This is a genomic window from Candidatus Poriferisocius sp. (assembly GCF_965204015.1).
Lineage (GTDB): Bacteria > Actinomycetota > Acidimicrobiia > Acidimicrobiales > Bin134 > Poriferisocius.
In genome coordinates, this window is sequence record NZ_OZ241965.1 from 1,716,812 (window position 1) to 1,773,583 (window position 56,772).

At 65.2% G+C, this 56,772-nt stretch carries 51 protein-coding genes and 1 pseudogene (2 of these 52 only partly in view); 27 read left to right on the top strand and 25 right to left on the bottom strand.

Going from position 1 to position 56,772, the window contains the following annotated elements:
* From ACOGJC_RS07635 to ACOGJC_RS07655, 5 genes are all read right to left on the bottom strand, one after another.
* A protein-coding gene (locus ACOGJC_RS07635; RefSeq protein WP_419847902.1) for a FadD3 family acyl-CoA ligase crosses the window boundary here: on the bottom strand, nucleotides 1-751 show its 5' end (the start). The gene continues 824 nt to the left of window position 1, outside the view; the window shows 751 of its 1,575 coding nt (coding positions 1-751); it begins with the start codon at nucleotides 749-751; its stop codon lies beyond the left edge, outside the window.
* Between the two features lie 8 nt (nucleotides 752-759).
* A complete protein-coding gene (locus tag ACOGJC_RS07640; RefSeq protein ID WP_419847903.1) occupies nucleotides 760-1,143 on the bottom strand; it encodes a nuclear transport factor 2 family protein in 384 nt (127 codons plus the stop codon).
* Between the two features lie 72 nt (nucleotides 1,144-1,215).
* Nucleotides 1,216-2,373 (bottom strand): serine hydrolase domain-containing protein, encoded by a 1,158-nt coding sequence (locus tag ACOGJC_RS07645; protein ID WP_419847904.1) that lies wholly within the window; start codon nucleotides 2,371-2,373, stop codon nucleotides 1,216-1,218.
* Complete coding sequence (locus ACOGJC_RS07650; protein WP_419847905.1) at nucleotides 2,354-3,187, bottom strand: SDR family NAD(P)-dependent oxidoreductase; 834 nt, start codon at nucleotides 3,185-3,187, stop codon at nucleotides 2,354-2,356. Before ACOGJC_RS07650 ends, ACOGJC_RS07645 begins: the two co-directional genes overlap by 20 nt.
* A 45-nt stretch (nucleotides 3,188-3,232) precedes the next feature.
* On the bottom strand, nucleotides 3,233-4,228 hold the full coding sequence (locus ACOGJC_RS07655; protein WP_419847906.1) for an aldo/keto reductase: 996 nt from the start codon (nucleotides 4,226-4,228) through the stop codon (nucleotides 3,233-3,235).
* A gap of 87 nt (nucleotides 4,229-4,315) precedes the next feature.
* On the opposite strand from ACOGJC_RS07655, the gene ACOGJC_RS07660 reads away from it, so the two are divergent.
* Complete coding sequence (locus tag ACOGJC_RS07660) at nucleotides 4,316-5,983, top strand: AMP-binding protein (protein WP_419847907.1); 1,668 nt, start codon at nucleotides 4,316-4,318, stop codon at nucleotides 5,981-5,983.
* On the opposite strand, the gene ACOGJC_RS07665 is transcribed toward ACOGJC_RS07660, so the two are convergent.
* The 6 genes from ACOGJC_RS07665 to ACOGJC_RS07690 all read right to left on the bottom strand — a co-directional run bounded on the left by ACOGJC_RS07665 (nucleotide 5,947) and on the right by ACOGJC_RS07690 (nucleotide 13,850).
* On the bottom strand, nucleotides 5,947-7,023 hold the full coding sequence (locus ACOGJC_RS07665; RefSeq protein WP_419847908.1) for an acyl-CoA dehydrogenase family protein: 1,077 nt from the start codon (nucleotides 7,021-7,023) through the stop codon (nucleotides 5,947-5,949). The two genes, ACOGJC_RS07660 and ACOGJC_RS07665, sit on opposite strands and share 37 nt — an antisense overlap.
* Before the next feature lie 15 nt (nucleotides 7,024-7,038).
* Entirely contained in the window at nucleotides 7,039-8,409 is a 1,371-nt protein-coding gene (locus ACOGJC_RS07670; protein ID WP_419847909.1) for a 4-hydroxyphenylacetate 3-hydroxylase N-terminal domain-containing protein, read from the bottom strand.
* Nucleotides 8,406-9,629 carry an acyl-CoA dehydrogenase family protein gene (locus tag ACOGJC_RS07675; RefSeq protein WP_419847910.1) on the bottom strand — a complete coding sequence of 408 codons (1,224 nt, stop codon included), beginning with the start codon at nucleotides 9,627-9,629 and terminating at the stop codon, nucleotides 8,406-8,408. The genes ACOGJC_RS07670 and ACOGJC_RS07675 overlap by 4 nt, the downstream gene beginning before the upstream one ends.
* Nucleotides 9,630-9,723: 94 nt before the next feature.
* Entirely contained in the window at nucleotides 9,724-10,263 is a 540-nt protein-coding gene (locus ACOGJC_RS07680; protein ID WP_419847911.1) for a nuclear transport factor 2 family protein, read from the bottom strand.
* A gap of 24 nt (nucleotides 10,264-10,287) precedes the next feature.
* Complete coding sequence (locus ACOGJC_RS07685; protein ID WP_419847912.1) at nucleotides 10,288-11,517, bottom strand: cytochrome P450; 1,230 nt, start codon at nucleotides 11,515-11,517, stop codon at nucleotides 10,288-10,290.
* A 116-nt stretch (nucleotides 11,518-11,633) separates the two neighbouring features.
* The gene (locus ACOGJC_RS07690; RefSeq protein ID WP_419847913.1) at nucleotides 11,634-13,850 is read right to left on the bottom strand and encodes an acyl-CoA dehydrogenase; all 2,217 of its coding nucleotides are present in this window, start codon (nucleotides 13,848-13,850) and stop codon (nucleotides 11,634-11,636) included.
* Between the two features lie 101 nt (nucleotides 13,851-13,951).
* On the opposite strand from ACOGJC_RS07690, the gene ACOGJC_RS07695 reads away from it, so the two are divergent.
* Entirely contained in the window at nucleotides 13,952-15,064 is a 1,113-nt protein-coding gene (locus ACOGJC_RS07695; protein WP_419847914.1) for an amidohydrolase family protein, read from the top strand.
* 145 nt (nucleotides 15,065-15,209) lie between these two features.
* Here ACOGJC_RS07695 and ACOGJC_RS07700 read toward each other — a convergent pair whose 3' ends face one another.
* On the bottom strand, nucleotides 15,210-16,460 hold the full coding sequence (locus ACOGJC_RS07700; RefSeq protein ID WP_419847915.1) for a hypothetical protein: 1,251 nt from the start codon (nucleotides 16,458-16,460) through the stop codon (nucleotides 15,210-15,212).
* Between the two features lie 2 nt (nucleotides 16,461-16,462).
* On the opposite strand from ACOGJC_RS07700, the gene ACOGJC_RS07705 reads away from it, so the two are divergent.
* Nucleotides 16,463-17,014, top strand: a complete 552-nt coding sequence (locus ACOGJC_RS07705) for a hypothetical protein (RefSeq protein ID WP_419847916.1) — start codon at nucleotides 16,463-16,465, stop codon at nucleotides 17,012-17,014.
* On the opposite strand, the gene ACOGJC_RS07710 is transcribed toward ACOGJC_RS07705, so the two are convergent.
* Nucleotides 16,993-18,057 (bottom strand): DUF2855 family protein, encoded by a 1,065-nt coding sequence (locus ACOGJC_RS07710; protein WP_419847917.1) that lies wholly within the window; start codon nucleotides 18,055-18,057, stop codon nucleotides 16,993-16,995. The two genes, ACOGJC_RS07705 and ACOGJC_RS07710, sit on opposite strands and share 22 nt — an antisense overlap.
* A gap of 65 nt (nucleotides 18,058-18,122) precedes the next feature.
* Between ACOGJC_RS07710 and ACOGJC_RS07715 the strand changes: the two genes are divergently transcribed.
* The 8 genes and pseudogenes from ACOGJC_RS07715 (at nucleotide 18,123) to ACOGJC_RS07750 (ending at nucleotide 26,515) form a co-directional block, all read left to right on the top strand.
* The gene (locus ACOGJC_RS07715; protein WP_419847918.1) at nucleotides 18,123-18,857 is read left to right on the top strand and encodes a hypothetical protein; all 735 of its coding nucleotides are present in this window, start codon (nucleotides 18,123-18,125) and stop codon (nucleotides 18,855-18,857) included.
* A 109-nt stretch (nucleotides 18,858-18,966) separates the two neighbouring features.
* Nucleotides 18,967-19,575, top strand: a complete 609-nt coding sequence (locus ACOGJC_RS07720) for a TetR/AcrR family transcriptional regulator (protein WP_419847919.1) — start codon at nucleotides 18,967-18,969, stop codon at nucleotides 19,573-19,575.
* A gap of 115 nt (nucleotides 19,576-19,690) precedes the next feature.
* Nucleotides 19,691-20,272 carry a hypothetical protein gene (locus ACOGJC_RS07725; protein WP_419847920.1) on the top strand — a complete coding sequence of 194 codons (582 nt, stop codon included), beginning with the start codon at nucleotides 19,691-19,693 and terminating at the stop codon, nucleotides 20,270-20,272.
* Between the two features lie 64 nt (nucleotides 20,273-20,336).
* The gene (locus ACOGJC_RS07730) at nucleotides 20,337-21,167 is read left to right on the top strand and encodes an MBL fold metallo-hydrolase (protein WP_419847921.1); all 831 of its coding nucleotides are present in this window, start codon (nucleotides 20,337-20,339) and stop codon (nucleotides 21,165-21,167) included.
* A gap of 5 nt (nucleotides 21,168-21,172) precedes the next feature.
* Nucleotides 21,173-23,455, top strand: a complete 2,283-nt coding sequence (locus ACOGJC_RS07735) for an arylsulfatase (RefSeq protein WP_419847922.1) — start codon at nucleotides 21,173-21,175, stop codon at nucleotides 23,453-23,455.
* Between the two features lie 28 nt (nucleotides 23,456-23,483).
* A complete protein-coding gene (locus tag ACOGJC_RS07740; RefSeq protein ID WP_419847923.1) occupies nucleotides 23,484-23,936 on the top strand; it encodes an SRPBCC family protein in 453 nt (150 codons plus the stop codon).
* Nucleotides 23,933-25,705 (top strand): annotated as a pseudogene (locus ACOGJC_RS07745) (sulfatase-like hydrolase/transferase); the annotation flags it as partial. The gene ACOGJC_RS07740 and the pseudogene ACOGJC_RS07745, both read left to right, overlap by 4 nt.
* 63 nt (nucleotides 25,706-25,768) lie before the next feature.
* Nucleotides 25,769-26,515, top strand: a complete 747-nt coding sequence (locus ACOGJC_RS07750) for a type 1 glutamine amidotransferase domain-containing protein (RefSeq protein WP_419848215.1) — start codon at nucleotides 25,769-25,771, stop codon at nucleotides 26,513-26,515.
* Between the two features lie 20 nt (nucleotides 26,516-26,535).
* Here the strand turns inward: ACOGJC_RS07750 and ACOGJC_RS07755 are convergent, their stop codons facing one another.
* On the bottom strand, nucleotides 26,536-28,014 hold the full coding sequence (locus tag ACOGJC_RS07755; RefSeq protein ID WP_419847924.1) for a sulfatase: 1,479 nt from the start codon (nucleotides 28,012-28,014) through the stop codon (nucleotides 26,536-26,538).
* Nucleotides 28,007-30,406: a glycoside hydrolase family 3 protein gene (locus ACOGJC_RS07760; protein WP_419847925.1), complete on the bottom strand. Its 2,400-nt coding sequence runs from the start codon at nucleotides 30,404-30,406 to the stop codon at nucleotides 28,007-28,009. Before ACOGJC_RS07760 ends, ACOGJC_RS07755 begins: the two co-directional genes overlap by 8 nt.
* A gap of 86 nt (nucleotides 30,407-30,492) precedes the next feature.
* Here ACOGJC_RS07760 and ACOGJC_RS07765 point away from each other — a divergent pair, with 86 nt between their 5' ends.
* Genes ACOGJC_RS07765 through ACOGJC_RS07785 form a run of 5 tightly spaced genes read left to right on the top strand, consistent with a single transcriptional unit; the run spans nucleotide 30,493 to nucleotide 38,605 of the window.
* Entirely contained in the window at nucleotides 30,493-31,983 is a 1,491-nt protein-coding gene (locus ACOGJC_RS07765; protein WP_419847926.1) for a hypothetical protein, read from the top strand.
* Between the two features lie 31 nt (nucleotides 31,984-32,014).
* The gene (locus ACOGJC_RS07770; RefSeq protein WP_419847927.1) at nucleotides 32,015-34,231 is read left to right on the top strand and encodes an ATP-binding protein; all 2,217 of its coding nucleotides are present in this window, start codon (nucleotides 32,015-32,017) and stop codon (nucleotides 34,229-34,231) included.
* A complete protein-coding gene (locus ACOGJC_RS07775) occupies nucleotides 34,228-37,050 on the top strand; it encodes an ABC transporter permease subunit (RefSeq protein ID WP_419847928.1) in 2,823 nt (940 codons plus the stop codon). Before ACOGJC_RS07770 ends, ACOGJC_RS07775 begins: the two co-directional genes overlap by 4 nt.
* Complete coding sequence (locus ACOGJC_RS07780; RefSeq protein WP_419847929.1) at nucleotides 37,047-37,616, top strand: TetR/AcrR family transcriptional regulator; 570 nt, start codon at nucleotides 37,047-37,049, stop codon at nucleotides 37,614-37,616. The genes ACOGJC_RS07775 and ACOGJC_RS07780 overlap by 4 nt, the downstream gene beginning before the upstream one ends.
* Nucleotides 37,613-38,605: an endo-1,4-beta-xylanase gene (locus ACOGJC_RS07785; protein WP_419847930.1), complete on the top strand. Its 993-nt coding sequence runs from the start codon at nucleotides 37,613-37,615 to the stop codon at nucleotides 38,603-38,605. The genes ACOGJC_RS07780 and ACOGJC_RS07785 overlap by 4 nt, the downstream gene beginning before the upstream one ends.
* A 13-nt stretch (nucleotides 38,606-38,618) precedes the next feature.
* On the opposite strand, the gene ACOGJC_RS07790 is transcribed toward ACOGJC_RS07785, so the two are convergent.
* The 3 genes from ACOGJC_RS07790 to ACOGJC_RS07800 are packed head-to-tail and all read right to left on the bottom strand — an operon-like array spanning nucleotide 38,619 to nucleotide 40,142.
* On the bottom strand, nucleotides 38,619-39,410 hold the full coding sequence (locus tag ACOGJC_RS07790; RefSeq protein WP_419847931.1) for a phytanoyl-CoA dioxygenase family protein: 792 nt from the start codon (nucleotides 39,408-39,410) through the stop codon (nucleotides 38,619-38,621).
* Nucleotides 39,411-39,460: 50 nt separating this feature from the next.
* Entirely contained in the window at nucleotides 39,461-39,877 is a 417-nt protein-coding gene (locus ACOGJC_RS07795) for a type II toxin-antitoxin system VapC family toxin (protein WP_419847932.1), read from the bottom strand.
* Nucleotides 39,864-40,142, bottom strand: coding sequence for a type II toxin-antitoxin system Phd/YefM family antitoxin (locus ACOGJC_RS07800; protein WP_419847933.1), 279 nt, complete (start codon nucleotides 40,140-40,142; stop codon nucleotides 39,864-39,866). The genes ACOGJC_RS07795 and ACOGJC_RS07800 overlap by 14 nt, the downstream gene beginning before the upstream one ends.
* A gap of 179 nt (nucleotides 40,143-40,321) precedes the next feature.
* On the opposite strand from ACOGJC_RS07800, the gene ACOGJC_RS07805 reads away from it, so the two are divergent.
* Together ACOGJC_RS07805 and ACOGJC_RS07810 are read left to right on the top strand one after the other, a co-directional pair.
* Nucleotides 40,322-41,104 (top strand): SRPBCC family protein, encoded by a 783-nt coding sequence (locus ACOGJC_RS07805; protein WP_419847934.1) that lies wholly within the window; start codon nucleotides 40,322-40,324, stop codon nucleotides 41,102-41,104.
* Nucleotides 41,101-41,880 (top strand): SDR family oxidoreductase, encoded by a 780-nt coding sequence (locus ACOGJC_RS07810; RefSeq protein ID WP_419847935.1) that lies wholly within the window; start codon nucleotides 41,101-41,103, stop codon nucleotides 41,878-41,880. Before ACOGJC_RS07805 ends, ACOGJC_RS07810 begins: the two co-directional genes overlap by 4 nt.
* Before the next feature lie 19 nt (nucleotides 41,881-41,899).
* Here ACOGJC_RS07810 and ACOGJC_RS07815 read toward each other — a convergent pair whose 3' ends face one another.
* Nucleotides 41,900-43,279, bottom strand: coding sequence for an NAD(P)/FAD-dependent oxidoreductase (locus tag ACOGJC_RS07815; RefSeq protein ID WP_419847936.1), 1,380 nt, complete (start codon nucleotides 43,277-43,279; stop codon nucleotides 41,900-41,902).
* 64 nt (nucleotides 43,280-43,343) lie between these two features.
* Entirely contained in the window at nucleotides 43,344-44,765 is a 1,422-nt protein-coding gene (locus ACOGJC_RS07820) for a gamma-aminobutyraldehyde dehydrogenase (RefSeq protein WP_419847937.1), read from the bottom strand.
* A 181-nt stretch (nucleotides 44,766-44,946) separates the two neighbouring features.
* On the opposite strand from ACOGJC_RS07820, the gene ACOGJC_RS07825 reads away from it, so the two are divergent.
* The 7 genes from ACOGJC_RS07825 to speB are packed head-to-tail and all read left to right on the top strand — an operon-like array spanning nucleotide 44,947 to nucleotide 51,778.
* Nucleotides 44,947-46,305, top strand: coding sequence for an aspartate aminotransferase family protein (locus tag ACOGJC_RS07825; protein ID WP_419847938.1), 1,359 nt, complete (start codon nucleotides 44,947-44,949; stop codon nucleotides 46,303-46,305).
* Between the two features lie 15 nt (nucleotides 46,306-46,320).
* Nucleotides 46,321-46,779 (top strand): Lrp/AsnC family transcriptional regulator, encoded by a 459-nt coding sequence (locus ACOGJC_RS07830; RefSeq protein WP_419847939.1) that lies wholly within the window; start codon nucleotides 46,321-46,323, stop codon nucleotides 46,777-46,779.
* A complete protein-coding gene (locus ACOGJC_RS07835; protein WP_419847940.1) occupies nucleotides 46,779-47,873 on the top strand; it encodes an ABC transporter ATP-binding protein in 1,095 nt (364 codons plus the stop codon). The genes ACOGJC_RS07830 and ACOGJC_RS07835 overlap by 1 nt, the downstream gene beginning before the upstream one ends.
* A complete protein-coding gene (locus tag ACOGJC_RS07840) occupies nucleotides 47,870-48,781 on the top strand; it encodes an ABC transporter permease (protein ID WP_419847941.1) in 912 nt (303 codons plus the stop codon). Before ACOGJC_RS07835 ends, ACOGJC_RS07840 begins: the two co-directional genes overlap by 4 nt.
* Nucleotides 48,778-49,692, top strand: a complete 915-nt coding sequence (locus ACOGJC_RS07845; protein ID WP_419847942.1) for an ABC transporter permease — start codon at nucleotides 48,778-48,780, stop codon at nucleotides 49,690-49,692. The genes ACOGJC_RS07840 and ACOGJC_RS07845 overlap by 4 nt, the downstream gene beginning before the upstream one ends.
* Nucleotides 49,689-50,792, top strand: a complete 1,104-nt coding sequence (locus ACOGJC_RS07850; RefSeq protein WP_419847943.1) for a polyamine ABC transporter substrate-binding protein — start codon at nucleotides 49,689-49,691, stop codon at nucleotides 50,790-50,792. The genes ACOGJC_RS07845 and ACOGJC_RS07850 overlap by 4 nt, the downstream gene beginning before the upstream one ends.
* A 44-nt stretch (nucleotides 50,793-50,836) precedes the next feature.
* Nucleotides 50,837-51,778 carry an agmatinase gene (speB, locus tag ACOGJC_RS07855; RefSeq protein ID WP_419847944.1) on the top strand — a complete coding sequence of 314 codons (942 nt, stop codon included), beginning with the start codon at nucleotides 50,837-50,839 and terminating at the stop codon, nucleotides 51,776-51,778.
* A 10-nt stretch (nucleotides 51,779-51,788) separates the two neighbouring features.
* Here the strand turns inward: speB and ACOGJC_RS07860 are convergent, their stop codons facing one another.
* The 4 genes from ACOGJC_RS07860 to ACOGJC_RS07875 all read right to left on the bottom strand — a co-directional run bounded on the left by ACOGJC_RS07860 (nucleotide 51,789) and on the right by ACOGJC_RS07875 (nucleotide 54,365).
* On the bottom strand, nucleotides 51,789-52,706 hold the full coding sequence (locus ACOGJC_RS07860) for a YbaY family lipoprotein (RefSeq protein WP_419847945.1): 918 nt from the start codon (nucleotides 52,704-52,706) through the stop codon (nucleotides 51,789-51,791).
* A gap of 123 nt (nucleotides 52,707-52,829) precedes the next feature.
* A complete protein-coding gene (locus ACOGJC_RS07865; protein WP_419847946.1) occupies nucleotides 52,830-53,249 on the bottom strand; it encodes a type II toxin-antitoxin system VapC family toxin in 420 nt (139 codons plus the stop codon).
* Nucleotides 53,250-53,276: 27 nt separating this feature from the next.
* Entirely contained in the window at nucleotides 53,277-53,543 is a 267-nt protein-coding gene (locus ACOGJC_RS07870; RefSeq protein WP_419847947.1) for a type II toxin-antitoxin system Phd/YefM family antitoxin, read from the bottom strand.
* Nucleotides 53,544-53,594: 51 nt separating this feature from the next.
* On the bottom strand, nucleotides 53,595-54,365 hold the full coding sequence (locus tag ACOGJC_RS07875) for a DUF1295 domain-containing protein (RefSeq protein ID WP_419847948.1): 771 nt from the start codon (nucleotides 54,363-54,365) through the stop codon (nucleotides 53,595-53,597).
* A 26-nt stretch (nucleotides 54,366-54,391) separates the two neighbouring features.
* On the opposite strand from ACOGJC_RS07875, the gene ACOGJC_RS07880 reads away from it, so the two are divergent.
* Nucleotides 54,392-55,141 carry a hypothetical protein gene (locus ACOGJC_RS07880; protein WP_419847949.1) on the top strand — a complete coding sequence of 250 codons (750 nt, stop codon included), beginning with the start codon at nucleotides 54,392-54,394 and terminating at the stop codon, nucleotides 55,139-55,141.
* A 65-nt stretch (nucleotides 55,142-55,206) separates the two neighbouring features.
* On the top strand, nucleotides 55,207-55,890 hold the full coding sequence (locus ACOGJC_RS07885; protein ID WP_419847950.1) for a GntR family transcriptional regulator: 684 nt from the start codon (nucleotides 55,207-55,209) through the stop codon (nucleotides 55,888-55,890).
* A 29-nt stretch (nucleotides 55,891-55,919) separates the two neighbouring features.
* Here the strand turns inward: ACOGJC_RS07885 and ACOGJC_RS07890 are convergent, their stop codons facing one another.
* Nucleotides 55,920-56,772, bottom strand: the end of a protein-coding gene (locus ACOGJC_RS07890; RefSeq protein WP_419847951.1) for a GMC family oxidoreductase. 1,187 nt of this gene lie beyond the right edge of the window; 853 of the gene's 2,040 nt are visible here — the last part of the coding sequence; its start codon lies off the right edge, out of view; its stop codon occupies nucleotides 55,920-55,922.

Here is a 56,772-nt window from a genome sequence, read left to right on the forward strand (position 1 = left end):
CGACGTCGAGCACGGGTTCCGGCAGGATGGTGCAGCCTCGCATTATGCACGCCATCCATCCGGCCTTGTAGCCGAAGGCGTGGAAGAACGGGTTGACGATCAGGTACCGATCACCGTGGCGGAGGTCTACCGCATCGGTCCACCGCTCGTAGGCGAACAGGTTCTGTCCATGGGTGATAGTCACGCCCTTGGGGCGTCCGGTAGTGCCCGAGGTGAACATGATGTCGGCGAGGTCGTCCGGACCGATCGATTCGGTACGGGCCCGGGCCTCGCCATTGCTCGCCTGCTTCCCAGCGTCGAGGAACTCCTCCCACGGCTGGGCGCGTTCGTCGGCGCCGTCGAGCAAGACTCGGTGCTCCAGCGCGGGAAGGGGGGCGTCGGCGATCAGGTCGAGGTAGCGAGTGCCCAGGAAGTCGCCCACCGTCACGAGCAGCGAGGCTTTGGTGCGGCTCAGGATGTCGGCGGCTTCGTCGCGCTTGAACCGGGTGTTCATGGGTACCAGAGCGGCCCCGGCCGATTGGAGACCCACGGCGGCAATGATCCACCGGGGGCTGTTGGGGGCCCAGATCGCCACCCGGTCGCCGGGGCTGATGCCTGCGGCCATGAACGACCGGGTGGAGGCGAGGCAGGCGTCGGCGAGTTCGGGAAAGGTCCACGAACGATCGTCGCCTTCGAGCGCAACCGACTGGGGATACCGAATTGCGGCGTCGTGGACCAGCGCGGGAATGGTCGACGGTCGGCTCCCCGACATCCGGCGCCCTATTCGGCGGGGCTCGACGGCTTTGCGATCCGGATGGCTCGGCGGGCGAATCGCCAGCCATCACCGTCGCGGACAACCACGTCCTCGTATATGCCCATGCTGCCAACCTGCTTGTCGTGGGTGTAGAACACGAAGTTCGACATCACGTCGGCCCGGTCGCCATCAAGGTCGATCCGAACAGCCGTGTTCAGGTGAACGCCTTCGGGGGCATTCTTGAGGAACTCGACGAGCGTGTCGTGGCCGCTCCATTCCCGTCTGAACGCATACATAACGCCATCTTCGCCGAACAGGCGAGCGAATTCGTCATATCGGCACTCGTCGCACACCAGGCAGTAATCAGCAAGGAGGCGGCGGATGCTCTCAATATCGTCAGCTTTGGTCATGGCCCGAAACCTCCCATGGGGATCAAGTGGGCAAGTGGTGTTCTATCCACAACACGAGGCGGCGGCAAGCGCTCACATCGAAGCGCACGCCAGAGCCGTCGCGGCCAGGATGCCGCCTCGGAAGTCGGTGGCCGAGTCGTCGGCCATGCGGTTCATCGCGTAGGCAACCGAGGCCCGAGCGTCGAGGTCGATCACCGCGAACGCGCCGCCCCAACCGGCCCAGAACATGGCCCGTTCATTGGGGCTAATCGGAGTGGTCTCGCTGTTGAGCCCGAATCCATTGCCGAACGTCAGCTCAACACCGTTGACCAGGTCGACGCCGGTGATCTGGGCGCACGCCGCGGCAGCCACGGTTGACTCGCTCAGCATCCGGGTGCCCGAGAGCTCGCCGCCGCAGGCCATCATGGCGTGGATCAGGGCGATGGACCGTGCGTTGCCAATGCCGCCGATCGCCGGTAACTCGGCGGCACGCCAAGCGCGCGTGTTCGCCTCGCCACCGTTCAGCGGGGTGCTCTTGCTCGTCCGCTCGGCAATCTCGGTGTGGAACGGTTGCGGTCGGCCCTGGGCCGGTGGCACGAGCTCGGCTACGCGGTGGTCTTCGGATTCGGGCAACCCGATGTGGAAATCCGCGCCGAGCGGTTCGGCGATCTCGTCGCGGAAGAAGCGGCCGATCGTCGTGCCGGTAACCCGTCGAACCACCTCTCCAACCAGAAAGCCCTGCGTCACGGCGTGGTAGCCCGACGCCGTCCCCGGCTCCCACCACGGCGCCTGAGCGGCGAGACGCTCGCAGCAGGCCGACCAGTCGTAGAGGAAGGTGGCATCGACTACCGGCGGTTCGAAGCCGGACAGGCCCGCCGTGTGGGCCAAGACGTGTGAGACCGTGATGGCGCTCTTCCCGTTGGCGGCGAACTCCGGCCAGTACTTGGCCACGGGTGAATTGAGCTCCAGTTCACCGCGGTCGACCAGCGCCAGCACGCAGATCGCGGCCATGGTCTTCGTCACCGAGAACGTGTTGACGATTGTGCCTTGTTGCCAAGGCCGTCCCGCGGTGTCGGCGCTGCCAGCCCAGATGTCGACGACAAACTCGCCGTCGACGGTGGCCGCGCAGCTCGCCCCAAGCTCGAGGCCCTGCTCGAAGTTAGCGGCAAACGCATCGCGCACCGCTTCGTACCCGGCCGCGACGAAGCCTTCGACTACTGTTTCGCCTCCGTCAGTTCCGGTAGAGGTCATAGTCGGTGTTGCCTCGAAGGAAATTGTTGAGGTGGATGTTGCCAAACCAGCGAATCGCCCGCTTCTTCGGCATGACCCGCTTCACGAAACTCTGCTGAAGGCTGTTCTTTCGGCCCGGCACCACCTGGGGCCGCTTGCCGAGCTGATCGATGATCGCTTCGACGGCGTCATCGGCGGCCATCGCCTTGACTTGGGGGAAGTTGGCCAGCGCCGTCGTCCGGGTTAGCCCTAGGGGTGCAGCGATTACGTCGACGCCGTGGGGGGCGAGTTCGAACCAAAGACCCTCGGCCAACACGGTCTCATACGCCTTCGAAGCCCCGTAGTTGACAACGAAAGGAGATCCTTGTCCGTCAGCTCCCGACGAGATCAACACCAGTCCACCGTGGCCGCGCTCCTTCATCAGAGCACCGAAGTGGTGGGCGAATGTGCACGGGCCGGAAACGTTTATGGCGATGAGATCTCGGTGCGCCTGGAGGGAACCGTCGAGAAAGAGGTGGGGAGCCATTTTCGCCGGGTCCACCTCCATCGCCGCGCTGTACACCATCATCCCCACTTCGAGATCAGAGGTCTGATGCACCACCTCGTCGTATACGTCGGAGTGGGTGAGATCGGCGTGAATAGAACGCACGTCAACGCCGAAGCGGAGCTCGAGCTCTTCCTTCTGCTTGTCGAGCGCGGCGAGGTTGCGGTCTATCGAAGCGATGTTCAGCCCGCGGGACGCGAGGGCGTTTGCCCAGGCCTCCCCCAAACCGAGCGCTCCACCGGCAATGAGGGCCCAAGGGCCGTATTTTTCGGCAAAGCTACTGCTGCTCACTGCTGCTCCTTGTGGTGTTCTTCCATTGCCCGGACGACGCGCCGTTCATGTCCGCCCGACTGGCGCGGCTGTGCGGTGGAGGAAGCTCAGCCAGTCGGGCACAGGAGACGGTGCGATCTCATCGATCTCGGCGAGCTCTTCAGGGGTCAGCTTCCAGTCGAGGGCTGCGATGCTTCCGTCGAGCTGTTGGGGCGACATGGCGCCCACCACCACTGCGCTCACCGCGGGCTTGGCCAAGATCGAGGCGAGCGAGAGCTCGGTGAGGGTTCGACCGCGGGCGGCAGCAAACTCGTGCAGCGCCTCGATCTTGGCGAAATTCGCCTCGTTCATCACCCCGAAGAAGAACTGCGGGAACTTTGCCGCTCGAGCATCGGGCGGGAGCTCGCCGTCAGCTCGGTATTTGCCGGTCAAAAGGCCCGATTCGAGCGAGAAGAAGGGCAGCACGCCGATGCTGTACTTCTCGCACACAGGCAGCACGTGGTGTTCAACATCCCGGGTGAGAAGGCTGTAGTGGCATTGGGTGGAGATGAATCGCTCAAGGCTCGAGGTCCGCGAGGTCCATTCCGCTTCGGCAAGCTGCCACGCCTCGAAGCACGAGCTGCCGATATAGCGCACCTTCCCCTGCCTGATGAGGTCGTCGAGGGCCCGCAGGGTCTCCTCAATCGGTACCACCGGGTCGGGGATGTGCATTTGGTAAAGGTCGATCCGATCGGTCTGGAGACGGCGAAGGCTGTCCTCGACAGCCCGCATGATGTGATGGCGCGACCCTCCGCAGTTCATGGGCCCCTCGCCCATGGGCTGGGCGAACTTCGATGTGAGGATGACTTGATCGCGCCGGCCTCGCAGCGCCCTGCCCACCGCCTCCTCTGACTTCCCCGCGCTGTAGCTGTTGGCCGTGTCGACAAGCGTGATACCGCGTTCGATCGCGGCGTGGATGATCTCGGCCGCCTGCTCATCAGTGGCCCGGGTCCCGAAGTTGGTGCAGCCGAGCCCGATTGCGGAGATCTCCAGGCCCGAGCTGCCAACCTGTCTGTACTCCATCGGCCATGCCCCCTCAACGATGTCGTGGTAAACAATAACGCAATATTTGTACTTTCGTATCCGGCGAGGGCGACTAAAGGGGCTGCGTTGAATATCGCCGATCTTGTTCTTGCCCGCGCCGATGATGACGCTGTTGGGTTGCGGGCGGGCGAGCAGTCGTGGACCTATCGCGAGTATGTCGACGAGGCCATCGCCCGAGCTCACGTTCTGCTGTCGCATCGACCCGACGACAAGCCCTTCCACATCGGCGTTCTGCTGGAGAATGTTCCCGACTATGTCTTCCTGCTGGGCGCCGCCGCCATTACCGGGGGGGCAATCGTCGGCATCAACCCAACGCGTCGTGGATCGGGTCTCGAGCGGGATATACGCCACACCGAGTGCGCTGTTCTCGTCACCGAGGAGAAGTTCCTGCCTCTGCTCGATGGCCTCGACACCGGCGTTTCGGCCGACGCCACCTACGTCATCGAGTCCGACAGGTGGCGAGGGATAGTTCAGGAGCACGCCGGCAGGGCCGCTCCGTCCGTCGAGATCGACGAAGCCGCTCCGTTTCTGTTGATCTTCACTTCCGGCACCTCGGGTGAACCGAAGGCGTCAATCTGCTCCCAGAGCCGCCTCGCTGGCATTGCCCCAATGATCGCCCGGAACCGGCAGATCACCAGCGATGACACCCTCTATTCCGTCATGCCCTTCTTCCATGCCAATGGGATCATGTCGGGCTGGAGCGCAGCGCTCGCCGGGGGTGCGACCCTGGCCATCCGCCGGCGCTTCTCGGCATCGCAGTTCATGCCAGACGTCCGCAAGTACGGCGCCACCCTCGCCAACTACGTGGGCAAGGTAATCGCCTATGTGCTGGCCACGCCCGAGTCGCCCGAAGACCGGGAGAACCCGCTGCGCTTCGTCTACGGCAACGAAGGCGGGGCACTCAACTGCCGGCGATTCGAGGAGCGATTCGGCTGCCCGGTCTCTGATTCATACGGATCGTCAGAAGGTGGCGTCAGCATCTTTGCCACCCCCGACACGCCTCCAGGCGCCCTAGGGCAGGGTGTACCCGGTAGCACGGTCCTCGACCCTGATACCGGTCAGCCCAAAGATCCCGCTGTCTTCACCGCTCATGGGCGGTTGGCCAATCCCGATGAAGCGATCGGCGAGATCGCTCGCATCGCGGATGATCTTGAGTTCGAGGGGTATTGGAATGACCCCGAGGCCCAGCAGGAAAAGACCCGCGGCGGCATCTTCTGGACCGGCGACCTCGGCTATCGAGATGAGGCCGGTTTTCTCTACTTGCTGGGTCGCAACTCCGACTGGATGCGGGTTGACGGTGAGAACATGGCCGCGGTCACGATCGAGGGGGTTATGGCCCGCTTCCCGTCCGCCGCGCTGGTCTGTGCCTACGGTGTGCCCGACGTTGACGTCGGTGACCAGATCATGCTCGCCATCTTGCTGCGGGACGGCGAGAACTTCGAGCCGCAGGCCTTCGCCCGGTTCCTGCGCGAGCAGCCCGACCTGGGGACAAAGGCCCTGCCCCGCTACGTGAGGATTTGCGAAGAACTCCCGATGACATCCTCCAACAAGATCCTTACCCGACAATTGCGGGCTGAGTCGTGGGATTGCCCCGACCCCGTATGGCTAAGAGACGGCGACGGCTATCGGCTCATGACCAGCCACGACATCACCACCCTGCGAAACCAGTTCGAGGCCCGAGGCCGCAGCATTCTGCCTTACCAGGCGGCCAGTTCGGCGGCGCGGTCGCGGTGATACCCGCTTCCGCCGAGAAAAGCCCGGTCGAACATGATGCGCTTGTACCAGAGGTGAATCGGGGTCTCCCACGCATAGCCGATGGCGCCATGGAGATCGACACAAGCCCGGGCTATGCGCATGGCGCGGTCGCCAATGGCGGCTTTCGCGATGGCGGCGACCCTCGGACCTTCATCGGGGATGTGATCCAGCGCGTGGGCGGCATACCACCAGAGGGCCCGGGTCGGCTCCAGCTCGACCGCCATGTCGGCCAATTCGTGTTTGATGCCCTGGAACTGGGTCAGCCGGGTGCCGAACTGCTCCCGCTCCGACAGGTAGTCGATGGTCTCGCGCATGATCCGAGAGGCACACCCGAAGGCATCGGCGGCAAGCAGGACGCATCCGGCATCTCGGAGGCGATTGGCCGCATCAGGCCCCCCAGGCAGCACCTCAGCGACAGCACCGTCGAACCGCATTTCGACCAAGGGTCGGGTGCGATCGATGCCGTCGAAATCGCGGAACTCCACGCCGGTCGATGCATCGTCGATCACCGCCAGTCCACCCGGCGCGGTGCCGGCCACCACCAAACCCGACGGTGCAGGGGCCGGGACGTGGACCTTCTTCCCATGAAGCCGATCGTTTTCGATGCGGACCGTCCACGAGTTCGGGTCCCAGCGGTCGCCCGGCTCGGCCCAGGCAATGGTGCCGACTCGTTCACCGGAGGCCAGCGAGGGCACCCATCGCTCCTTTTGCTCGTCGCTTCCTCCACCGATGATGGCGAGCATGGCGAGCTGGTGGCCGAGCAGCGGCCCGGGGAGCGCCCCTTCGCCGCCGACCTCGGCGACGAGCGCAGCGTCTAGCAGTTCGAATCCAGCTCCGCCGAGATCTTCGGAGGCAATAAGGCCCGGTACGCCCATCTCGGAGAGCGTCGACCACGGGCCCACCATCTCCGCTGTCGTTTTGAGCTGTTCCAGGATCGTGAGCGGTGGGCATTCCGACTCAAGCACCGACCGCACCGTGTCCTGCATCATGAGTTGTTCATCGGTGAGCCCGAAGTACACGAACAGCTCGTATCTTCAGTCGTCGAGGCCTGCCGCGCGGCGGGCGGCAGCCTTCGCGTGTTCCATGTCGTAGTGCTTGGTGGTGACGAGCTTCTGAGCGTGGAGGCCAGCACCGCTGATGTTCACGGCCACTTGCCACCAGCCCCCGAAATCGCTGGCGGTCATGTCGCGCACGGCGTGGAAGAGCCTGGTGCGGTATTCACCTGATACCCCCTCCATCGTTCGCATGTACTTCTCGACGAGTGGCCGGGTCTCCGGATTGGCGAGATCGCCGGGAAGCGGCGCGGTGACGATCGACCCGCCGCCGATGTCGTGGATGAGGCTGAGCATGCGGGGGAACTCTTTGGCGCCGAAGAACTTCGCCGCATTCGTGTAGAGCTCGTTCGGGGTGACCCATCCCTCGGGGGTGGTTGAGACGTTGGTGACCGCGGCCTCAAACCCCGCTCGAACCAAGGTGGCGTGGATGACCATCTCGGCGATCTTGTCCTTGATGTGGTTGATGCGCTCAGTGCCGTTCGCCTCGGCCAGCAGGCGAGCCAGGCCGACGAGTATGTCGTAGTTCTCGGCCATGTGGGCGATGCCCCCGGCTCGCTGCCACAGACCCAGCGAGTGGGCGAAGGTCGCGGAATGCTCGACTTCTCCGCAGAGGAACACGCGCTCGTTCGGAACGAATACGTCCTCGAAGACCACAAACCCCTCAGGCATGGATCGGGTCCGGCTGTAGGGGTGCTCGTCGAGTTCATCGAGGCGGGGCGAGACGGTGGTGTTGAGCACGATGACGCCCGGCGCATTCACCGGCACCGCACATGCCACCGCCCACTGCTCTTCTCCCGGGCGCATCATCTTGGTGGGCATAATCACCATCTCATGGGTGACCGCGGCGGCCGATATGTGGAGCTTGGCGCCTCGGATAACGATGCCATCGGCGCGTTCCTCCACGATGCGGGTGTAGACGTCGGGGTCATCCTGCTTAGCTGGTGACAGGTTCCGGTGGCCTTTGGCGTCGCTGATGGTCTGGACGCAGCGAACATCGTTTTCTTGGCACCAGGCGATGTAGTCCTCGATGCGGCTGCTGTAGACATCGTCTCCCATCCGGCCCGCCGCAGTGCGCAAGGCGTTCAGGCTCTCCAGGGTGGTGACGAGTGACGTATCCCATTTGGTGAGAAGCTCAAGTCGCTCACGCAGTTCCTCCGACGAGCGCGGTGCCTCGTAGGCCTCGGCAAAAGCCTCCGGTCCGGAATCGGCATAAGCGTCGTAGCCCGCCGCGATGAGGTCAACCGAGCCCTGCATTCGGGGATGGGTCGTCACATCTTCGACGAGCTCGCCGTCGTAGTAGATCCGTCGGCCATCGCGCAGCGACGCCCGGTACTCGTCTCCAGTCATCATGAGGGGCCATCTCCGCGGTTCGGGTTTGATGTGCGAGCGGTTTCGGCTGCTGGCGTGCGCAGGTCGCGGGGAAGTCCCAGCCCGCGTTCACCAATGATGTTGCGCTGGATGTTGGGCGCGCCTCCGCCAATGGCAACCGCGTGGGTGTACATGTAGTTCAGGGCCCATCCTCCCGGTTCATTGGCCCGGCCGAGATCGACCGTTGCGTCACCAGGATCGCGCAGGGCCTCGTCGGCTCCGGCCAGATCGATGCCGACTTGGACCAATCGTTTGACGAGACCAGTGGCATGGAGCTTCTTTACCACCCCGGCCAGCACCGCGTTCGGGTCGTTTCCCCGCTCGACGTTGGAAAGGGCCCGGTAGCGGGAGTAGCGGGCCGCCAGCAGATCGGCTTCGAGGTCGACCAGGGTGCGGCGGAGCGCGCCGTCTTCAAGCGCTGGCTGGCCGTCGATGAAGGTGTTTCGAGCCCGGTCGATGATGTTGTTGAAGAGCTGCTGGGAGCGGAAACCCATCAGATTTCGCTCGTGGACCAGCAGGCTGCGCGACACGGCCCAGCCGTTGCCCCGCCCGCCGACGGTGTAGCGCACCGGGGTGCGGGCACCTTCTAGGAAGACCTCGTTGAACTCTTGATGGCCCGTCATCGCCTTGATCGGTTGCACCTCGATCCCCGGCTGGTCCATGGGTATCAGGAGGAAGGTCAAGCCCCCGTGGCGGGGAATCTCGGGTTCAGTTCGGAACAGGCCGAACATCCAGTGGGCGTTGCGCGCTCCCGTGTTCCAAACCTTGTGGCCATGGATCACCCACTCATCTCCGTCGAGTTCAGCCCGACTCTTGAGGGATGCGAGATCGCTGCCGGCGCTGGGCTCGCTGTATCCCTGGCACCAGATGATGTCGCCCAGCAAGGTGGGCGCGATGAACTCTCGACGCTGCTCCTCGGTGCCCTGCGAGAGGAGCGTGGGCACGATCATGTCGGGCCCCTCGCCGACTATCCCCAGAGGGGCGCGTCGAGCGGTGAACTCTTGCTCGATGATGTCGTCGGCGATCGGGTCGGTGGGTTGCTCGGAGCCGCCGTATTCCCTCGGCACGTGCCGATAGATGAGGCCCCGGTCGATCGCGTGCCGACGAAACGCCTTTTCGTCATCGGCGGGCCAGTGCTCGTCGAGGAAGGCGCGGACATCCTCACGCAGCCGCGCGTGATGGGGCCCGAGCTCCAGGTCCATTCCGTCGAGGGTAGTGCGTGAGGGCTGGATGGAACAACAGAACACTCAGAGTGTGATTGTTCACTTCTGGGACTCAGTCGAAGCCCCGGCGCACTTACCTGGAGCGGCCGTCGGATGCGGTCGCGAGGCCGAGCCGCATGAGGCCTTGAACCGTTGCCGATCCGAGCACATCGCTGCGCCTGCGGTCGATCAGCCACTTGCCGTCGCGTTTCACACACTCGTAGTGGTTCACCGCTAGGCGGAAGAGCGTGAAGTCGTCCTCACCCCGGCGGTGGTAGATGCGGGTGTAGCCGGTGGCCCGGGCCCGGTCGCCGTCGACTTCGACCACCACTGGCCCTGGGGTGTGCGCGGCGTTGGGCAACAACGCCTGGTGGACATCAGAGCGCACCATCTGTCCCACGGCGTCCCGCCCCTTCATCACAAAGGTTCGATCCGTGTCGCCGTCCATGCCGGTGCCGACCGCGGCCACCTCATACACCGTGTCGTCGGTGAACAGTTCCATGGCCGCCTCGGCCTCGCCGGCATCGACGGCCAGCCCGTAGCGGACGATCAATCGATGCACCGCGAGCTCGTCCTCAGCGCGGGTGAGGCGAGCCTCCAGTGCGTCGAGCCGCTCCTCGGTGGCGTCACTCATGCGGTACTCCTCTCGGTGGCGGGCTCAGCGCATCTGGTAGGTGATCGGGAGGCTGATGGGGCCGCTCACCATGCTCGATTTCAGATTGCGACAGGGCCCGGCGGCGTCCACGCTCTCAAGTTGGGGAATCAGCAGCTCGAAGAACTTCGCAACCTCGAGGCGGGCCAAGTGGGCCCCGAGGCAATGGTGGCGCCCAAAGCCGAATGCGATGTGCCGATCGGCGTTGGGGCGTGCGACATCGAATGTCATGGGATCGTCGAACATGAGCTCGTCTCGGTTGGCCGACGGGTACGAGAGGAGGACGCGGTCGCCCTCGCTGACCGGTACGCCCCCAAGCTCATAGTCGGTCTGAGCGGTCCGCAGGAAGTGCTTCACCGGGCTCACCCAGCGAATAATTTCCTCCGCCGCATTGGCGATGAGGTCAGGATCGCTCCGCAGCGCCTCGAGTTGCTCTGGGTGGTTGATCAGCGCATCCATCCCCCCGGCCACCGCACCGCTGGTGGTGTCGTGGCCCGCGGTGGCAACGATGAGGTAGAGGCCGAAGGCACCGAGGTCTCCTACCGGTTCACCGTTGATTTCGGCGTTGGCGATAAGGCTGGCCAGGTCGTCGCGCGGCTCGGCCCTGCGGTTCTCGGCCAAGACCCGGAAGTACTCGTAGAACTCGATCATCGTCTCGGGGCCCAATCCCGCCGAGTCGGGGTCATGGGCCTCCATGAGTGCTTGGGTGAGTCGCAGCATGGTGTCGTAGTCGTCGTCGGGGACGCCGAAGAGCGACATGATTACCCGGAGCGGATAGCGCAAGGCGATGTCTTGGGCGAAGTCGCACGAGCTGCCGAGTCGGCGCATGTCGGCGATCGCCTCCTCGGCCCGCGCCGTGATGGAGGCGTCGAGGCGGCGGATGCTCCCGGGAAGGAACCACTGATTGACAATCAACCGGTGGGCCTGGTGCTCCTCGCCGTCCATTTCTACCAGCGTCTTCATCGGTGGCTGTTGGTAGCCGGGGGACAGCACCCCGCGGGCCTGGCTGACCGACGACGCGGGGGCATTGGTGAACAGCTCATTGAGGCGTTCGACCTCGAGCACCTCGGCGTGGCGAAGCACGGCCCAAACTGGCTCGATGCCCGTTCCCTCCAGCCGCACCACCGGCGCCGCCCGACGCAACGGAGTCACGGTCTCGTGCCAACCCTCCACATCGGCATAAGCCGCCGATGAGGTGAACACCTCGGTATCGGTCGTGACGACGGCTGAGGACATGGGGCAGGCTCCTTGATGCTGGTCTCTGCCTCGGTCGAACAAGAGAGCGGGTGCTGTTACTCTGTCACACTCGTCGCGTAGGGTCCATGAAGCAGCGCCATCCTCCGTCGGTCATGTCAGTTGCGGCTGCGGGGCATTCCGAGGACGGCCTCGGCGATGATGCTGCGCATGATCTCGCTCGAGCCGCCGTAGATGCTCGTTGCTGCCGATAGCCGGTACCCGAACTCAAGCTCACCGTCGGACAGGGCCCCGGCCGAACCGGCGCTCACCAGCGACTCGGGTGCCGCTAGATCCACGAGGTCGCTCGAGTCCTCAATGTAGGCCTCGGCGCTGAAGAGCTTCGACATGGGGCCTTCGCCGCGGTTGGGCCGTCCCTCAGCCCCCCGCCACAGCGATTGCAGGTTGAACAGGGCCGAGATGCGGGCCCGGGTTGCCACCCGGGCGAGGCGGGTTCGGACGACGGGATCGGACAGGGTTGGCTCTCCGTTGGTCACTTTCGTTCGGGCCCACTCCACGGCGGCGTCGAGGGCATCGGCATGGGCTCGGGCGAAGAGACCCACGCCGCCCCCGCCATGTTCGATCTCGAGTGCGTACCCGATCACGCCCATGCCGCCGTTCACTTCGCCAATGCGGTAGCGGTCGGGCACTCGAACGCCGGTGTAGAAAACGGCATTGGTCTTCTCGCCGCTGAGGGTGTGGATGGGGTGGATTTCGATGCCCTCGCTGTTCAGGGGAACGAGGAACATGGTGAGCCCCTTGTGCTTGGCCGCATCCGGGTCGGTGCGGGTGAGCAGGAAGACGTACTGGCAGATGTCCGCCCCGCTGGTGAACATCTTCTGGCCGTCGATAGCCCACTCGTCGCCGTCACGGACCGCTCGGGTCTTGGCGGCCGCAACGTCGGATCCTGATTCCGGTTCGGTGTAGCCGAGGCAGGTGATGACCTCGCCGCGGCACAGCTTGGGCATGACCTCGTCGAGCAGTTCCGGCTGTGCGAAGCACAGAATTGTTTGGCCCACCATTTGAGCGTTGGCGATCGGGTGGAGGGAAACCCCGCTGCTGTAGAGCTCTTGGAGCATTGCGGTCATCTCGTACGGGCCTCTCTCGATACCGCCGTACTCGGCCGGCCAGTTCGCGAAGGCCAGGCCGGCGGAGGCAAGCGCCCGGTGGAACTTAACGCTGTGGCCGTCCCATCCCCCCCGGATGTCGCAGCCGTAGGAAGCGGGAGGGTGGTCGGCCAAGAACTCCTTGACCTGCTGCCGGAATGCTTCGGCCTCTTCGCCGAGGCCGAAATCGATGGGAACATCGCCGACCTCGGGCAGGGGCGCAGAAGCGTCGCCCCAGAGGCCGTCGGCGACGTCGAGCAAGGCCGCCTTCGGATCACCGGCTGCGGCGGACCATGCTTTGGCCCGACGCTGGTGAAGTTGCACGTCGTATTCGAGGGCGAGGCCATAGCCGCCAAACGTGTGCAAGGCGGTTCCCGTTGCCCGGGTTGCGGCTTCCGCAGCCCAAGCGAAGGCCATCGAGAACGTCGCGGCGGCATCGGGTTGGCCCTGTCCCGCCCGCCAGATCGCGTCCCATACCAGCAGCCGGGCGCCCTCGACTTCGGTGGCCGCGTCGGCGAGAGGATGGGCGATCCCCTGGAAGGTTGCGATGACTCGGTCGAACTGGACCCGTTGTGACGCATACTCGGCGGCGAGCTCAAGTGACCGCTTGGACAGTCCCACCAGCGCCGCCGCGGTGAGGATGCGCCATTCGGCAACGCCCGCGGCCGCTAGCCGTCGGGCCTCTGGGCCGGTGGCGAGTGCGGTGCTGCTCTGTGTCGGCCACCACGCGAATCCGCCGGCACCGAGGTCGCTGACAGGTTCGATCTCTTCGGGTCGGGCGACGAGAATCAGGTCGTCACCTCGCCAGAGGATCACCGCGTCGGCATGCGCCCCGCCTTCGACAAGCACCCTTGAGGTGTCGGGATCGATCTGGACTGGCACGAACGTGATCACAGAAGAGCCATCGACCGCGGCATTGAGGTAGTCGCCCCCACCGGAAGCGGCAAGGAGGCTGCCGGCGACTATTGCGCCCGCAATTGGACCGGTGGCGAGGTGGCGGCCGGCCCGCTCGAGAACGAGGCAGGTGTCGAAAAGCGAGGCATCGCCGCCGCCGAGGTGGGGGGGAACCCGCATTGACAGTGCCCCAGTTGCCGCCAGCGCGCTCCACAGCGCGGAATCGAATCCGGCGGCTTCAGCGGCGCGCACCCGGTCGGGGCTGGACTCGCGGGCGAAGAACTCGTCGAAGCTGTCTACGAGGAGCTGCTGGTCGTTCTCAAGTCCGAGTCGCATCCTTCACTCTTCCTCAGTATGTACAATTCAACGGTAGCTGTCCTATTGTCTGGGTTGCATGTTCGACAGGCCTGCGAGCCGAAGGGCGGCCCGAGTGCCCCATGACCTTAGGAGTGCTGATGAGTCTCAGCGAGATTCCGCCTCTCGTATCGGCTGATTGCCACGTCGACGAGCCCCACGACCTCTGGTATGACCGGCTGCCCGAAGGATTTCGCGATCGCGCCCCCCGGCGTATCGAGATCGACGAGCACGGCGGGTACACCCTGGTGCTCGACGGAAGCGACCTCGGGTGGAACATGAACCCCGCGGCAGCCGAAGAGCAGGAAGACCGGCGTTGGTCCATGGCCACAATCGAGCATCGGCTAGAGATGATGCGCACCGACGGCATACGCGGCGAGGTCATCTACCCCACGATCGGGTTGTACATCTGGCGACTCAGCGATGGCGACCTCGGTCGGCGCTGCTGCCACATATACAACGACTGGGTTGCCGAGCGTTTGGTCGGGACGTCGCCCAGGGTGAAGTGCGCCGCAATGATGTCGATCTGGGACGTTGACCACTGCATCGAGGATGCCCAGCGGGCGGTGGCCCAGGGCTTCGGGTCGATCATGTTGCCCCTGGTGGGCACCCCGGAATGGAACATGCCCCAATGGGAGAGGCTCTGGGACTCCCTAGATGAGATCGGGCTTCCAGTCGCCATGCACCAAGGCAGCGGCCACGACATGGTCATGTATCGCGGCTGGGGGTCCTCGACCGCGAACCTCCTGGCCACACAGAGCATGGGTCCCCGGGCCGCTGCGCTCCTGTCGTGCTCAGGGGTGCTCGAACGCCACCCCAACCTGCACGTCGTCATGGTGGAGGTGAACGGCGGCTGGATCGGCTGGACAATGCACACCCTCGACGAGTACTACCGAGACCACGCGGGGTGGGCGAAGCCCAAGCTTGCCGAGCTCCCAAGCCACTACATCCGAAACCAGATCCACGCCACCTTCCAGAGCGACCCTGTCGCCCTCAACAATCTCGCTCTCACCGGCCCCGAACCCCTGATGTGGGGCAACGACTATCCGCACCCCGAGAGCACCTTCCCCGATTCCCGGGCGTTGATTGCCGACCACTTCGCCAGCGTCGACCCCGAAAGCGCAGCCCAGGTTCTGGGAGGCAACGCAGCACGCGTGTTCGGCTTTGAAGACTCAGTGGTGTTGACCGCGCCGTAGCCGTCGCTCTCAGCCTCGGTCAGCCAGGTCGTATTCGGCCATGTAGTAGGGGTGGTTGGGATCGAATGGTGAAGTGTCTACTCCTTTGGCCTTGGCTTCAGAGGGTGGTGATGTTCCTGGATGGAAGGTGCGCTCACCAAGGAGGTCAAGAGCCTGCGCTAGTGAACACCAGCCTGTCGGGGTCGAAGAACCCGATTTCGGCAGGCGCGTCGGAAACGTCGAACTTGCCGGCGCCGAGTGAAGCGGCGGCCAAGCCGGTTACCTCGATGGGGCCAATACTCTCCGCCGCGGCGGCAAATGTCTCTGTGGTCAGCTCGGGGCCGGCTCCTCGGGCCACCGCGGCAAAGATGTCGATCACCTGACACGCAAAGAGGGTGGGTAGCAGGTTGTCGAGGCCCTCGTCGGACTGATCGATATTGACCTCCTTACCAGAGGCTGCTTCAAAACGGTCGAGGCAGTCGGCCACCCCGGCCACGTTTCCGGGGTACAGCGAGGCCGGATCGACATCGCGCACTAGGACTACTGCCAGTTCTAGGGGAGCAAGGTCGTAGCCAAACGACTCCCGTATCAGCGACGGCACCACGTGGGTGTTCTCCGGTAGGAGCATGGGCAAGTCGATGCCTCGGCGTTCATATACCCCCACAAAGTCCAGGCCTGATTCGGGAGCGCTTCCCAACACCGCCTCGGCGCCTTCGGCCAACCAGCGCTCAGCAAAGATGTCCACCTCGGCCTCGGCGCCAATGACGTCGTTGAAAGTCGTGCGAATCGAGTGGGACACAACCTCGACTCCCCTTGAATCGAGCACTTGAAGGTAGCGGTTGTGTAGGTCTTCCCTGGTGACCATCCCGTGAACGGCAATGCGCATTCCAGGCGCCAAGTGTCCGCCTTCGAGCAGCGTGTCAATGTTCACCTCAACTAGTCGCTCAGCCAGCGGATTGGTCGAGATCAGGGGTGCCACCGACCGCTCGAACAGCTCAGAGGTGGTTTCGAAGGCGTTGATGACGATGGTGTCGTTGAATTCCGTGTAACACAAAGGCATATCGCGAAGGAGGATTCCCACCACCGCAAAAACCCCTTCGTCCTCGACATTCCGCACGCACAGCGCCTCGGCATCGGCCTCGCCAATGGGCACGTAGGCCGAGAAGATCAGCTCGATCTGCCGTCCGATGACGCCCCCCGATTGGTTGACGGCGTCGACTGCTGCTTGGAACTTCGCTTCGAGATCGCCACTGTCTCGCCCGAGCACCGAGAGGTCGGGAAAGACAGCGGCGATCTTGATTGAGTCGGCCGTTACCCCGGTATCGGTGGCAGTCAGCACCACCGGCTCGTCCGCTTGGTCATCGCCAGTTGGCTCTGGGGTCTCGTTGGGGACATCTTCGGCTTGCGACCGGTTCAACGGTGACGGCGCCCATTCGGGTGCGTCGCCATCCACCCCAGCCCCCGATCGGGAGCGAGCACTATCTTCTGCCGGAGCTGGCGCCCAGCCTTGAGTCGGCTACGTCCAAGGCGGTGGATCGCCCGGTGGTGCATACTCCCCCCGGCCGGTGGCGTGAATGGCCTCCGATGGTGCTGTCGGGTTGTGATGAGCCACTCGTGGACGGTGCCCCCGACCTCCGAGGGGTGTGGCAGGTGTACCGGGGACCGTTGAAGGGCCACATAGAGCGGAACGAGCAAGCCGGCAACCGCGTGGTCATCACCTCAGCTGGAGTGATCCACGACATGTTCGCCGACGGCACCCTGGCCGGTGGAGTGAGCGACGAGGGCGTTGGGGGCGCCCAGATTGAAGTGGCAGCCCGGTTTGAGGAGGGCCGCCTGAACCTCTACCTCCAGAACAAGCGACTTGTGGTCACCCGCTACCGAGACGGCGACGACCTCGTCTGGCGATATGGCCCCTACAAGAACCGCCTCCGCCGCCTGACCTCACCCGACTACGACATCGACGCCACATAGCCGATAGCGGGATTGGCCTGGCCTTCGAGCAAGTCGCGGTAAACCGCCTCGATCTCCTCGGGCCCCGTTCGGTGGACCACGCTGAGCCAGCGACCGGTGTCGTCGACGAGTTCGTGCCATGCCTCGGCGATGCGCCTCGTCAACTCGGCCGCTCCCCATTCCTCGGAGCGCTTGGCGATCTGACTGGGGGCGAAGAAGAACTCAGGCCGCGGGCCGGGCAGCTCGGCACCGCCTATTGCGGTGTCCTCCCAGTGGGTGGCGCCGACGGTCAGGGAGAACTGAAGCCTGTTGCCGAAGTGGGTGTGTACCCCCGACCGAACTGCCGCACTTCCCGCCATGTCGACCACGCCCGACGCCGCCGCGGGATCGAGTTGGTGGATGTCGTCGTAGACGACGACTTCGTCGTACAGGTCCAAACCCTCGACGAAGGCGAGATTGCGGGAAGATGTGAGGCCCACGCTGCGGTGTCCGCGACGGGCGAGGCAGAAGGCCAGGCAGATCGAGGTTTTCGATGATGCGCTGGTCACCAGGGTCTGAGAGGCACCGTGAAAGCCCTGGTCGCCCAGGAAGTCGTCGGCCAGAAACGACGTCATGAACAGGCCGCGGAGCAGCAGGAACTCGTCCACACGGTCATCGCGGAACATGATGTCGCCGCTGACCGCGCTGAAATCGGTGTAGACCGCGGCGTGCTGGGCCCGGTGGACGCCGATGTCGGTGAAGCCAGTCCCTTTTGGCGCGGCCTCGATGACCACATCGTTGGCCATGGGATAGAAGCCGAAGTAGCGTCCGCCGAGCTTGATTTCGGGATGGGAGGAATCAACCACCGTGCCTAGGCCCATAGCCGGGATTCGCCCCCAAGGGGCTTCGGCGGGAAAGAAGCCCCAGTAATCGAGCATGTCGCCTGCCACGGCGTAGGTGATGTTGTTGGCGGTCAGCGCAAACCTTTCAACCGACAAGCGGATCTGCCCCAGAGCGAGCTCGGCTGGGGGGCAGGGGACTGCCCGGGTATCGCGGAAGTCCTGGCGATTGACCTCGAATTGCATGGTTGAACCCTAACGACCGCCTTCAACTATTGCCAGTAAAAGGCGCACTACTATAGGGTCTTGCCATGCCGCGGTACGGGGTGCTGAACGACGCCTACCTGGGGTCCTGGCTCCAGCGAGACGAGCCTGGCGGGCCCATGTGGGCGCTCAACCTGATGAAATACCGCCCCGTCGCCGACTACCGCGACGGACGGGAGACCTCGCTCAGCGGCATCGAGGCCGACGATGTCTATTCGCCGGACGAAGAGCTGAGAGCCGTGGGGGCCCGCATCATCCTGCTCGCTCCGGTGGTGCATCAACTGGTCGGCGACGACACGGTCTGGGACCGCATCGCCATCGCGCAGTACCCATACAGGGCCGCGATGATCGAGATGAACATGCGCGACGACTTCCAGAAGGCTCATGCCCACAAAGAAGCGGGCATGGAATCCACCATCGTCTTGGCCTCATTCCCAAACGAGGCCTCATTCACAAACGAGAATGGCCCAATTCCGCCCCAGCTTTCGGGCACCGATCCCGAACGGCTGCTCCTGCTCCAAGTGGTGGCCCATCCCGATCACCACGATCTGGCCGAGGGAATCGAAGCCACCCGCATCGGACGGTTCTGGGTGGAGGACTGGTGCATCGGCGATCACCGCAGCTTCGCCGAGGCTCGTTTCGACCTTGTTTCGCCGGATGCCGCCGAGGAGCTCATCGCACGCGCCCCCGTCCGCGACGATGCCAACTACGCCGTGATCGCCGATCCGGCCATCGACGACGTGGCCCGATCGCTAACCGACCCCACCCGGGTCTTGTTCTAGTGCTCGACTTGCGGACCATCCGGCGGGTCGAGCGGGCAAACCATCTCGAGGTCTGGGGCCCGGTCGTCGACCGCTGAGCCGATCAAGTGACTGCTACCGTCGAACGAAGATGACCGATATCGACCACCCCGACGCACCGGTCGACGGGCGTGTCGCCCGCCGAGAGCGCAATATCGAAAACGTTCTCGACATCGTCATCCAGATGTTCGCCGAGGAATCTCTCTTTCCGACCATGGAGCAGATTTCCCAGCGGTCGGGCCTTTCGCTGCGGTCGCTCTACCGGTACTTCCCCAATCCTGGAGAGCTCCTCGAGGCCGCGATCCATCGCCATCGCGAGCTGATGAGAGACGCCGGCCACCTCCACAGAATCGGACAGGGTCCTCTCGACCGCCGGATAGACGACTTCGTGGCCATGCGGCTCCGGCTCTACGAGAGAGCCAGCGCGGTGTACCGGGCCGGGTTGCACAATGCACCTCTTCATCCCCCGATTCGCGACTGGGTGGCCCGAGCCCGCGACGATTTCCGCAACCAGTTCGAACTCCAGTTCGATCCCGAGCTGTCCACCCTCAAGGCCGCCGACCGCCAGGCTGTTCTGGCGGCTGGCGACGCGCTGTCCCAGTTCGACGCCATCGAATACCTGCGGCGCCACCGCCGCTTCTCGGTGTCAGAGACCGAAGCCGTCCTCCGGTCTGGCCTGCAAGCTCTGCTCCAACCCTGAGCTGGACGACTGGGGCCTTCAGGGGCGCAGCGAAGGTTGCGGAACCATAGGCAGAGAGCCTAAGTTTTGCGTGTATTACTGGCAAATGATTGATGCGAGAGATTCGAGGACCGCCATGGGCAATGTCGACACGCTGAACCTCATCCAAGACTCGCTATCGCGCCGCATGCGGACCATGCACTCGCTCTACTACCAGGCGGTAGGCACGATGGAGCTGCATCATGTCAACCACTTCGAGCGGGAAGGGGTGCTGCCGATAGCGTTCTCGCTGTTCCACTACACGAACATGCAGGACGCCACCTTCATGGGCATCTCCGGCGAGCTGCCCATCTGGAACGACGACTGGCAGGCCCGGGTGCAGATGGCCATCAACGACCACGGCAAGGAGCGGCCGGTCAGCGACATGATCCATCAGCGCATCGGCGACTTCGAGGCGTTCAAGGAGTACCAGCGAGCGGTCTTCAGCCGCACTGAGGCCTACATCGAGTTTATGGACCCCGCCGACTTCGAGCGGGTAATCGTGGCTCCTCCCTACCCACCCCAGATCGCCAGCACCTACAGCGCGATGTGCGCTGGGCCCCAAGGCATCACCGTTCTCGACGCCTTCGAGTGCTGGCACTACCAGCATGGACTGCGCCATATGGGTGAAATCGAGCTCGCCCGGGGTTTGGTGGGCTTGGGCGGGATGACGTCTTGAGCAACCGGCGCCACCAGCACCATCCCATAGACCCAGCCAACCGGGAACCGCAAAGGAGCAATAGATGGACATCGTGTTGACCGGGACCGGCTCGCCGCTGCCCGATGCCAATCGAGCGGGCCCGTCCACCCTCATCAAGGCGGGCGACACCCACATCCTGGTGGACGCGGGCCGAGGAGTGGTCATGCGCATGGCCGGAGGCGGCTCCCTGCCTGCGTTCTTGGCCGCGGTGCTGGTCACCCATCTCCACAGCGACCACATCTGCGGCCTCAACGACGTGATCACCACCCACTGGGTCATGACCCGGGGAAATGCCGAGCTCGCCGTATACGGGCCGCCGGGCACAGCCCAGTTCGTGGAGCGCCAGCTTCACGCCCTGGAGGCGGATATCGGCTACCGCATCGAGCACCACGACGCGCTCACCAATGGACCGAGAGTGCGGGTAACCGAAGTTGCCCCCGGTGAGGGCTTCTCCGTCAACGACGTTCAAGTGACCACCGCAGCCACGGCCCACGCGCCGGTACGGCCCACCATTGGCTACCGGCTCGAGCACAACGGCTCGTCGGCCGCGCTGGTGGGCGACACCATTCCCTGCGAGGGCGTGGACCAATTGGCCGCCGGCGCGGACGCCTACGTGCAATCGGTGATCCGCCGGGACCTGGTAGAGCAGATCCCCAACGACATGATCCAAGACATCCTCGACTACCACTCCGGCGTGGTGGAGGCGGCCCAGACCGCGGCCCGGGCGGGCGCCAAGCGGCTGGTGTTGACCCACATGGTGCCGGCACCCACCGCCGAGCAGTACTCCGAGTGGATTGCGCGGGCGGCCGAGCACTACGAGGGCGAGATCGTCATCGGAGACGACTTGACCACCATCGCCACGGGGCAGGAGTGACGCCAATGGCTGGCTCCTCGGCCCAAGGTCCGTTCCCCGGAGTGATCGGCAAGACCCTGGCCGACTCGGAGCCGTTCTTCGAGCAGCCGCCCCATCCCGGCGAGGATGCGCCCAACGTGGTGGTCGTGCTGCTCGACGACACCGGCTTCGCCCAGCTCGGCTGCTACGGCTCCGACATCGACACCGCCAATGTGGACCGACTGGCCGCCGACGGCCTCCAGTTCACCAACTTCCACGTCACCCCGCTGTGCTCCCCCACCCGGGCATCGCTGTTGACCGGGCGCTCTCAGCACACGGTGGGCATGCGGTCGGTGTCGAACCACTGCACCGGCTTCCCCCACCAGCTCGGCCACATCACCAACCATGCCGCCACATTGGCCGAGGTTCTCAAAGCCGAGGGCTACGCCACGTTCTGCGCCGGCAAGTGGCACTTGACTCCGTCCAAGGACACATCGGCGGCCGGTCCCTTCGACCAGTGGCCCCTGGGTCGCGGATTCGACCGGTTCTACGGATTCCTGGACGGTGAGACCGATCAGTTCCACCCCGAGCTCGTTGTCGACAACCACCACATCGACCCTCCGGCGGGCCCCGACGAGGGCTATCACCTGAGCGAAGACCTGGTTGACCAACTGCTTCAGATGATCCGGGACAGCAAGGGAGTTCGGCCCGACCGCCCGTTCTTCGCCTACCTGCCCTTCGGCGCCACCCACGCCCCCCATCAGGCCCCGCCCGCCTACTTGGAGAAGTACCGCGGCCGCTACGACGAGGGCTGGGACGATGTGCGCCAGCGCTGGTACCAGCGGCAACTCGAGTTGGGGGTGATACCGCCGGGCACCGAGCTGGCCCCCCGCAACGACGGGGTGGAGCCCTGGGACAGCCTGCCGACGAACCAAAAGCTGCTGGCCAGCCGACTCCAGGAGGCCTTCGCCGCCTTCCTCGACCACACCGACGACCAGATCGGGCGCCTGGTGAACGGCCTGCGCCACATTGGCCAACTCGACAACACCATCTTGATGGTGCTGGCCGACAACGGCGCCTCCCAAGAGGGCGGGCCCTTCGGCGTCATGCACGAGATGAAGTTCTTCAACGGCATACTCGAGACCCCCGATGAGGCCGTCGAGCGCCTCGACGACATCGGCGGCCCACACAGCCATACCAACTACCCCTGGGGATGGGCCCAGTGCGGCAACTCCCCGTTCAAGTGGTACAAGCAGAACACCCATGAAGGCGGCGTCCACGTCCCGATGGTCGTCCACTGGCCCGACGGCATCGCGGCCCACCAGCGCGGCACCAAACGCCACCAGTTCATCAACGTCTCCGATCTGGCCCCGACGCTGTACGAACTGTTGGGGATCACGCCGCCGAACACGTTGAAGGGCTACGAGCAGCTCCCGGTTACCGGCCACTCTTTCGCCACCGTGCTGGGCGACGCCGACGCGCCGGCCGCCAACCGGCTCCAGTACTACGAGTTGTTCGGCTCGCGGGCGCTGGTGGCCGAGCAGGACGGCATCTGGTGGAAAGCCGTCACCCGGCACATCCACGGACACGATTTCGACGACGATCGATGGGAGCTCTACGACCTCTCCGCTGATCCCTCGGAATGCTCCGACTTGGCCGCCGACCAGCCGGAGAAGCTGGAAGAGCTGATCGGCCTGTGGTGGGAGGAGGCATATCGCCACGGGGTTCTCCCGCTGGACGACCGGACCATCGAGCTGTTCGCGGCGAGGCCGAACGACCGCTCACCCCACCCCACCAGTCGTCGGTACGTGTACCGGCCGCCGATCTCCCCGATCCCATCGTCGGCCTCCCCGTCGCCGGGAGGAAGAGCATGGGACTTGACCGCGAAGATCACCAGGGCCACAGGAGACCAAGGGGTTCTCTGGGCCACGGGCAGCGCCAGCGCGGGAATATCGGTGTTCGTGCAGAATGATCGCTTGGTGGTCGACTACAACGCTTTCATGGATCGCACCATCGTGGAGTCTGAACTGCCGGTGCCCGAGGGTCCCAGCACCCTGGCCGTGCGCCTCCGCCGTACCAGCCGCACTACCGGGAACTTGAGCATCGCCATCGACGGGAGAGACTGTGGCCGAGCCGAGCTGCCGTTCATGATGAGGTCGATCTCCTTGCTGAGCGACAGCATCGGATTCGATCACGGTTCGCCGGTCTCAGAGCGCTATGAGGGCTCGTTCGACTTCACCGGAGAAATTCATGAGGTGGTCATCGAGCTCGGAGCGCGGTCAGCCGCCGATGCCGAGACCGCGTCCCGGACCGAGATGGCCCGGCAATGACAGCGGTTGCACTCGGGGGCCTTCGGCCATGAGCGAGACCACCAGAACCGCCATTGTCGCTGCCGATGCCGATGCAGTGTGGGAGGTGCTGGGCGACTTCGGCGCCATCAGCAAGTGGGCGCCCAACGTCGATCACTCCTGCTTGATGAGCGAGCAGACCGAGGGCGTCGGCGCGGTGCGCCGAGTGCAGGTGGGCCGCAGCTCCCTGGTGGAGCGGGTGATGGAATGGACCCCGGGCCTCGCGCTGGCCTACTCGATTGAGGGTCTCCCACCGGTGATCCACACGGTGGTCAACACCTGGTCGCTCATGGAGATGGGCAGCGGGACCCGGGTGTCGTTGACCAGCCGAGTGAACGCCGGGCCCCGGCCACCCCAGCAGCTGATCGCCCGGATTGCGGCCCAGCGCTTGGCCCGAGCCTCGGAAATCATGCTCGCCGGACTCGAACGCCATCTGGCCATGGCCATGGAGTCCGACCGATGACCGATCGTCCCGACGTGGTTGTCATCATGACCGATCAGGAGCGGGCCGCCCCGCTCTATGAGAGCGACGAGCTGCGCGAGTGGCGCCGTCGCACCCTGGTCGGGGCCCGGTGGTTCGAGGACCACGGGGTTTCCTTCATGCGGCACTACACCGGCTCGCTGGCCTGTGTGCCCAGCCGTCCTACGCTGTTCACCGGCCAGTATCCCGACGTCCACGGCGTGACCCAGACCGACGGCTTGGGGAAAATGTGGAACGACTCTCGGATGCGGTGGCTGCGCCCCGGCGAGGTGCCCACCCTGGGGCACTGGTTCCGGGCCGCGGGCTACGACACCCATTACCAGGGAAAGTGGCACATGAGCCACGCCGATCTGTTCGACCCCGCCACCAAAGGCGCGCTGGCCACCAACGACAGCGAAGGTGCAGTGGACGAGATGGCAGTGGGGGCCTATCTGGATGCCGACCCGCTCGGTGTGTTCGGGTTCTCCGGATGGATCGGCCCTGAGCCCCACGGTCCGTCGTTTTCCAACACCGGATTTGTGCGGGATCCGCTGATTGCCGACCGGGTGGTGGCCTGGCTCCAAGACCGCTACGCCCGCCGGCGGGCCGGCGATGCCGATGCTGCCCGTCCGTTCTTGCTGGTGGCCAGCTTCGTGAACCCCCACGACATCGTGTTCGCCCCGGGATGGCTGCGGCGGGGAAGCCCTCGCACCCCTGGCGTTGAAGACCCGCCGCCGGTGCCGCCGTCGCCCACCGATAACGAGGATCTCTCCTCCAAGCCCGCCGCCCAGATCGCCTTCCGTGCCTCCTACCTGTCGTGCTACGGGCCGCCGCCACTGATCGAACGGGTCTATCGGACGCGGGCCCAGGAGTATCGCGATTTCTACCACCGCCTCCACGCCGAGGTGGACGGCCCGCTCGACCGGGTTCGCCGCGCCGTCACCGAGGGGGGATCAGAGCACGCCGTGCTGGTGCGAACCGCCGACCACGGCGAGCTGTTGGGCGCCCACGGCGGCCTCCACCAGAAATGGTTCAACCTGTACGACGAGGCCACCCGGGTGCCGTTCGCCATCGCCCGAATCGGAGATCAAGAGACGACGGGCGGCCAGGTGGACGATGCTCCCAGCTCACATGTCGATCTCGTGCCGACGCTGTTGGCCGCCGCCGGCATCGACCAGCAGGAAGCCGCCGGGCAACTCCAGGAGACCCACACCGAGGTGCACCCCCTTCCCGGCCGCGATCTCATGGCGGTGGTCGACGGGACGTCGGCGCCCGACGCTGAACGGCCGGTCTACCTGCTGACCCGCGACAACATGCCCGAGGGCGATTCCGGGGCCAACGCCATGGCCCGGCAGATGGGCCGGACGGTGCGTCCACCACTCCCGCTGCGCATCCAGGTGCCCGCCCACGTCGCCGCCAACTTCGAGGGTCTCGTCGTGCGGGTGCCGGATACCACGGCGGCTGGCGGTGCCGGCCGCCTGTGGAAGATCGTGCGGAGCTTCGACGATCCCGACACTTGGACCGAGCCGGGCGTGCGCCACCTGGCCTCCGGCGGACCGGCCGGGCCGATCCATCGATCTGAGCCCCTCCCCGACCAGTGGGAGCTGTACGACCTCGACGCCGACCCCATCGAAGCCCACAACCGGGCGAGCGACCCGGCGGCCGCAGCCGTTTTCACCCATCTCACCAACCTCTTGGCCGCCGAGCGGACCAAGTGCGTTCCCGACCGCAACCAGCCTTGGCCTTACGCCGAGCGCATCCCCTTGGAGGGTCCCATGGCCAAGACGCCCCCGCCCCCTGCCCGTCTGCTGCGCAAGGCGCTCCAGCAGGTCGGCATGCATCCCGATGACCAACGTCGCTTCAAGGCCGATCTCACTGGGCGACGAGCCCTGGTGGTGGCCACCAACCACGGGAGGCTCGACATCGGCAAACCCACCGGTGTGTTCTCCAGCGAGATGACCGTGCCCTATTACGCCTTCTTGGACGCCGGTATGGAGGTACACGTGGCCAGCCCGGCCGGCGGAGAGATCCCCGTCGATCCCCAGTCGCTGAAACCCGTGCTCCGCACCGAGGCCGACGACCGCTTCCTTATCGACGACGACCTCCGCCAGAAGGTCACCGAGTCGCTGGCGGTGAAAGACCTCAACATGGCCGACTACGACATCGTGTACCTAGCCGGAGGGTGGGGAGCGGCCTATGACTTCGGCTTTTCGCCCGATCTCGGGACCCAGATCACCGAGGCCAATCGGCTGGATCGGGTGATCGGCGGCGTCTGCCACGGCCCGCTCGGCCTACTGCTGGCCACCGGGCCTGACGGGGAGCCGCTGGTCAAGGGGCGCCGGGTAACCGGGGTGACCGACAAGCAGGTTCAAGAGCTCGGCATCGAGAGCACGCCCCACCATCCCGAAACCGAATTGCGGCGGGCCGGTGCGGTCTTCGAGAGCACCGCCCGGTTCCGCGACGCATTCGCCAACCACTGGGTGGTCGACGGCAACCTGGTGACCGGCCAAAACCAGAACGCCGCCCCCATGGTGGCTCGCGAGATGATGCAGCTCGTCGCCAAGGCACCTAGCCGAACCTAACTGCGATCCAGCTTTTGTCTTCAGCCTCGGTCGGCCAGGTCGTATTCGGCCATGTAGTAGGGGTGGCTGGGATCGAAGGTGGTGAGGGTCACGGGGTCGTGTACTCGGCCGGCTGGCCGGCAGCGGGCACCCTCGACGCCGGTGACCCCGTCGCCGAGGTCGTGGCGGGCCAGATCGATCAATTGGCGCAGGCGAGCCACCACAACGGGGTGGTCGGCGGCGACATCGGTTGTCTCGCCGATGTCGGCGGCGAGGTCGTAGAGCTCTTCGGTGGGGGCGCCCTCGCTCCCGTAGTGCCCCGACTTGTAGACGTGGAGCTTCCATTTGCCCGATCGCACCGCCTCCAGGCTCGAACCGGAGTAGTAGTAGAAGGCCTCGTGCGGGGACTCGGCGGTTTTGCCCTCGAGCACATCGCTGATGTCGCGCCCGTCGATGATCCGGTCGTCCGGCACGTTTACTCCGCACCAACTGGCGATGGTGGTGTAGAGGTCCATCGCGGTGGCCATCGCAGAGCACTCGATGCCAGCAGCGATGCGGCCGGGTCCCCGCACGATGCACGGCACTCGCTGGCCGCCCTCCCACGTGGTGCCCTTGTTGGCCCGCAGCGGGGCGTTGGAGCCTTCGCCGGGGCGGGCGAGCGCACCGTTGTCGCTGGTGAAGATCACGATGGTGTCGTCGTCGAGGCCGAGCTCGGCCAGCTCGTGCAAGAGGACATCGGCGGCCCAGTCGATGCAAGCGACGGCGGCCCCGTACGGGCCGTTGCGCGAGATGGCGGCGAATTGTTCTTGGACGTATATCGGCAGGTGTACGTACATGTGGGCGAAGTACAGGAAGAACGGGCGATCGCGGTTGTCGCGCATGAACCGGATGGACTCCTGAAGATACCGCGAGGTGAGGGTGGCCTGGTCAGGCTGGGCCTCGATGACCGCCTCGTCGAGCATCAGCGGCAGGGGAATCCGAAGCGGCTCGGGCAGTTCGAATCCCAGCTTCTTGCTCAGCTCGACTCGTTCTTCGGGGGTATACAGATCGGGTTGGATGCCCATGTCGTTGCTGTAGGGAAGCCCCAGCCACTGGTCGAAACCGTGACGAGTGGGCAAGAACTCGGGCTGGTCGCCGCAATGCCATTTCCCGACCATCGCGGTGGCGTACCCCGCGTCGTTCAGGAGGCGGGCGATGGTGATCTCGTCGGGATGGAGGCCTATCCCCATCCCGGGGAAGAGCACGCGCATGCCGTCAAAGGAGTCGAAGCCGATGCGGGCCGGGTAGCAGCCGGTGAGCATTGCGCCCCGCGATGGCGAGCACACCGGCGACGCCATGTAGAAGTCGGTGAGCAGCACCCCCTCCGCGGCCATGCGATCGAGCGCCGGGGTGTCGTGCACGGTAGATCCATAGCAACCAAGGTCGCCGTAACCGAGATCGTCGCAATTGATCAGGACAATGTTGGGCTGTTCTCTCAAGTTCAAGTCCCGTATCTCGCTGAAGCCCTCGGGGTTAGACATCCAGGGACAATACAGATCGGGGATCGGTGGCAGAGGCGGCCACCACCAGTCGGTACTGGCCGGGGTCGACCACCCAATCGTGGGTCTCGGGGTCCCAGCGGGCGAACGACCGCTCGTTGAGGGTGACCTCCGCAGTGCCGGTCTCGCCGGGGGCGAGGGTGAGCTTGGCGAATCCGGCCAGCTCTTTGGGGGGTCTTGGTACCCCGTTGGAGGGCGGGGCCACGTACACCTGCACCACCTCGCTGCCTCGGCAGTGGCCGGTGTTGGTGACTGGAACCGTCACGGTGCGCTGGGTGCCCTCGCCGCTGGCCTCAGGCTCGCCCCACTCGAACGTGGTGTAGGAGCCGCCGTGGCCGAATGGGATCATCGGCTCGATGGCCCGGGCGTCGTACCAGCGGTAGCCGACGAAGATCCCCTCGCCGTAGCGCACTACGCCGGCCTCGCCGGGGTAGTTCAGATAGGCGGGCGTGTCCTGCTCCCGCCAGGCCCAACTGGTGGGCATCCGCCCCCCGGGATCGGCGTCGCCGACCAGCACATCGGCGATGGCCTCCCCTCCCTCCTGGCCGGGGTACCAGGCCAACAGCACCGCTTTGGCCCGATCGAGCCACGGCAGAGTCATAGGGGCGCCGCAATTGAGCACCACCACCGTGTTGGGGTTGGCGTCGAGCACTCGCTCCACCAGCTCGTCTTGTTGGTTGGGCAGCTCGATCGAATCTCGGTCGCCGCCCTCCGACTCCCATTCGGCGTTGGAGCCGACTACCACCACCGCGGTGTCGGCCTGGGCGGCCAATGCGGCGGCTTCGCTCAGGCCCTGCTCGCGATCCATGTCGGCCAGCTCCACCCCCACGTCCACTATGCACACCCACTGGCGCCTCTCTCTGGGGACGTGGTCGAGGCGGATGTGGTATTGCTGGCCGGCCTCCAGGTGCAGATACCCGTGTCCGCCGTGCAAGCCCAGGCCGGCGCCGAACCCGTCAACCTGGTTGTCAGCCACCAACTGGCCGTCGACATACAGGCAAGCATGGGCGAAGCCGAGGGCGCACAACCGGTGTCGCCCAGACTGCTCGGGCGTCATGGTGAACTCCAGTCGCACCGACAAGGTGTCGCAGTCTTCGGGCCAGTTGTCGCCGATCCACGCATTGAACGGCAGGGGACGGGTGAGAGTCTCGAACGGCTCGCCGTCGAACCCAATGCTGTTGTAGAGCTCGAAGCTCACGCCGGCGGAAATCCACGACTGGGGGACGGCGTCGGCGTTGCGGCGCATCTCGAGACCGGTAGCGTGGCCGATCAACCGCGGGCCGAGCCGCTCCCCCAGCGACTCCAGCACCGAGGTGGTGCGATGAGGAACCAAGCTGGCCGAGCCGCCGCCCAGCAGGGCCGTATCGGCCGCGCCTGCGCCGATGAGCGCCACCGTGCCGTCGCTGGCCAGCGGCAGGAGGCCGCCTTGGTTGCGAACCAGCACCATCGACTCTGCGGCGGCGCGGCGGGCCAACTCCCGGTGCTCGGGCCGTTCGATGCTGGCCTCGTCGTGGTCGGTGGGCGTGTTAAGGCGTCCAGCCCAGTGCAGGAAGCCGACAATGCGGCGCACCTTGTCGTCGATAAGCGATTCGTCCACTTTTCCGGCCTCGACCGCCTCTTGAAGCTGGCCCTTGCCCCACCATCGGCCCGGACCGGCCATCTCCAGGTCAAGTCCGTGGAGGGCGGGCGCCACCGTCTCTTTGATGGCGCCCCAGTCGGAGACCACGAAGCCGTCGAATGCCCACTCCTCCTTCAATATGCCGATCAACAGATCCGGCTGGGCGCAAGCGTGGTGGCCGTTGACGAAGTTGTAGGCGGCCATGACGGAGCGGACCCCGGCTTCCTTGACGGCGGCCTCAAACGGGGGGAGGTATATCTCCCGCAGGCTCCGCTCGTCGACATCCACGTTGATGGTGAAGCGCTCGAACTCCTGGTCGTTGGCCACATAGTGCTTGACGCAGGCGCCCACCCCCTGCGACTGGACGCCGGTGATGTACGCCACCGCGATGCGCGAGCTCAGCTCAGGATCCTCGCTGTAGCTCTCAAAATGACGGCCGCCCCTCGGGGAGCGGTGGAGGTTGACCGTGGGGGCGAGGATCATGTCGACCTTGCGGTCGGTGGCCTCGGTTCCCAGAGCTTGGCCCAGTTCGTGGACCAGGGCGGGATTCCAGGTGGCGGCAATGGCCGACGGCCCGGGCACTACCAGGCCCGGCCCCATGGTCCGGCCCCGCACCCCGACCGGGCCGTCGCTGACGCACCAGCCGGGAATCCCAAGCCGCTCACAGCCGGGGATGGTCCACGGGCTCTCGCCCACCACCATCCGGCACTTCTCCTCCAGCGTCAGATCGGCAACCAGCGCTTGGACACCAGCCATGAGACCCTCTTTCAAACATCCTCTGGACAATTTTTCTACCACTGGTATATTTTGCATGCAACGGCGACGGGATCAGGGGGAAAGCGATGAGATACCGACGGACGTTGATGGCACTGCTACTGGCGCTGGCGGTGTTCGCCACCGCCTGCACCACCGGGGGTGGCGGCGAGGACGAGCCCGCGGCTGAGGAGGCCCCGACCGCGGCAGCCGAAGAGCCGGCGGCCGAACCGGCCGAGCCAACCGAAGAAGCTCCCAGCGAGCCAGCGGCAGAAGACGAGGAGCCCGAGCCGGCCGCGGAAGCCCCCGAAGAGCCGGCCAGCGACGGCGAGCCCTCTGAACCGGCGCCGGAGCCCACTCCCGAGCCCACGCCGATCGTGCTCACCGCCAGCTTCCGGGGCGTCACCGAGGACACCATCCGGATCGGTGTCGGGTTCTGGGACGTCTCCTTGTTCGGCTTCGGCTTCTTCGGCGACCCCGAACCGGTGTGGGACGCCCTTACCGGCGCGGTCAACGCCGAAGGCGGCATCTACGGCCGGTCGTTGGAGCCGTACATCGCCGGATTCAACCCGGCCCTTCCCAATGAGATGCTGGCCGCCTGCATCACACTCACCGAGGATCACGAGGTGTTCGCCGTGCTGGGTGGCTTGCGGGGCGACGCCAACTACTGCGTGTCGGAACAGCACGAGACCATCAACGTGGGTTCCCAGGTAAACGCCAGTGGAGAGCTTTTGGAACGGGCCAGGGCCCCTCTGGCCAGCTTCAGGCTCTCGGGGACGGCCGGGGAGGAGGTGTTCATCACCGAACTGGCCCGTAGAGGGTGGTTCGACGGCGCTTCCGCGGTGGGCGTCCATTATGACGGGTCCGACACTCAAGACCGGGTTGAGGATGTTGTGAAAGCAGCCTTTGCCGACATCGGGGTGGAAATCGCCATCACCATGAACATCGACGACCTCGTGCTCGACGAAGATGCCATTGAGAGTCAGACCGAGATCATGCAACAGCAGGTGGCCGACGCCGGCATCGACCGCATGGTGATATTTGGGGCGGCGGCCACCGGCCTCGTCACCTACGGCGACTTGGGAATTCAGATGGCCGCGGTCGACTCCGGCAACTTCACCACCGCAATCTCCTCGGGCATCGACCCAATGGCGCTGGACGGCACCATCGCCACAGCCGTTCGACTCAATCTGCCCTCCGATCCGGTGGACGCCGAGACCCAGGAGTGCCTCGACGTGGTGATGGCCGCGCTTCCCGACGAACGCTTCGAGCGACCTGGTCCGGGAGTGGAGAACAGCGAGGAAGACCCCAACTACTGGAGCTACACCGTGCTGGCGTGCCGCGATCTGTCACTGTTCGTGCAGATCGCCACTGCGGCCGGGCCGGAGCTCACCAACGACTCCTTCCAGGCTGGACTGGATTCGCTCTCCCAGGCATCGCTGCCGGAGATCCCGTTCTTGTCGTTTGGGCCGGGCAAGTACAACGGCAACGACACCATGCGGTTTGTGCAGTTCGACGGCGACGCCGATGAGGACGGCGAACTCGTCGGCCTCGGCGACCCTGTCGACCTGACCCCGTGACCACCTAGCCAATTCACAGACGGACCACTAGATGACTGAAGCGTCCGGCGACCGCCGCAGCTTCGCCGACTTCAGCCGGGCGCTGCTCGATGAGGAGGCGGCCCGAGAGGCGGCCGAAGCCGATCAGCTAGAGATCCGCGCCGATGAGGACCTCCCCGGAGTCGGCGAAGAGGCGATCACGCTGCGACAAGCAGTGGCCACCGGCGGCGTAGGTGTGCTGGCCGTGCTGGGCACCCTGGACGCGGTGGATGCCTTCCAACTTGCCATCCCCAGCCTGCTCGGACCGGAGATCCAGGACAGTTTCAATGTGTCCGACGCCGGTCTGGCGGTGATGGGGATCGGAGGTCTCATCACCACAACGCTGTGCGCCATCCCGATGGGCAAGATGGCCGATCGGGTCAACCGCATGCGGCTGGTGGGGCTGGCCACCATCTTCTGGAGCGTGGCCATGTTCACCCGGGGGTTTCAGGCCTCCGCTCTGGGGTTCTTCATGGTCGGTGTGCTCATGGGAATCGGCACGTCCAACACCTTTCCGGTGCAAGGGGCGGTGCTGGCCGACGCCTACCCCATTTCATCTCGAGGCCGGATCTATGCCGTAAAGAATGTGCTCGGCCGGGGCGGTGAGCGAATCGCCCCGCTGTTGGTGGGCGGCCTCATGCTGCTGGTGGACGACAACTGGCGGTGGGCCTATTGGGTGTTTGCCTGGCCCACCTTGTTCCTGGGGCTCTGGGCCCTGTTCGTTCCCGACCCGCCTCGGGGGCAGTTCGAGCAGAAGTCGGTGATCGGCGAGGTAATGGAGGAGGACGACGACCGGCCCCGGGTGTCGCTGGGGGCGGTTTGGCAGCGCCTCATGGCCATCAAGACGCTGAAGCTGGCGTGGATCTCGTTCAGCATCATCGTGTTCTCGATCATCGGACAGGGCTTCCTAGTCAATCTGTTCCTGGATGACCGGTGGGGCCTGAGCCCGTTCGAGCGGGCCATGATCGGATTCGTTCCCGGGATGCTGGCCTTTGCGGCTGCGCCGTGGGCGGCCAAGCGCTACGACGCCCTGTACCGCGAAAGCCCGGAACGGGCGCTGGCCTGGGTGGGCGCACTGTTCTTCCCCATTGCGGTGGCCATCCCCATCCAGTTCTTCATGCCCCATCCCGTGCTGTTCGCCGCGGTGGGCATCGTGCCCGCGGTGTTGAGCGTCGTGATCTTCGGCATGATCTCGCCGCTTCTGGTGGGCGTGGTCCCCTACCGGCTGCGGGCCCAGTCCACCGCCCTGTCGATCATGGTGATCTTCTTGGGCGGCGGTGTGCTCGGCCCCATCGTGGCCGGATTGCTCTCCGACGCCACCGACGAGCGCACCGCCATCTTGATCGTGGCCATCCCATTCAAGATCATCGGGGGCGCCCTGTTGATCTGGGGGGCGCGGCACATTCGCCACGATCTGTCGCTGGTGGTCGACGAGATCGAGAAAGACCACGCCGAGCTGGAGCGGAGGAAATCGCATCCCGACCAGTTGCCCGCCGTCGGGTTGCGGGACATCGACTTCTCCTACGGGCCGGTGCAAGTGCTGTTCGGGGTCAACCTCCATGTGGACCGGGGCGAGACCCTGGCGCTGCTGGGCACCAACGGGGCGGGCAAGTCGACGATCCTGCGGGTTATCAGCGGGCTGGCTGTGCCCTCGCGCGGCATCGTCTCGCTGCACGGGCGCGACATCACCCTCACCTCCCCCCAGACCCGGGTGGACATGGGAATCCAGCAGCTCCCCGGGGGCAAAGCGGTGTTTCTGCCGCTGTCCATCGAAGACAATCTCCGCACCGGGGGGTGGACCATGCGGCGCAATCGAGCCCAGCTCAATGCCCGGATCGACCATGTGCTGGAGATCTTCCCCGAGTTGGCTGATCGGCTCGACGAGCCCGCTGGTGCGCTCAGCGGCGGGCAGCAGCAGATGCTGGCCCTTGCCATGGTGCTGATGCATGAGCCCGACGTGCTGCTGATAGACGAGCTGTCGCTCGGCCTCGCCCCCGCGGTGATCGGCGAGCTGTTGGAGATCGTGGAGCGGCTCAAGGCCGAGGGCCAAACGATGATCATCGTGGAGCAGTCGCTCAACATCGCCGCGGCCCTGTCGGATCGGGCGGTGTTTATCGAGAAAGGACAGATCCGCTTCGACGGGCCGACCGCGGAGCTCGCCGAGCGGGGCGACATCGCTCGGGCGGTGTTCTTGGGTGACGACCGCACCGAACCGGAAGACTCGTCGTGATCCTCGCCTTCGAGGTCGGACGCCAATTCGTCTTCATCGGCGCGGTCAACGGGCTCTCTTACGCTCTGTTGGCCCTTGGCGTCATCCTCATCTACCGGTCGAGCCGCATCATCAATTTCGCGGTGGGGGCCACCGGGGTGTTGGCCAGCCAGGTGATGGCCCACCTGGTGATCCGCTACGGCGCGCCGTACTGGACCGGGGTGGTTCTCGCCGTGCTGGCTGGGGCCGTGTTCCTGGGGCTGGCCGAGCTGACCGTGGTGCGCCGCCTGTTCACCGCCCCCCGGGTGATTTTGCTGGTGGCCACCATCGGGCTGGCGCAGTTGGCCCAAGCCCTCATCTTCGCCCTGCCCGAGGCCTCGGCGGCCGATAAGCGGCACCGCTTCCCCACGCCGTGGAACCGGGAGCTGGAGTGGTTCGGCATCCGCATAGACGGGGGCGAGTTCGTCTTGTTCGTCGCCTCCGCCGCCGCGGTGGTGGCGCTGAGCATCTGGGTGCGGTGGTCGGCGTGGGGTCGGGCCATCCGGGCCACCGCGGCCGATCCTGACCGGGCTCGTCTGGCCGGCATCCATCCGGGGCGGGTGTCAACGGTGGTGTGGGCCCTCACCGGGGCGTTCGCCGGTCTGGTCACGGTGTTCCAAGAAGCCGACTCCATCGGATCGTTCGTGGCCACCAGCCCCGGTCACGCCACCATGACCCGGGTGCTGGTGGTGGCGGTGTGCGCCTCGTTCGTGTCGTTCAGTGTGGCGGTGGCGGCCGGGATCATCCTCGGCATCGTCGAGGCTCTGGTGAGGGTCAACTACCCGCTGGATCTGGGGAGATTCGAAGCCGTGCTGCTGCTGGTGGCAATCCTCGGGATCGTGGCCACCACCCGCCGTGGCGCCCCCGACGAGGCCGGCGCCTTCTCATTCAGCCCCCGGATTCGCCCCATTCCGGCCCGGCTGCGCTCGATCTGGTGGGTTCGCAACCATTCTCGAGTCCTGGCCGCGGTTGGGGTGGCCATTGCCGCGGTGGTGCCGGTGTTCGTCACCACGGCCAGCCGCACCTTCCGCTACAGCGAGATATTGCTGATGGCGTTGGCCGCCCTCTCTTTGGTGGTGCTGGTGGGCTGGAGCGGGCAGATCTCGCTGGGCCAAGGCGCTTTCGCCGGCCTGGGCGCTCTCACCACCACCGCGCTGGTCAACGGGAACGATCTCGGACTCGGGGTGGCCGGGTTCGATGTGGCGGTACCCATGCCCGAGCTGCATTTCTTGTGGGCTGCGGTGTGGGGCACAGTTGTGGCGGCCGCAGCGTCGGTGATCATCGGCATCGGCGCGCTCCGGGCCCGGGGCCTGTTGCTGGCCGTGGTCACCCTGGCGTTTGCGGTGGCGGCGGAGAAGTTCTTCTTCACCCGGCCGTTCCTCAGCGGAGGCAGCCAATCTGCGGCGCTTCTGGAGCGGGCCCATATCGGGCCCATCGATCTCGCCCCCCAGCGAACCTATTTCTATCTGGCCCTGATCGGCTTGGTGCTGGGGGTGGCGTTCACCGCCCACCTGCGCCGCACCGGTATCGGGCGCCGGATCGTGGCCACCAGGGAGAACCCATCGGCCGCAGCCGCCGCCACCGTGTGGCCCACCGGATCAAAGGTGCTGGCCTTCGCCTTGGGCGGCGGGTTGGCCGGGTTCGCCGGGGCGCTGCTGGCCGGGCTCTATTCCACCGTGTTGTTCTCCTTCTTCTCGGTGGACACTTCGTTCAAGGTGGTGGCCATTGCGGTGATCGGCGGCATCGGCTCGGTGCTCGGCCCGGTGCTCGGCGCGCTGTGGGTGATCGGGCTCCCCGCCTTCTGGCCCGATTCCGCACTGATCCCGGTGCTGACCAGCAGCCTGGGAATCCTGGTGCTGTTGATGTACGCGCCGGGAGGGTTCGTGCAGCTCTGGTACATGGCTCGAGACTCGTACTTCAGCTGGCTGGCCCAGAGGAAGCCCGCGCCCCTGGTGCGGGGGCGCGACATCCCCGCGCCACCATCGATTCCCGACCCGCCATCGGACATTGCGTTGGCCGCCAGCGAGCTCACCGTGTGCTACGGCCCCCGGGTGGCCGTGAGCCAGGTGAGCCTCGAGGTGGGCCACGGGGAGATTGTGGGGCTTATCGGCACCAACGGCGCGGGCAAGACCTCGTTCATGAACGGGGTGGGGGGCCTGATCCCCGCAAGTGGCCGAGTGGAGATCTACGGAACCGACGTGAGCCGGCTGGCGGCCCATCGCCGCCACCGCCACCATCTGGGCCGGGCCTTCCAGGCCGCCACCTTGTTCCCCGACCTCACCGTGCGCGAGACGGTGCAAGTGGCGCTGGAGCGGCGGGGCCGCACCCGCTTTTGGCCCGCCGCCCTGGCCCTGCCATCGGGCTCCCGGCACGAGCGGCGGCAGATCGGGGTGGCTGACGACCTGATCGGCTTCTTCGGCTTGGGCGACTTCGCCGACAAGTTTGTGGCCGAGTTGTCCACCGGCACCCGCCGGATTGTGGAGCTGGCCTGCCTGGTGGCTGGCGGTTCCCGTCTGCTCTGCCTCGACGAGCCCACCGCCGGAGTGGCCCAGCGAGAGGCCGAGGCTTTGGTGCCGTTGCTGCACGGAGTGCGCCGAGAGTTGGATGCCTCGGTCCTGTTGATCGAGCACGACATGCCACTGGTGATGTCCATCAGCGATCGCATCTATTGCATGGACGCCGGGGAGGTGATCGCCAAGGGGACGCCGGCCGCCGTGCGCGATAACCCCCTGGTGGTGGCCAGCTACCTCGGCACCGACACTAGAGCCATCGACCGATCAGACGCCGGAGCCAACCCATGACCTCTGCCTTTGCCGATCCGCCGATCACCCCCAAGGCGGCGGCCACCCGGGCCCGGCTCTTGGAGGTTGCCGCCGCGGTGTTCATCGAACACGGCTATGCCGCGGTCTCGCTGCGCGACATCGCCAAGGCCGCCGAGGTGACCAAAGGGGCCATTTACGGCCACTTCCGGTCAAAGGGCCAGCTCTTGGTGGAGGTGATCCGCACCCAGTTGGCTGAACGCGATGCCCGGTTCGACATGGACGCCGTGGCTGAGCAGCCGATGACCGCCTTCATCCAGTTCATCAACCCCGACAGCCGCGATCTGAGGCTCTTGCAGATCGATGCCGCCGCGGCCGCTCGCCATGATCCCGACGTGGCCGCCGGAGTTCAGGAGATCTTCGCCGCTCGCAGCGCTTGGATCCTCGATTCCCTGAGTCACCTCGACCATTCCGAAGTGCTGCTCTACGTCATCAACGCCTTGTCGTCCGGGGTCGGGGTGCAGGAAGCCCATGGCCGTCCCGCCCCTGATCCCGACGTGTGGTCGCAGGTCGTGGCCCGAGCCTTCGGCTTGAGAGCGGCACCATGAGCTTGCGCGAGCTTGCCGCCGCGGGCGGTGTCCGGGTGGGGGCCGCCGTTAGCGAAACCGTGTTCGACACCGGGGATGAGACCTATTGCTCGCTATTGGCCGGAGAGTTCAACTCGCTTACCGCCGAGCGGGCCATGAAGTGGATGTGGATCCATCCAGAGCCCGATCGGTGGGAGTGGGCCGCCAACGACGGCCTGGTCCAATTCGCCGAGTCCCATGGGATGCAGGTGCGGGGCCACACCGTGGTGTGGCCCCATTGGGGCACGCCGCCCTACATCACCGACTGCGACGACGCCGCGGCCCTGCGCCGTCACCTGGTCGAACACCTTGAAGTTCTGTTTGCCCACTGGGGCGGCTCGGTGGCCCGGGTGGATGTGGTCAATGAACCGCTGCACTGGCTGGAGGGGCGCCTTGCCGACTCCGTTTGGCGCTCCCTGATGGGCGACGACTACATGGCCGAGGTGCTGACGCTGGCCCATGATGTGGACCCCACAATCGAATTGTGGATCAACGAGACCCACAACGACATCGTGCCCGACAAGCACGAGCTATTCACCAAAATGGTGGCCGATCTGGTTGAGCGAGGCCTGCCCCTCCACGGCATCGGAGTGCAGGGCCATCAGCTCTACCCCGACTTCTCCCCCGCGCCCCCTACCCCCGAGCGCTTCCACCAGGTAGTGAACACCTACGCCGACATGGGCCTGGAGGTGGCCGTCACCGAAATGGACGTGTTGGCCCACCCGACCGACAGCGACCGCCTCGACGTTCAGGCTCGGATCTATGGCGAGTTGGTCGATGCCGCTTTGTCGGTGGAAGCGTGCCGCGAGATCACCTTCTGGGGGGTGAGCGACGCCCATTCCTGGGTCGACGAGCACTTCGGACCCGATCGAGCCCCCCTGCTGTTCGACCGAGAGGGCCAACCCAAGCCCGCCTACCACGCCGTAGCCGCCGCCTTCGCCTCCCGCGCCCGCCGCACGCCAACCGGTTAGACGGTCCCTTCGCTCAGAACTCGATGGGCACCGGCTCTGTTGATGCTCGCACTGGCTGACCGCCGCGCAGTACCTCGGTCCAGTCTTGATTGAATGCCCGCCAACCCTCTGCATGGGCCGCGGCGTAGTGGTACACCATGGCCGCCCGCATCCCATCGGTGAGGTTGTCGGTGGACCGGTGGCGGAGGTGGGAGTGGAACACCAGCAGATCACCCGGCTCCATAAGCACGATCTGCTCGCTGTCGGTAGGGACATCGACTATCTCCACATAGGCCAGACCGGCGCCCTCCCGGGTGTCGGGCACGGCGTCGTGGATCGGCTCGGTGTGGGAACCAGGGACGATCCACAGCGGCCCGTTGTCTGGGGTGGCCGCAGTGCAGGCCAGCCACACCCCCACTTGGGGCAAGGGGGTCATGCGGAAGTAATAGTCGTCTTGGTGCCAGGGCTGGCCGAGGGTGCCGCGATGCTTGAAGATGAACTGCGACAAGAAGCAGTCGACGTCGGGGCCGATGAGGTCGCCCATCATCGCCAACAACCGGGGATCGGTGGCGAACTCATAGAACACCGGCTCGGCCCGCATGACCCGGAAGATCTTGGAGACTCCTACCTCCGGGGTGGCCGGGTTCTTGTTCGTCTTGTCGGGAGTGATGTAGAGATCGGGCCGCTGCTCCCCTGCCGCATCGGCCCGGGCGATCTCGACGATCCGCTCAACCATGGCGTCGGCAACAGCCCGGTCGGCGAACCCCCTCTCAATGAAGAACCCGTTCTCCTCCCAACTAGTCCTCTGCGCCTCATTCAAACCCATCGCCAAAAATCTACCAACGGTCGATTCTGAGAACGAACAGAGCGAATCCGCTAGGGGGCCGGGTCCATGATTTCTAGGAGGCGGGTGCGCTCAGCCCATTGGATGATCTGGCGGTCGGCGGTAACCAGGCTGTGGCCCCCAACGATGGCGGTTGCGGTGATGAAGCGGTCTAAGGGGTCCCCGTGGAATCCCGAGGTGCCCAGCATCGACGACTCGATGGCGATATGGGCGGAGACTGGGATGATGCGAAGGCCTATGTCCATGCAGTCTTGAGCCCACGCCCTTGGGGGCATTCCCAAGTCAACCCTGCCCTTCAAATGCAATTGGGCTGCTTCGAAGAGCACGGCTGAGGATGCTGCCAACTCGCCATCAAATTGAGCTCGGCTTAACATAGTGTTTGTCGAGTTCCCCAATCGTGGCTCAGAATTGCGCAGCCAAATCAGTGTGTGAGTGTCAACCGTTATCACGACTCTCGTACCAAGCAACGGGGTCGAGGACTTTGTCGGGGTTATCCTCTATGTCGAATGACTCGTCGTCCCACACTGAGGACACGATGTCGCCGTAGATCTTGAGCCGTCCCTTGTCCCTTCCACTCAAGGGGATGAACTCCTTCTTTACGGGGGCGAGCCGGGCGACGGGCTTCTTATGGCGGGTGATGATGATCTCCTCGCCGGTTTCCTCGACCTCGCGAATGAGCTGGAGGCAGTGGGTTTTGAACTCCCGTGCCGACACTGCGCGATCTTTGTGGCTATAATCTGGCGTGTATTGAGTCATAACAATAGTTTCCATTCATTTCAGTGTAGTTCCCATTGCAGAACCCATCAAGTACACAGATATTAGTCCCTTAATGTAGTCACAAAAAGCGGTTTGTCTTCGGCCCTGGTCAGCGACATGCCACTACTGTGAACACCATGTCTGAGGAACGCCGGTCGATTGAACTGGAAGTCGAGGTGCCGGGGACGGTCGAGGAGGTGTGGCGGGCGGTGGCTACCGGGCCGGGGATCTCTTCGTGGTATGTGCCCCACACGGTGGAAGAGCGGGCGGGCGGCTCGGCGATGGCCTCGTTCGGGCCGGGGCCGGAGATGCAGATTCCTGGGCGGGTGGCGGTGTGGGAGCCGCCTCGCCGGATCTGTTTCGACGGAGGCGAAGGGGTTGACGGGTTGACGTTTGAGTGGACCGTTGAGCCCCGGGGCGACGACAGATGTGCGGTGCGGTTGGTGAATTCCGGCTTCGGTCAGGGCGGAGAGTGGGACGCTCAGTACGACGGCATGGTCGAAGGCTGGAAGTTGTTCATGTCCAACCTGCGGCTGCACATGGAGCACTTCGCCGGACAGACGGCAGCGTCGATGCTGCCCACCGCCATGGGGGCCGGCTCGCTTGACGAGGTCTGGACCGCGCTTACCGCTTCGCTGGGCATACCCTCGGCTCCGAGTGTCGGCGAGCGGATCGAGGCCCAAGCCTCCGGTGTCCCCGCTTTAGCGGGCGCAGTGGTGGATGCCGCCTCTCACCGAATCGCCCTGCTGGTCGACAGGCCCGCACCGGGCACCGGCTTCGTGGCGGTGGAATCGTACGGCGAGCACGCCGGAGCGTCGGTTTGGCTGTACCTCTACGGAGCCAACGGGGCCGAAGCCGCCGAGAGGGACGGGCCTCTGTGGCAGCAGTGGCTGGCCGATGCGCTAGGAAGTGGCCAATGAACGCAGTGCAAGGACGCAAGATTTTGGTGGTGGGCGCCTCATCGGGGCTGGGCCGGGCCACCGCAATCGCCCTCCAGGGCCACGGTGCCGATGTTGTGTTTGCCGCCCGACGCCGCGAGGTGCTCGAAGAGGCGGTGGGCGAGGCCGGAGGCGGCCATGTGGTGACCATCGACGTGCTCAACCCGGCCAACATCGAGCAGGGGGTGGCCGAAGCGGTGGGCGCCCTCGGCGGACTCGACGGCATCGTCTACACCTCGGGCATGTCGCCCATGGCGCCCATGGCGGAGTTGGACCAAGACGACTGGCAGGCGGTCTTCGGCGTCAATCTGTTCGGCCCGAACCTGGTGATAAGAGCCGCCCTTCCCCATCTCAGCGAGGATGCGGTGGTGGCCGCGGTGTCGTCGGACTCCACCGATATGCCCCGCCACTCGCTGGTTCCCTACGCCGCGTCCAAACGGGCCCTGGAAGCGACCATGGAGGGATGGCGCACCGAACTTTTGGGCAACCGTCGATTTGTGACCGTGATCCTCGGGCCGACCATGCCCACCGAGTTCGCCAATTCCTTCACCCCCGAAGCCTTCGAGGCCGCCATCCCCCACTGGCAGCGCCAGGGATTCCGCACCGGAATCATGAACGCCCACGAGGTGGCCAACGGTCTGGTTGCCTGCATGGACGCGCTGTTCGCCGCCCCCACCTTCGGGATCGAGTCGCTTCTGCTGCGATCCCCCGAGCCCGAGGTGGCCAACGAATTCTCCTCCGACGTCGAGCAGGGGTGATGAGCGCTCAGATAACTGCTTAGCTCAGCACCCGCTGCATCAGCCGGGCGAGGCGGGACTTGCGGCCGGTTATGGCCTCTGAGCGGTCGGCGATGCCCATGATCCCCAGCGCCCCGTTGATGCCCAGCCAGCGCAGCGGCTCGGGCTCCCATCGCCGCGACTGGTGTCCCACCCAGGGCAGGTCGATGCGGGGGGAGTCGGTTTCGGTGATCAGCTCGGCCAGGGTCCGCCCGGCCATATTGGCAGCCGCCACCCCTTCGCCCACATAGCCACCGCCCCAAGCCATGCCGCGGTCCCGGTCGAAACCGACCGATGGGAACCAGTCGCGGGGCACACCGAGCACCCCTCCCCAACGGTGGGTGATGGCCACATCCGAGAGCATGGGCAGCAGCCCGACCAGCGTCTTGATGATCTTCTCGTGGGTGCGCGATCTCTGTTCCACCGAGCTGACGATTCTCGAGCCGTAGTTGTAGGGCGCTCCCCGTCCTCCGAACGCGATCCGGTTGTCGGCGGTGCGCTGCCCGTAGATGACCATGAACCGGTCGTCGGTGAACGTCTGGCGGCGGCTCAATCCGATGTCGTCCCAGAGAGCGTCGTTGATGGGCTCGGTGGCCACCATCAGCGAGTACAGCGGAGCCAGGGACCGGCGATTCCCCTCCAGCGTTCCGGTGTAGCCCTCAAGGGCTCGTACCACGGCCTCGGCTTTGACGACTCCACGGTCGGTTGCAACGCGACCTGGTTCGATGGCGGTGGCGGCTGTGCCCTCAACGATCTTGCCGCCCAGGCGTTCAACAGCATCGCCGAGCCCTCGAACCAACCGGGCCGGGTGAAGCGCCGCGGTGTGAGCAAAAAACATGCCGCCTACCACCCCGGTGGCGGCCAAGTGGCTCCGGGCCTCATCGGCGCCGAGCATCCTCATGTCTTCCTCGGTGAGCCCGTAAGCACTATGGAAGACCTCAACTTGCTCGCGCTGGCGGGCGAGGTGAGCCCGGTTGCGGGCCAGGCGGACGGCACCACCCTTGGCGTAGTGGCAATCGATCCCCTCGTGCTCGGCCACTCGACCCACCTCATCGACCGCATCGTGCAGCGAGTGGAGAAACCGGCGGGCCGCGTCGTTGCCGGCGGCGGCCTCGTGCCGCCAGGGGCCAGCGGCCAACTCCCCCACGCACCAGCCGCCGTTGCGGCCCGAGGCGCCAAAGCCCACGATGTCGCGCTCTATCACCATCACCCGAATCGATGGGTCGATGGACAGCAGGTAGTACGCAGTCCACAGCCCGGTGTAGCCCCCGCCCACGATGGCGACGTCTACATCGGTGTCGCCGCTCAGCGCAGGACGTTGTTCCAAAGTTCCGGGAAGGGTGTCGTGCCAAAACGACTGGTTGTGGTAGCGGTCGCTCATGAGTCGAACCCGGTCAGGACAGCCCTACCAGCCGTCGAAGATTGCGAAGCCCAGAAGTGATTGCTCAGTGCTTCACCATGACGTGCTTGAGCTCGGTGTAGTGGTCGAGGGCGTAGAGAGACATGTCTTTGCCGTAGCCCGACTGCTTGAAGCCGCCGTGGGGCATCTCCGAGATGATCGGGATGTGGTCGTTCACCCACACCGTGCCGAACCGCAGCCCCCTGGCCATGCGCATGGCCCGGCCCACGTCGTTGGTCCACACGCTGGCAGCCAGCCCATAGTCGCAATCGTTGGCCCAGGCCAGCGCCGTCTCCTCATCGGGTACCGCCTGCACGGTGATGACCGGGCCGAACACTTCCCGCTGCACGATCTCCGACGCCTGATCCACCCCGACCACCACCGAGGGCTGGTAGAAGTAGCCCTCGCTGTCGCGCGGGCCGCCCCCGATGGTTATCTCGGCACCGGCTTCGGCCGCCCGGTCGACGTATCCCGACACCCGGTCTAGCTGCACGTCGGACACCAATGGGCCCATCTCGGTGTCCTCATCGGTGGGGTCGCCGGTGACCACGGAGCCAGCGGCATCGGTGAGCTGGGCCACAAAGTCGTCGTGCACCTTGGACCCGGCAATCACCCGGCAAGGAGCGGTGCAGTCTTGGCCGGTGTTGTAGAAGCTGTTATCGCGCAGATTGGCCACCACTGCCTCGACGTCGGCGTCGTCGAACACGATCACCGGAGCCTTCCCGCCCAGTTCGAGATGCACTCGCTTGAGCGAGTCCGACGCCTCTTGGGCCACCGACTTGCCAGCGGCCACCGAACCGGTGAGCGACACCATGGCCACATCGGGGTGCTGCACCAGCGGCACTCCGGCGGCTTGGCCCTGGCCGCACACCACGTTGAAGACCCCGGGCGGAAGCACGTCCTGGAGCAATTCGGCCAGCCGCAGCGTGGTGTAGGGGGTGAGCTCGGAGGGCTTCAGAACCACCGTGTTGCCGACCGCCAGCGGCGGGCCGAGCTTCCAGGTCGCCATGAACAGCGGGTAGTTCCACGGGGCGATGGAGCCCACCACCCCGATGGGGTCGCGGCGCACCATCGAGGTATAGCCCTCGAGGTATTCACCAGCGGCCTTGCCGTCGAGGAAGCGCCCCGCGGAGGCGAAAAACCGCCAGTTGTCGCACAGCTGATCCATTTCGAATTCGATGATCGACACCGGCTTGCCCACGTTCTCACACTCGAGCTCGGACAGCTCGGCCACGTTCTCCTCCACGATGTCGGCCACCTTGTGGAGGATCTCGCTGCGCTCGCGGGGAGTCTTGGCCGACCACTCGGGGAAGGCCGCGGCCGCGGCCTGGACCGCGGCGTCAACATCAGCCGCCGAGCTGGACGCCACGTCGCCGATCACCTTCCCGGTGGCCGGATTCACCACCTGATCGGTCGCCCCTTCAATCGCTGGCTGGAACTTCCCGTTGATGTAGTTGTCCGTCAGCATGATTCTGCTACCCCCGCACTCTTTGTTGCCTTGCTCATATTGCAGCACCAAACCCGCACAATCAAGCCCCTGTTTTGGCAATAACTAGTTGTCAAATTGAAAATCACAACTGAATCGGTTGCGCTAGTGACCTTTCTAGTGTTAAATCGGTAATCACTAGCGGGAGTAGGGGGCACCATCGATGCAGCACGACGATTTGGTCGCGTTGGCCGACCGCCACTTATGGGGCCACTTCAGCAGCCTCGGCAGCGCGGTCGACCGCATGCGCATCATGGAGCGAGGCGACGGCTGCTACGTGTGGGATGCCAAAGGCAACCAATACCTTGACGGATTGGCCGGCCTGTTCGTGTCCCAGGTGGGTCACGGACGCGAGGAGCTAGCCGAGGCCGCCGGGCGCCAGGCCTCGCAGCTCGGCTACTTCCCGATCTGGACCTATGCCCATCCCGGAGCAGTGGAGCTGGCCGCCCGTCTGGCCTCGTTCACGCCTGGAGACCTGAACCGGGTGTTCTTCACCACCGGCGGGTCGGAGGCGGTGGAGTCGGCCTGGAAGCTGGCCCGCCAGTACTTCAAGGTGATCGGCCAGCCTGAGCGCCACAAGGTGGTCAGCCGCTATCTCTCTTACCACGGCACGTCTCTGGGGGCGCTGTCCATAACTGGGTTGAGCGAGATACGGGAGCCCTTCGAGCCGCTGGTACCCGGTGTGAGCCACGCCGCCAACACCAACCGGTACCGCTGCGAACTGTGCGCGGCGTGCGATGCCTGCACGCTGGCCTGTGCCGACGACATAGAAGAGGCCATCTTGCGAGAAGGGCCCGAAACGGTGGCCGCGGTGTTCATAGAGCCGGTGCAGAACTCCGGCGGCTGCTTCGTGCCGCCCGACGGGTACTTCGGCCGGCTCCGCGAGATCTGCGACCGATACGGGATCCTGCTGGTGTCCGATGAGGTGATATGCGCGTTCGGACGCCTGGGCAGCATGTTCGGATCGGAGCGGCTCGACTACGTGCCCGACATGATCACCTGCGCCAAGGGGCTGACATCGGGCTACGCGCCTCTGGGCGCCATGATCGCCAGCGACCGATTGGCCGAGCCGTTCGTGGGCACCGATGAGTCGTTTCTGCACGGGTTCACCTTTGCCGGGCACCCGGTGAGCTGCGCGGTGGCGATGGCCAATCTCGATGTCTTCGAGAAAGAGCACCTCCTCGCCCACGTCCAGGCCAACGAGACCGCGTTCCGAGCTGCCCTGGATGATCTGGCCGATCTGCCCATCGTCGGCGAGGTGCGGGGCATGGGCTACTTCTACGGGATCGAGCTGGTGAAAGACCGCGACACCAAGGAGTCGTTCTCGGCCGAGGAATCCGAATCGCTGCTGCGGGGCTTTCTCACCAATCGACTTCTCGATTTGGGGCTGATCTGCCGGGCCGACGACCGGGGCGAGCCGGTGATTCAGCTCTCTCCGCCGCTGATCGCCGGGCCCGACGAGTTCGAGCGAATCAACCAGATCTTGCGCACTGCGCTGACCGAGGCCCAGGCCCGGGTATAGGGGGCGAGTAAGTAGATGACCGCGGTATTCGATCTCGACGACATCGACAAGGCCATCATCCGCGAACTCCAGATCGACGGGCGCCTGCCCCACGCTCAGCTCGCGCCGCTAGTCGGGCTGTCGCAGGCCGCCACCCGCCAGCGGGTCAACCGGCTGATCGAGCGGGGAGTCATCCAGGTGGTGGCGGTGACCGACCCGGTGGCGCTGGGATTGGGCTATCAAGCCCTGGTGGGGGTCTCGGTGACGGGAGACGCCCGGTGCGTGGCTGACGCCATCGCCGAGATCAGCGAGGCCGAGTACGTGATCATCGTGGCCGGGCGGTTCGACATCATCGCCGAAATCGTGTGCTCCGACAGCGATGCCTTTATGTCGGTGGTGAACGACCGCATCCGGGCCATTCCCGGCGTGGTCACCCTGGAGACGCTGAACTATCTGCGCCTGGTCAAGCAGACCTACAGCTGGGGCACCGGCTGATGAGCGACCGGGGGGATCATCACGTGAGCGAGCAGGTCGCCGCGGTGAAGCTCACCGCCATCACCAAGCGCTTCGGCTCGGTGGTGGCGGTGGACAACGTGGACCTGGAGATCGCCGACGGCGAGTTCTTCGCCCTGCTTGGGCCCTCGGGGTGCGGCAAGACCACCACACTGCGCATGGTCGCCGGGCTGGAGTTCCCCACCGAGGGCAGCCTCAAGATCTTCGGCGACGAGGCCGGCACGCTGCCGCCCAACAGGCGCCCGGTGAACACCGTCTTCCAGGACTACGCCCTGTTCCCCCACATGACGGTGGAGGCCAACGTGGCATTCGGGCTCAAGATGCAGCGGGTGGCCAAGCAGGAGATCGCCGGCCGAGTCCAAGAGGCCATCAGCCTGGTGCGTCTCGAAGGCTTGGAGCAGCGCCGGTCCCAGCAGCTTTCGGGAGGTCAGCGCCAGCGGGTGGCGCTGGCCCGGGCGCTGGTCAACCGGCCCAAGGTGCTGCTGCTCGACGAGCCGCTGGGGGCCCTCGATCTCAAGCTCCGCCAAGAGATGCAGGGCGAGCTAAAGGCGCTCCAGCGCGAGGTGGGCATCACCTTCGTGTTCGTCACCCACGACCAAGAAGAGGCCCTGACCATGGCCGACCGGATCGGGGTGATGAACGAGGGCGAGCTCCTCCAGGTGGGCACTCCCGCGGAGATCTACGAGCACCCGGTGAACCGTTTCGTGGCCAACTTCATCGGCCAAACCAACCTGCTCGATGCCTCGGTGGTGTCGAACGACACGGTGTGCCTGGCCAATGGGGTGCACATCCCCGGCAAGTCGGACCTCCCCGTCGGCACCCGGGTGGCGGTGTGCCTGCGACCGGAGCGGGCCGGAATGCACCCGCCCGAAGAGGTGCCCGCCGAACAGCAATCGGTGGTCGGCCGCCTGGAGAGCGTGACCTATTTGGGCAACGCCCTGGTGTACACGGTGGTGTTGGACTGGGCCCGGCTGGAGGTCCGCCGAGAGAACCAGCCCGGCGGCTACCAGCCCCACGTCGGCGAAGAAGTCGCGGTGTCGTGGACGCTTGACGCCATCTCGGTGGTGCGGGCATGACCATGGTCGCCGACCGGCCCGAGGGGCTCGAGGAAGCGGCCGTCGCCACTCCCGAGTTCGAGAAGGCCGCTGAGCGGGCCGCGTCTCGGCGGGGTTTTCTGCTGTCGCTCCCGGCCTACGCCTATCTGGTGCTCTTCTTCGCCGTCCCGCTGGGGATCGTGATGATCTACTCGTTCGCCACCCGGAACCGGTTCGGCGGTACCGACCTGTCGGGCTGGAACCTCGACGCCTACCACAAGCTGGGCGAGCCCATCGTTCGAGACATCCTGTTCCGATCGCTGTGGCTGGCCATCCTCACCACGCTGATCTGCTTGGTGGTGGCCTACCCGTTCGCCTACTTCATCGCCACCCGCACCCCCCTGGTCCGCAACCTGATGCTGGTGTTCGTGATGATCCCGTTCTGGACCAACTTCTTGGTGCGCAACTACGCCTGGCGGGTGCTTTTGGGCAACGACGGGCTGTTCACCAACATCTCCGAGGCCCTCGGCCTGGGAGAGCGGGAGCTGCTGTTCACCACCTCGGCGGTGGTGATCGGGCTGGTCTACGGGTTCTTGCCGTTCATGGTGCTGCCCCTCTATGCGTCGATCGAGCGCATCGATCTCAGCCTGGTGGAGGCCAGCCGCGATCTGTATGCGTCGGGCTTCCAGACGTTTCGGCGGGTCCTGCTCCCGCTGTCGATGCCCGGGGTGATCGCGGGGTCGATCCTGGTGTTCGTACCCAGCCTGGGCGCCTACGTGACCCCCGAGATCCTGGGTGGGGCCAAGACCACGCTGCTCGGCTCCTACATCGTCACCCAGTTCCTTACGGCGAGGAATTGGCCCGTGGGGGCGTCGCTGTCGTTCGTGCTGATGGCGGTGATGCTGGTGGCCACCCTGGTGTACTTCCGAACCGGGGGCAGGAACCTGTGAGCAGCACGGTCCAGCCCCGGGGCACCACCAAGATCGCGCTAACGGCCCATTCCTGGCTGGTCTACCTGTTCTTCTTCGCCCCCATCTTCGTGCTGATCGTGTTCTCGTTCAGCGACGACCGCAACGTGGGCCGGTGGGGCGGCTTCACGCTGGAGTGGTACCAGGACTTCGTCGAGCACAGCCAGCTCCAGAACGCAGTGTGGGTGTCGGTGCGGGTGGCCCTGCTCTCCACCGTCATCTCGGTGGTGCTGGGCACGCTGAGCGCTTTGGCCCTGGAACGCTTCAAGTTCCGGGGCCGCAAGGTGTTCGACGCCCTGCTCTATCTCCCGATCATCATCCCCGACGTGACTATGGCGGTGATGATGCTGCTGTTCTTCGCCGAGTTCTTCGACATCCTCGAGTCGGTGTTCGGCTGGGACGCCCAGAAGGGCCTCGGCTCCATCACCATCAGCCACATCGCCTTCAACATCAGCTTCGTGTCGGTGGTGGTGCGGGCCCGACTGGCGGGCATGAGCGAGGTGCTGGAGGAGGCCGCCTTGGACCTCTACGCCACTCGGTGGAAGACGTTCCGCCATGTGACCCTTCCCCAGATCGTGCCCGGCGTGGCGGGCGGGGCCCTGCTGGCCCTCACGCTGTCGCTCGACGATGTGGTCATCACCCAGTTCGCCGCCGGTCCGGGCGCCACCACCCTCCCGGTGTTCGTGTTCGGCCTCATCCGCCGGGGGGTCACCCCGCTGATCAACGCCACCTCGGTGCTCATGCTCGCCGCTTCGGTCATCCTCGTCGCCCTGTCGCTGGCCTTCCAGCAGTTCAGCGGCCGCGGCGGGCGCCCGTCGCTGCGCGCCGCCCGCCAAGCCGTGTCCGCTCCATCCACAACCAACACCCAAATCAAAGAGGGGATAAACCAATGAGAAATAAGAAACTGTTCTGGCTGCTATCTGTGCTGCTGGCCTTCGCGCTGACAGCCGCAGCGTGCGGCAATGACGACGATGACGGAGGTGAGATCGCCGACTGCGAGGTGAACGAGACCGACGGCAACCTCAACATCTTCAACTGGGCCGAGTACATCGACGAGGAGCAGCTCGCCGCGTTCTCAGATGAGTACGACGTGAGCGTCACCATGGACGTCTACGACTCCAACGAGGCCATGCAGCCCATCGTGGCCGCCGGCAACTCGGGCTACGACCTGATCGTGCCGTCGGACTACATGGTGGCCATCCTCATCGCCGGCGGGACCGTCCAGCCGTTGAACAAAGACGCCATCCCCAACATCGCCAACATCTCGAGCGATTTCCGGAACCTGATCTACGACCCGGCGGGCGACTACTCGGTTCCCTACCAGTGGGGCACCACCGGCATCGCGGTGGACACCGAAGCGGTGGGCACCGACTTCCCCCGGAGCTGGGGTCTGATCTTCGATCCGGCCATCGCCGATGAGCACAGCGGCTCGATCTCGCTGCTCAACGATCCCCGGGAGACCATCGGCGCAGCCCTCAAGTATCTGGGCTACTCGCTGAACTCCACCGACGAGGGCCAGCTGGAGGAGGCCACCGATCTGGTGGCCAGCGCCCGAGGCCGCCTGGCGGCGTTCAACACCGACTCGGCCGATGAGTTCCTCACCACCGGCGAGACGGTGATCGCCCACGGCTACTCCGGCGACATGTTCACCCAGTTCCTGGAGACCGACGACCCGTCGCGCTACGTGTACTTCGTGCCCGACGAGGGCGGCACCCGTTGGATTGACAACATGGCGATTCCGTTCGACGCCGGCAGCCCGTGTACGGCCCACACGTTCATCAACTGGCTGCTCACCGCCGAACAGGGCGCTGCTCTGTCGAACTGGAACTACTACTCCACTCCCAATGCAGCGGCGTTCGGCGGGCTCGACGAAGACCTCCAGGACTTCCTCAGCACACCTGGGGTGGCCCCGGTGGAGATCTTGGAGGAGATCCAGGACACCGGCGACTTCGAGGTGAAGTTCTCCGACGCCTTCATTGAGGCCAAGGGCTGATCGCCCCAGGCCACTAGGCGTACTGGAGTCCTAAGGTGGCAGACATGCCTCAACCCCTCGGGGGCAATCAGATGCCCCGTTTCGCGGGCATCGCCACCTTCATGCGGCTTCCCGGCCGGTCGGCGGCGGCCGATCTTGACGTCGCCGTCGTGGGCGTGCCGATAGACATCGGCACGTCCAACCGGCCGGGGGCTCGCTTTGGTCCGAGGGGAATCCGCGACGAGTCGGTGCTGGTCCGGCCCTACAACATGGCCACGAGGGCGGCGCCGTTCGACAGCCTGCGCATCGACGACATCGGCGACGTGGCCACCAACCCCTACAACCTGGCCGACGCGGTGACCCGCATCGAGGCCTTCTACGACGAACTCCTCCAGCACGATGTGATCACGGTGTCGATGGGGGGCGACCACACCATGGCCCTGCCCATCATGCGGGCCATGCGCAAAAGGCACGGACCGCTGGGGCTGATCCACGTGGACGCCCACACCGACATCAACGACCACATGTTCGGCGAGGCCATCGCCCACGGCACACCGTTTCGCCGAGCAGTGGAAGAGGATCTGCTCGACACCCACCGGGTAGCCCAGATCGGGGTGCGCGGCACCGGCTATGCCGCCGACGACTTCGACTGGTCACGCGAGCAGGGATTCCGAGTTGTGCAGGTGGAAGAGTGCTGGAACCGCTCGCTGGAGCCGCTCATGGCCGAAGTGCGAGACAAGGTGGGAGGCGGCCCCGTCTATGTCAGCTTCGACATCGACGCCCTCGACCCAGCCTTCGCCCCCGGCACCGGCACCCCCGAGATCGGCGGCCTCACCGCCCCCCAAGCCCTGGAGATCATCCGAGGCTGCCGGGGCCTCACCCTGGTCGGCTGCGAACTAGTAGAAGTGGCCCCCATCTACGACCCCACCGGCGCCACCCCCCTAACCGCCGCCAACCTCCTGTTCGAAATGCTCTGCGTCCTCCCGGGAGTGCAGTACTCGGACTGATTGGGGACCCCTACGGGGTATCGGCCAGGGGGGCGGTGAAAGTGGTGGTTTCGGTGCCGTTGACGAACACCCGGTAGGTCTGGCCGGGGGTGAGGGCATCGCCGAAGCGGATTACCTCTTCGACCACGACCCTTTCTGCGTCGCAATCGATGGCCCATGGGGTGGGTGGCGGGACGGTGAGGGTGATGGTGGCGTAGATGTTCGAGCCGATGATCTCAAACGACTGGCTGCCCCGGCGGACGCAGTTCTCGACGGTGGACTGGTAGTGGTCCACCAGAATTATGACCTCGGGGTGGTACTCCACCACTTCGGCCCCGATCACCTCAACCTCTTCTTCCACATATTGGCGGGAGTTCTCCTCGTTCCACTCGCCGGTGGGGTCGGGCGGCGGCTGCACGATCACCAGCACCATGTCGACCCGGGTGGGATTGCCCCGGGTGATCACGTCGTAGGCGGTGTCGTTGATGAAAGCCAGCCGGCCGTCGGACTCGGTGATCCTGGCCTGGATGGAATAGGTGTTGCGGGGGTCGATGTCGTCTTCGTTGTAGTACACCTCGAATGCGACGGGGACCTGGCCCGGATTGGCGATGACCTGCTCGGCGATCAGCTCAGAGGCCACATCCATGAGAGAAGTGTCCCGGAGCTGCACGGTGACGACGGCACCGGGACTCAGCGCGATCCGCTCTCGGTAGGTGACTGTGCCCGTTACCGAGGCGTTGGCGTCGGGATCGACTGTCGGGGGGACGATGGCGGTTGCCGTAGTCTGCTCAGAGGTTTGGGAGGTGGTGCTGGTGGCTGTGGCATCCGGCCCTGAACCCACCACGGTTACCGGCTCCTCGTCGGCGCCGCCACCGCATCCGGTGACAAACAACAGGGCAATCACCGCGCCAAGGGTGGCGATCAGTCGGGTCATGCGCTTGGCCTTCATAGGTGAATCTCGCTGTTGGGAAGTCTACGGTTGGGTCGACGCCTCTTGGTTCGACCTCAATAGATGAGACGAGGCAGCCGCCTACTCAGGTTCCCGCCTTAGCGCGACTGGGGGTGGAGACGATCATGTTGTGGCCAATTGGACACGGCCGGTCTGTTGCGCCCACGCCCGGAGCTTTGCGTCCTTGGTAAGGAGTTCGTGCTGGTGGAGGATTGCTGTGGCGACAATGAGCTGGTCGGCGGGGTCTTGGTGGAATCCCTCGTCCACCAGGCTGATGGCGTCCACCCAGAGTGATCCGGTGACGGGTATCTCGCTCAGGCCCTGCCTCAGGACACCGGCACGCAATTCCTTGATGCCTGGGAGGGGTGGCAGATTTCCTCGTGGCTTTCTGCGCTTGACCTCCAGTTCCCAGAAGGTGGCGGCGGAGACGGCTGCCTCACCTCGGCTGATGGCTCGATCAATGCCATCAAGGATGGTCTGCGGCAGCTTGGCGGTGTCGCCGGTCACGGCCCACACCAAGACATGAGTGTCCAGCAAGATCATGCAGTTCCTTCGGTGCAGGTGGGGGCGTCAGCCCCAGTCGTCGGCCATGCCGGTCACTGCCTCCGGGTCTATGACCGTTTCGCTAGGGTCGTCCCAGAAACCGGCGAACTCCGGAAAAGAGCCGCAAATGCCCGTGCCTTCGCCATGTGCCGGAACAAGACGGGACACGGGTGTGCCTCGTTTGGTGATGACAATCGGAATGCCGGTTTCGTTGACCTCATCCATGAGCTTCAGGCACTTGGCCTTGAACTCTCCGGCGGAAATAGTTCTTGGCTGCTGAGTCTCTATTGCCACGAACAGACCCTACCACCAGATGACCATGTTTGTGACCATGAATCTGTGGCCTTATCCGGTTTCAGGGCGGCGGGGTAGGAAGGGGCTGGTTCGCTGGATGTATTCGGCGTAGCCGGGGCGGGTCTTGTTCAGGCGGTGTTCGACCATGGGGACCCCGGACACTTTGACCAGGATCCAGGTGATCATCGCCGGGGCGATCAGGCCCACGATCCCGATCGGCGTGGAAGCGGCCACCAAACCGATGCCCCACCAGGCGCAGGCGTCGCCGAAGTAGTTGGGGTGGCGGCTGTAGCGCCACAGGCCTCGATCCATCAGCTTCCCCGCATTGGCCGGATCGGCCTTGAACCGGGTGAGCTGCCAATCGCCGACGGCTTCGAAGGCGAAGCCGATCAGGAATACCACTGCACCGATCACCCACAGTGCCCTCCATCCCCGGTCGGCGTCGCTGATGCCGATCATGAGCGGAAGCGACATCACCCACATGGCCGCGGCTTGCAAGCCGAACACCCGCACCAGGCTGGTGAGCCAGAAGCGGTCTCCGGCTCTTCGGCGCATGGACTGGTAGCGGAAGTCCTCTTCTGCGCCGATGTTGCGAAACGCCAGGTGTATAGCCAGGCGAAGCCCCCAAGTGGTGGCCATGGCCACCAACAGGGCAGCCCGAACGCCGTGTCCGTCGGTGACCGCCAAGCTCACCCAGGCCACCACCACGAAGCCGAAGCCCCACAAGATGTCGACGATGCCGGCGTCTCGAATCGCCACGCTGATAACCCACACCGCCAGCATCATCCCGGCGATCACCACCGCAGCCACCCAGAAGACCATCTGCGATCAGCGTACCGTTGTGGGTTGTGGACTCCACCGACCGTCATGTGCTGTTGACCTTCACCAACCCGGTGATCGGTCGGGAGGCCCGGTATCACCAGTGGCACGAAGTCCATCTCCACGAGGTGGTGTCATGCGATGGGGTGGTCAGCGGGCAGCGCTACCGCATGAGCCCCGACGCCGACGTACTGACGCCCCAGTGGATGCGCACCCACGCCGACCGCGCCGACCTGCCAATGCCGTTCGAGTTCATGGCCGTGTATGAGATCGAAGGCGATCTGGCCGCGGCCATCGAGGCAATTTCGACCAAGGACGACTACTCCATTCGCCCCGGCGACAGCCTCGACCGCGACGCCGTGGCCAGCTGGGCCTTCACCCAGACCGGTGCCCAGATCGGCTCGGCCAGCCCCGGTGAGGTTGACCATCTCGGAATCTCGCTGGCCAATCCCACCAAGGGCAACCTTGAGTGGTTTGAGCACTGGTACACCATCCACTACCGGGAAGTAATGGCGACCCCTGGCTTCCTAACCGGCCGGCGCTACTGGGCCGCGGCCAACACCCTCACTCCCCAGTGGGCCATCGACCACGGCGAGATCGGGACCAACGGGATGCCGTTTCAGCACCTCGTTGTGTACGAAGTGGGCTCACCCTACGCCGAAGCCAAACCAGCACTAGAGGATCAGCGGAAGAACTTCACCGTCTTCCCCGACGGCGCCATGGACTACGACGAGATCATCGCCTGGCGCTACACCCCATTCGGCGACCGGGCGGAGTGACCCAGGAACCCGATCTAACCGAGCCAAATGATATAATATTTAGTCGCCAATTATGGTTCAGTCCGATGCATGACCCCGATAGCACAGTGGAACTCGTGGTGCGCCACCTCCGGGAGGGCATTATCGACGGCACATATCAGCCAGAGTCGAAGCTTCAACCGAAGGTGATCGCTGAGAGGTGCGGCACAAGCTTCATTCCAGTGCGTGAGGCGCTTCGAATTCTTGAGTCCGAGGGATTCGTCACTGTTTTCCACAACCGCGGCGCGTGGGTGTCTTCAATGTCGGTAGAAGACCTCGACGACTTGTACAACATCCGAACAGAACTCGAATGTGAAGCAGTGAGGCAAGCATCGGGGTGCAACGAGAAGAAAATCGACATGCTCTTGAGCAATCTCGGTGAAGCCCAAGAGCGCTATGCCAAGGGCGACCACGCGGCGGTTATCACCCTGAACCGCGAGTTTCACTTTGCGATCTATGAGATGGCTGGGTCTCCTCGACGGCTCAAGCTGATTGACCAACTCTGGCTGCATTCCGCCCGCTATCAGCGGCTGTCGCTCCACCACCGACATGATGCAGCGGGTGATGAGCACAGGCTGATAGTGGATTCCCTTAGCAATGGTGACCATTCCGCGGCCGCAGAAGCCTTGCGGAGCCATCTTGCTTCTACGGTTGAATTCATCAGAGGCGCGGTTGAGGCGGCCAGCTTCGTAGACCGCGAGGACCGCAGCGGGGTGGCGGCAGCCTCATAGCGTTGCCGCGGGGGAACGCGGCCACATGCCTAACCAGGGGTTGCCAAGTGATCGGCGATCCGGAATGCGTTGGCGAGCACTGTTAGGCCGGGGTTGAGGCCGGCGTTGGTGGGGTGCAGGGAAGCGTCGGCGACATAGACGTTGTCCGTTCCGTGGACGCGTCCGAACCGGTCGGTGGCGCTTTCGGCCGGGTCGTCGCCCATGCGGCAGGTTCCGGCACCGTGCTCGCCGGAGGACGCAGACCGGGCGAAGTACTGGCGCATAATCGCGCCGAGATCCACGATGCCGGTGCATCCCATTGCCTCCAGCCAGTCGGAGCACCGGCTCGACAGGTATTCGTGCATTGGCTCGTCGGCGGGGTGCGCCCCTCCTGAGAATCGCACCACGGGAACGCCGTGGTTGTCCCGAACTGCGGGGTCCAGGGTTACCCGGGCGGTTTGGCTGGGAATCTGTTGGCCGCAGCCCATCATCGTCACCACCCGGGGAAAGTCGTTTCGCATGAAGTCGCTGTGCTCGGGGCCGAAGGCTGGGACGCCCGACAACCCCGGGAAGGCGGTGGCGGCCGATATCGGCAAGTTCTGGTTGCTGTCGTGGATCACGCCGCCGCCGATAACACCCGGGTTGTGGTGGTTGAAGTCCAGCGTCGACCGGGAGTGCCCCGGCCCTGCCCAGGGATCGAATCCGTCGGGATGCATGCCGTACACAATCGCGTAGGAGTGGCCCTGGAGGTGGCGGCCGACGTGGTCGTTGCCCACTCCCGACCACAGCAGCAGCCGGGGCGTCTCCGCGGCACCGGCGCTTACAACGACGCGTGCGGCGTTGATCGTGCGGGTCGAGCCCTCGGCGGCGATAACCACTCCAGTCGCGCGGCTGCCCTGAGTG

Bases quoted from the DNA above. Each gene is read 5' to 3' on its own strand.
- ACOGJC_RS07670 (WP_419847909.1), bottom strand. From the start codon at position 8,409: ATGATGACTGGAGACGAGTACCGGGCGTCGCTGCGCGATGGCCGACGG.
- ACOGJC_RS07805 (WP_419847934.1), top strand. From the start codon at position 40,322: ATGTCTGAGGAACGCCGGTCGATTGAACTGGAAGTCGAGGTGCCGGGG.
- ACOGJC_RS07695 (WP_419847914.1), top strand. From the start codon at position 13,952: ATGACCTTAGGAGTGCTGATGAGTCTCAGCGAGATTCCGCCTCTCGTA.
- ACOGJC_RS07760 (WP_419847925.1), bottom strand. From the start codon at position 30,406: ATGGCTGGTGTCCAAGCGCTGGTTGCCGATCTGACGCTGGAGGAGAAG.
- ACOGJC_RS07640 (WP_419847903.1), bottom strand. From the start codon at position 1,143: ATGACCAAAGCTGACGATATTGAGAGCATCCGCCGCCTCCTTGCTGAT.
- ACOGJC_RS07715 (WP_419847918.1), top strand. From the start codon at position 18,123: ATGCCGCGGTACGGGGTGCTGAACGACGCCTACCTGGGGTCCTGGCTC.
- ACOGJC_RS07735 (WP_419847922.1), top strand. From the start codon at position 21,173: ATGGCTGGCTCCTCGGCCCAAGGTCCGTTCCCCGGAGTGATCGGCAAG.
- ACOGJC_RS07815 (WP_419847936.1), bottom strand. From the start codon at position 43,279: ATGAGCGACCGCTACCACAACCAGTCGTTTTGGCACGACACCCTTCCC.
- ACOGJC_RS07675 (WP_419847910.1), bottom strand. From the start codon at position 9,629: ATGGACCTGGAGCTCGGGCCCCATCACGCGCGGCTGCGTGAGGATGTC.
- ACOGJC_RS07765 (WP_419847926.1), top strand. From the start codon at position 30,493: ATGAGATACCGACGGACGTTGATGGCACTGCTACTGGCGCTGGCGGTG.
- ACOGJC_RS07725 (WP_419847920.1), top strand. From the start codon at position 19,691: ATGGGCAATGTCGACACGCTGAACCTCATCCAAGACTCGCTATCGCGC.
- ACOGJC_RS07680 (WP_419847911.1), bottom strand. From the start codon at position 10,263: ATGAGTGACGCCACCGAGGAGCGGCTCGACGCACTGGAGGCTCGCCTC.
- ACOGJC_RS07860 (WP_419847945.1), bottom strand. From the start codon at position 52,706: ATGAAGGCCAAGCGCATGACCCGACTGATCGCCACCCTTGGCGCGGTG.
- ACOGJC_RS07835 (WP_419847940.1), top strand. From the start codon at position 46,779: ATGAGCGACCGGGGGGATCATCACGTGAGCGAGCAGGTCGCCGCGGTG.
- ACOGJC_RS07810 (WP_419847935.1), top strand. From the start codon at position 41,101: ATGAACGCAGTGCAAGGACGCAAGATTTTGGTGGTGGGCGCCTCATCG.
- ACOGJC_RS07885 (WP_419847950.1), top strand. From the start codon at position 55,207: ATGCATGACCCCGATAGCACAGTGGAACTCGTGGTGCGCCACCTCCGG.
- ACOGJC_RS07645 (WP_419847904.1), bottom strand. From the start codon at position 2,373: ATGACCTCTACCGGAACTGACGGAGGCGAAACAGTAGTCGAAGGCTTC.
- speB (WP_419847944.1), top strand. From the start codon at position 50,837: ATGCCTCAACCCCTCGGGGGCAATCAGATGCCCCGTTTCGCGGGCATC.
- ACOGJC_RS07740 (WP_419847923.1), top strand. From the start codon at position 23,484: ATGAGCGAGACCACCAGAACCGCCATTGTCGCTGCCGATGCCGATGCA.
- ACOGJC_RS07750 (WP_419848215.1), top strand. From the start codon at position 25,769: ATGCATCCCGATGACCAACGTCGCTTCAAGGCCGATCTCACTGGGCGA.
- ACOGJC_RS07710 (WP_419847917.1), bottom strand. From the start codon at position 18,057: ATGCAATTCGAGGTCAATCGCCAGGACTTCCGCGATACCCGGGCAGTC.
- ACOGJC_RS07780 (WP_419847929.1), top strand. From the start codon at position 37,047: ATGACCTCTGCCTTTGCCGATCCGCCGATCACCCCCAAGGCGGCGGCC.
- ACOGJC_RS07770 (WP_419847927.1), top strand. From the start codon at position 32,015: ATGACTGAAGCGTCCGGCGACCGCCGCAGCTTCGCCGACTTCAGCCGG.
- ACOGJC_RS07730 (WP_419847921.1), top strand. From the start codon at position 20,337: ATGGACATCGTGTTGACCGGGACCGGCTCGCCGCTGCCCGATGCCAAT.
- ACOGJC_RS07830 (WP_419847939.1), top strand. From the start codon at position 46,321: ATGACCGCGGTATTCGATCTCGACGACATCGACAAGGCCATCATCCGC.
- ACOGJC_RS07820 (WP_419847937.1), bottom strand. From the start codon at position 44,765: ATGCTGACGGACAACTACATCAACGGGAAGTTCCAGCCAGCGATTGAA.
- ACOGJC_RS07875 (WP_419847948.1), bottom strand. From the start codon at position 54,365: ATGGTCTTCTGGGTGGCTGCGGTGGTGATCGCCGGGATGATGCTGGCG.
- ACOGJC_RS07865 (WP_419847946.1), bottom strand. From the start codon at position 53,249: ATGATCTTGCTGGACACTCATGTCTTGGTGTGGGCCGTGACCGGCGAC.
- ACOGJC_RS07825 (WP_419847938.1), top strand. From the start codon at position 44,947: ATGCAGCACGACGATTTGGTCGCGTTGGCCGACCGCCACTTATGGGGC.
- ACOGJC_RS07785 (WP_419847930.1), top strand. From the start codon at position 37,613: ATGAGCTTGCGCGAGCTTGCCGCCGCGGGCGGTGTCCGGGTGGGGGCC.
- ACOGJC_RS07840 (WP_419847941.1), top strand. From the start codon at position 47,870: ATGACCATGGTCGCCGACCGGCCCGAGGGGCTCGAGGAAGCGGCCGTC.
- ACOGJC_RS07755 (WP_419847924.1), bottom strand. From the start codon at position 28,014: ATGTCTAACCCCGAGGGCTTCAGCGAGATACGGGACTTGAACTTGAGA.
- ACOGJC_RS07685 (WP_419847912.1), bottom strand. From the start codon at position 11,517: ATGTCCTCAGCCGTCGTCACGACCGATACCGAGGTGTTCACCTCATCG.
- ACOGJC_RS07655 (WP_419847906.1), bottom strand. From the start codon at position 4,228: ATGGAGTACAGACAGGTTGGCAGCTCGGGCCTGGAGATCTCCGCAATC.
- ACOGJC_RS07790 (WP_419847931.1), bottom strand. From the start codon at position 39,410: ATGGGTTTGAATGAGGCGCAGAGGACTAGTTGGGAGGAGAACGGGTTC.
- ACOGJC_RS07690 (WP_419847913.1), bottom strand. From the start codon at position 13,850: ATGCGACTCGGACTTGAGAACGACCAGCAGCTCCTCGTAGACAGCTTC.
- ACOGJC_RS07720 (WP_419847919.1), top strand. From the start codon at position 18,967: ATGACCGATATCGACCACCCCGACGCACCGGTCGACGGGCGTGTCGCC.
- ACOGJC_RS07850 (WP_419847943.1), top strand. From the start codon at position 49,689: ATGAGAAATAAGAAACTGTTCTGGCTGCTATCTGTGCTGCTGGCCTTC.